Source organism: Pseudoduganella rivuli, assembly GCF_009674485.1.
In the GTDB taxonomy this organism is placed as follows: Bacteria; Pseudomonadota; Gammaproteobacteria; order Burkholderiales; family Burkholderiaceae_D; genus Rugamonas; species Rugamonas rivuli_B.
The window spans coordinates 288,358-345,596 of sequence record NZ_WKJJ01000005.1 but is presented as its reverse complement, the minus strand read 5'-3'; the positions used below and the strand labels follow the sequence as shown (position 1 = coordinate 345,596).

At 65.4% G+C, this 57,239-nt stretch carries 49 protein-coding genes and 1 pseudogene (2 of these 50 only partly in view); 18 read left to right on the top strand and 32 right to left on the bottom strand.

Annotated elements, in window-relative coordinates:
- Positions 1 to 388, bottom strand: partial view of an SDR family oxidoreductase gene (locus GJ700_RS10260; RefSeq protein WP_154373287.1) — the 5' end (the start) only. The gene continues 392 nt to the left of window position 1, outside the view; only the first 388 of its 780 coding nucleotides appear in the window; its start codon is at positions 386 to 388; its stop codon lies off the left edge, out of view.
- A gap of 125 nt (positions 389 to 513) precedes the next feature.
- Between GJ700_RS10260 and GJ700_RS10255 the strand changes: the two genes are divergently transcribed.
- Together GJ700_RS10255 and GJ700_RS10250 are read left to right on the top strand one after the other, a co-directional pair.
- Positions 514 to 1,341 (top strand): alpha/beta fold hydrolase, encoded by an 828-nt coding sequence (locus GJ700_RS10255; RefSeq protein ID WP_154373285.1) that lies wholly within the window; start codon positions 514 to 516, stop codon positions 1,339 to 1,341.
- A gap of 2 nt (positions 1,342 to 1,343) precedes the next feature.
- Positions 1,344 to 1,763, top strand: coding sequence for a nuclear transport factor 2 family protein (locus GJ700_RS10250; protein ID WP_154373283.1), 420 nt, complete (start codon positions 1,344 to 1,346; stop codon positions 1,761 to 1,763).
- A gap of 92 nt (positions 1,764 to 1,855) precedes the next feature.
- On the opposite strand, the gene GJ700_RS10245 is transcribed toward GJ700_RS10250, so the two are convergent.
- Together GJ700_RS10245 and GJ700_RS10240 are read right to left on the bottom strand one after the other, a co-directional pair.
- Positions 1,856 to 3,004, bottom strand: a complete 1,149-nt coding sequence (locus GJ700_RS10245; protein WP_154373281.1) for a helix-turn-helix transcriptional regulator — start codon at positions 3,002 to 3,004, stop codon at positions 1,856 to 1,858.
- Positions 3,005 to 3,030: 26 nt separating this feature from the next.
- Positions 3,031 to 4,065, bottom strand: coding sequence for a 3-ketosteroid-9-alpha-monooxygenase, oxygenase component (locus GJ700_RS10240; RefSeq protein WP_154373279.1), 1,035 nt, complete (start codon positions 4,063 to 4,065; stop codon positions 3,031 to 3,033).
- Positions 4,066 to 4,213: 148 nt separating this feature from the next.
- Here GJ700_RS10240 and GJ700_RS10235 point away from each other — a divergent pair, with 148 nt between their 5' ends.
- On the top strand, positions 4,214 to 5,149 hold the full coding sequence (locus tag GJ700_RS10235; protein WP_154373277.1) for an alpha/beta hydrolase: 936 nt from the start codon (positions 4,214 to 4,216) through the stop codon (positions 5,147 to 5,149).
- 131 nt (positions 5,150 to 5,280) lie between these two features.
- Here the strand turns inward: GJ700_RS10235 and GJ700_RS36080 are convergent, their stop codons facing one another.
- The 17 genes and pseudogenes from GJ700_RS36080 to GJ700_RS10155 all read right to left on the bottom strand — a co-directional run bounded on the left by GJ700_RS36080 (position 5,281) and on the right by GJ700_RS10155 (position 25,041).
- The gene (locus GJ700_RS36080) at positions 5,281 to 9,417 is read right to left on the bottom strand and encodes an efflux RND transporter permease subunit (protein WP_195763847.1); all 4,137 of its coding nucleotides are present in this window, start codon (positions 9,415 to 9,417) and stop codon (positions 5,281 to 5,283) included.
- Positions 9,418 to 9,456: 39 nt separating this feature from the next.
- Entirely contained in the window at positions 9,457 to 10,431 is a 975-nt protein-coding gene (locus tag GJ700_RS10225) for a WD40/YVTN/BNR-like repeat-containing protein (RefSeq protein ID WP_154373275.1), read from the bottom strand.
- A 145-nt stretch (positions 10,432 to 10,576) separates the two neighbouring features.
- On the bottom strand, positions 10,577 to 11,782 hold the full coding sequence (locus tag GJ700_RS10220) for an acetyl-CoA C-acyltransferase (protein ID WP_154373273.1): 1,206 nt from the start codon (positions 11,780 to 11,782) through the stop codon (positions 10,577 to 10,579).
- A gap of 19 nt (positions 11,783 to 11,801) precedes the next feature.
- Positions 11,802 to 12,260 carry a MaoC family dehydratase gene (locus GJ700_RS10215; protein WP_154373271.1) on the bottom strand — a complete coding sequence of 153 codons (459 nt, stop codon included), beginning with the start codon at positions 12,258 to 12,260 and terminating at the stop codon, positions 11,802 to 11,804.
- A gap of 9 nt (positions 12,261 to 12,269) precedes the next feature.
- A complete protein-coding gene (locus tag GJ700_RS10210; protein ID WP_154373270.1) occupies positions 12,270 to 13,058 on the bottom strand; it encodes an SDR family oxidoreductase in 789 nt (262 codons plus the stop codon).
- Positions 13,055 to 14,266, bottom strand: coding sequence for an acyl-CoA dehydrogenase family protein (locus GJ700_RS35370; RefSeq protein ID WP_229506920.1), 1,212 nt, complete (start codon positions 14,264 to 14,266; stop codon positions 13,055 to 13,057). Before GJ700_RS35370 ends, GJ700_RS10210 begins: the two co-directional genes overlap by 4 nt.
- A 9-nt stretch (positions 14,267 to 14,275) precedes the next feature.
- Positions 14,276 to 15,391: pseudogene (locus GJ700_RS35365) on the bottom strand (acyl-CoA dehydrogenase family protein); the annotation flags it as partial.
- A 7-nt stretch (positions 15,392 to 15,398) separates the two neighbouring features.
- Positions 15,399 to 16,277, bottom strand: coding sequence for an SDR family oxidoreductase (locus tag GJ700_RS10200; RefSeq protein WP_154373266.1), 879 nt, complete (start codon positions 16,275 to 16,277; stop codon positions 15,399 to 15,401).
- A 10-nt stretch (positions 16,278 to 16,287) separates the two neighbouring features.
- Positions 16,288 to 17,442 (bottom strand): acetyl-CoA C-acetyltransferase, encoded by a 1,155-nt coding sequence (locus tag GJ700_RS10195; protein ID WP_154373264.1) that lies wholly within the window; start codon positions 17,440 to 17,442, stop codon positions 16,288 to 16,290.
- Positions 17,439 to 18,509 (bottom strand): acyl-CoA dehydrogenase family protein, encoded by a 1,071-nt coding sequence (locus GJ700_RS10190; RefSeq protein WP_154373262.1) that lies wholly within the window; start codon positions 18,507 to 18,509, stop codon positions 17,439 to 17,441. Before GJ700_RS10190 ends, GJ700_RS10195 begins: the two co-directional genes overlap by 4 nt.
- Positions 18,510 to 18,531: 22 nt before the next feature.
- A complete protein-coding gene (locus GJ700_RS10185; protein WP_154373260.1) occupies positions 18,532 to 19,698 on the bottom strand; it encodes an acyl-CoA dehydrogenase family protein in 1,167 nt (388 codons plus the stop codon).
- A 2-nt stretch (positions 19,699 to 19,700) separates the two neighbouring features.
- Positions 19,701 to 20,465: an enoyl-CoA hydratase family protein gene (locus GJ700_RS10180; protein ID WP_154373258.1), complete on the bottom strand. Its 765-nt coding sequence runs from the start codon at positions 20,463 to 20,465 to the stop codon at positions 19,701 to 19,703.
- On the bottom strand, positions 20,462 to 21,568 hold the full coding sequence (locus GJ700_RS10175; protein WP_154373256.1) for an NAD(P)H-dependent flavin oxidoreductase: 1,107 nt from the start codon (positions 21,566 to 21,568) through the stop codon (positions 20,462 to 20,464). Before GJ700_RS10175 ends, GJ700_RS10180 begins: the two co-directional genes overlap by 4 nt.
- Positions 21,565 to 22,479: an enoyl-CoA hydratase gene (locus tag GJ700_RS10170; protein WP_154373254.1), complete on the bottom strand. Its 915-nt coding sequence runs from the start codon at positions 22,477 to 22,479 to the stop codon at positions 21,565 to 21,567. The genes GJ700_RS10175 and GJ700_RS10170 overlap by 4 nt, the downstream gene beginning before the upstream one ends.
- Entirely contained in the window at positions 22,476 to 23,237 is a 762-nt protein-coding gene (locus GJ700_RS10165; protein WP_154373252.1) for a CoA-transferase subunit beta, read from the bottom strand. The genes GJ700_RS10170 and GJ700_RS10165 overlap by 4 nt, the downstream gene beginning before the upstream one ends.
- 10 nt (positions 23,238 to 23,247) lie before the next feature.
- Positions 23,248 to 24,123 carry a CoA transferase subunit A gene (locus tag GJ700_RS10160; RefSeq protein WP_154373250.1) on the bottom strand — a complete coding sequence of 292 codons (876 nt, stop codon included), beginning with the start codon at positions 24,121 to 24,123 and terminating at the stop codon, positions 23,248 to 23,250.
- 9 nt (positions 24,124 to 24,132) lie between these two features.
- Positions 24,133 to 25,041 carry a VOC family protein gene (locus GJ700_RS10155; protein ID WP_154373248.1) on the bottom strand — a complete coding sequence of 303 codons (909 nt, stop codon included), beginning with the start codon at positions 25,039 to 25,041 and terminating at the stop codon, positions 24,133 to 24,135.
- Positions 25,042 to 25,228: 187 nt separating this feature from the next.
- Between GJ700_RS10155 and GJ700_RS10150 the strand changes: the two genes are divergently transcribed.
- Entirely contained in the window at positions 25,229 to 26,203 is a 975-nt protein-coding gene (locus GJ700_RS10150) for a flavin reductase (protein WP_154373246.1), read from the top strand.
- Between the two features lie 221 nt (positions 26,204 to 26,424).
- Positions 26,425 to 26,787, top strand: coding sequence for a hypothetical protein (locus tag GJ700_RS10145; RefSeq protein ID WP_154373244.1), 363 nt, complete (start codon positions 26,425 to 26,427; stop codon positions 26,785 to 26,787).
- Between the two features lie 48 nt (positions 26,788 to 26,835).
- On the opposite strand, the gene GJ700_RS10140 is transcribed toward GJ700_RS10145, so the two are convergent.
- From GJ700_RS10140 to GJ700_RS10115, 6 genes are read right to left on the bottom strand one after another with little or no spacing between them, the layout of a single operon-like run.
- A complete protein-coding gene (locus tag GJ700_RS10140; RefSeq protein WP_154373243.1) occupies positions 26,836 to 27,012 on the bottom strand; it encodes a hypothetical protein in 177 nt (58 codons plus the stop codon).
- A gap of 59 nt (positions 27,013 to 27,071) precedes the next feature.
- Positions 27,072 to 28,670, bottom strand: coding sequence for a FadD3 family acyl-CoA ligase (locus GJ700_RS10135; RefSeq protein WP_195763846.1), 1,599 nt, complete (start codon positions 28,668 to 28,670; stop codon positions 27,072 to 27,074).
- Between the two features lie 24 nt (positions 28,671 to 28,694).
- Complete coding sequence (locus GJ700_RS10130) at positions 28,695 to 29,726, bottom strand: ferredoxin--NADP reductase (RefSeq protein WP_154373241.1); 1,032 nt, start codon at positions 29,724 to 29,726, stop codon at positions 28,695 to 28,697.
- Positions 29,727 to 29,736: 10 nt separating this feature from the next.
- Entirely contained in the window at positions 29,737 to 30,510 is a 774-nt protein-coding gene (locus GJ700_RS10125) for a glucose 1-dehydrogenase (protein ID WP_154373240.1), read from the bottom strand.
- The gene (locus GJ700_RS10120) at positions 30,497 to 32,158 is read right to left on the bottom strand and encodes an FAD-binding protein (RefSeq protein ID WP_154373239.1); all 1,662 of its coding nucleotides are present in this window, start codon (positions 32,156 to 32,158) and stop codon (positions 30,497 to 30,499) included. Before GJ700_RS10120 ends, GJ700_RS10125 begins: the two co-directional genes overlap by 14 nt.
- A gap of 7 nt (positions 32,159 to 32,165) precedes the next feature.
- Positions 32,166 to 33,299, bottom strand: coding sequence for an acyl-CoA dehydrogenase family protein (locus tag GJ700_RS10115; protein WP_229506919.1), 1,134 nt, complete (start codon positions 33,297 to 33,299; stop codon positions 32,166 to 32,168).
- 237 nt (positions 33,300 to 33,536) lie between these two features.
- Between GJ700_RS10115 and GJ700_RS10110 the strand changes: the two genes are divergently transcribed.
- The 7 genes from GJ700_RS10110 to GJ700_RS10080 all read left to right on the top strand — a co-directional run bounded on the left by GJ700_RS10110 (position 33,537) and on the right by GJ700_RS10080 (position 45,203).
- Positions 33,537 to 34,574, top strand: a complete 1,038-nt coding sequence (locus GJ700_RS10110) for a 5'/3'-nucleotidase SurE (RefSeq protein ID WP_154373237.1) — start codon at positions 33,537 to 33,539, stop codon at positions 34,572 to 34,574.
- Between the two features lie 7 nt (positions 34,575 to 34,581).
- Entirely contained in the window at positions 34,582 to 35,226 is a 645-nt protein-coding gene (locus GJ700_RS10105) for a hypothetical protein (RefSeq protein ID WP_154373235.1), read from the top strand.
- Between the two features lie 268 nt (positions 35,227 to 35,494).
- Complete coding sequence (locus tag GJ700_RS10100; protein ID WP_154373233.1) at positions 35,495 to 37,723, top strand: NADP-dependent isocitrate dehydrogenase; 2,229 nt, start codon at positions 35,495 to 35,497, stop codon at positions 37,721 to 37,723.
- A gap of 115 nt (positions 37,724 to 37,838) precedes the next feature.
- Entirely contained in the window at positions 37,839 to 40,577 is a 2,739-nt protein-coding gene (locus tag GJ700_RS36075) for a DUF4214 domain-containing protein (protein ID WP_154373231.1), read from the top strand.
- A gap of 95 nt (positions 40,578 to 40,672) precedes the next feature.
- A complete protein-coding gene (locus GJ700_RS10090; protein ID WP_154373229.1) occupies positions 40,673 to 42,448 on the top strand; it encodes a sensor domain-containing phosphodiesterase in 1,776 nt (591 codons plus the stop codon).
- A gap of 62 nt (positions 42,449 to 42,510) precedes the next feature.
- Complete coding sequence (locus GJ700_RS10085; protein WP_154373227.1) at positions 42,511 to 44,322, top strand: AI-2E family transporter; 1,812 nt, start codon at positions 42,511 to 42,513, stop codon at positions 44,320 to 44,322.
- Positions 44,319 to 45,203: a cupin-like domain-containing protein gene (locus GJ700_RS10080; protein ID WP_154373225.1), complete on the top strand. Its 885-nt coding sequence runs from the start codon at positions 44,319 to 44,321 to the stop codon at positions 45,201 to 45,203. Before GJ700_RS10085 ends, GJ700_RS10080 begins: the two co-directional genes overlap by 4 nt.
- Before the next feature lie 2 nt (positions 45,204 to 45,205).
- Here the strand turns inward: GJ700_RS10080 and GJ700_RS10075 are convergent, their stop codons facing one another.
- The 3 genes from GJ700_RS10075 to GJ700_RS10065 all read right to left on the bottom strand — a co-directional run bounded on the left by GJ700_RS10075 (position 45,206) and on the right by GJ700_RS10065 (position 47,578).
- Positions 45,206 to 45,559 carry a hypothetical protein gene (locus GJ700_RS10075; protein WP_154373223.1) on the bottom strand — a complete coding sequence of 118 codons (354 nt, stop codon included), beginning with the start codon at positions 45,557 to 45,559 and terminating at the stop codon, positions 45,206 to 45,208.
- 100 nt (positions 45,560 to 45,659) lie between these two features.
- Positions 45,660 to 46,316 (bottom strand): response regulator transcription factor, encoded by a 657-nt coding sequence (locus GJ700_RS10070; protein ID WP_154373220.1) that lies wholly within the window; start codon positions 46,314 to 46,316, stop codon positions 45,660 to 45,662.
- Positions 46,313 to 47,578 (bottom strand): HAMP domain-containing sensor histidine kinase, encoded by a 1,266-nt coding sequence (locus GJ700_RS10065; protein WP_154373218.1) that lies wholly within the window; start codon positions 47,576 to 47,578, stop codon positions 46,313 to 46,315. The genes GJ700_RS10070 and GJ700_RS10065 overlap by 4 nt, the downstream gene beginning before the upstream one ends.
- 173 nt (positions 47,579 to 47,751) lie before the next feature.
- Here GJ700_RS10065 and GJ700_RS10060 point away from each other — a divergent pair, with 173 nt between their 5' ends.
- On the top strand, positions 47,752 to 50,289 hold the full coding sequence (locus tag GJ700_RS10060; protein WP_229506905.1) for a TonB-dependent receptor: 2,538 nt from the start codon (positions 47,752 to 47,754) through the stop codon (positions 50,287 to 50,289).
- Here the strand turns inward: GJ700_RS10060 and GJ700_RS10055 are convergent.
- Positions 50,271 to 51,164 carry a LysR family transcriptional regulator gene (locus GJ700_RS10055; protein WP_371867904.1) on the bottom strand — a complete coding sequence of 298 codons (894 nt, stop codon included), beginning with the start codon at positions 51,162 to 51,164 and terminating at the stop codon, positions 50,271 to 50,273. The genes GJ700_RS10060 and GJ700_RS10055 overlap by 19 nt on opposite strands.
- Positions 51,165 to 51,271: 107 nt before the next feature.
- On the opposite strand from GJ700_RS10055, the gene GJ700_RS10050 reads away from it, so the two are divergent.
- The 5 genes from GJ700_RS10050 to GJ700_RS10030 all read left to right on the top strand — a co-directional run bounded on the left by GJ700_RS10050 (position 51,272) and on the right by GJ700_RS10030 (position 56,907).
- Positions 51,272 to 51,967 carry an RraA family protein gene (locus GJ700_RS10050; RefSeq protein ID WP_154373215.1) on the top strand — a complete coding sequence of 232 codons (696 nt, stop codon included), beginning with the start codon at positions 51,272 to 51,274 and terminating at the stop codon, positions 51,965 to 51,967.
- A gap of 5 nt (positions 51,968 to 51,972) precedes the next feature.
- On the top strand, positions 51,973 to 52,917 hold the full coding sequence (locus GJ700_RS10045) for a hydroxyacid dehydrogenase (protein WP_154373213.1): 945 nt from the start codon (positions 51,973 to 51,975) through the stop codon (positions 52,915 to 52,917).
- Between the two features lie 68 nt (positions 52,918 to 52,985).
- Positions 52,986 to 54,323, top strand: coding sequence for an MFS transporter (locus GJ700_RS10040; RefSeq protein WP_154373211.1), 1,338 nt, complete (start codon positions 52,986 to 52,988; stop codon positions 54,321 to 54,323).
- An 83-nt stretch (positions 54,324 to 54,406) separates the two neighbouring features.
- Positions 54,407 to 55,453: a porin gene (locus GJ700_RS10035; protein ID WP_154373209.1), complete on the top strand. Its 1,047-nt coding sequence runs from the start codon at positions 54,407 to 54,409 to the stop codon at positions 55,451 to 55,453.
- Between the two features lie 44 nt (positions 55,454 to 55,497).
- On the top strand, positions 55,498 to 56,907 hold the full coding sequence (locus tag GJ700_RS10030) for an aspartate kinase (RefSeq protein ID WP_154373207.1): 1,410 nt from the start codon (positions 55,498 to 55,500) through the stop codon (positions 56,905 to 56,907).
- A gap of 141 nt (positions 56,908 to 57,048) precedes the next feature.
- Here GJ700_RS10030 and GJ700_RS10025 read toward each other — a convergent pair whose 3' ends face one another.
- Together GJ700_RS10025 and mmsB are read right to left on the bottom strand one after the other, a co-directional pair.
- Complete coding sequence (locus GJ700_RS10025) at positions 57,049 to 57,225, bottom strand: hypothetical protein (protein WP_154373205.1); 177 nt, start codon at positions 57,223 to 57,225, stop codon at positions 57,049 to 57,051.
- Positions 57,226 to 57,228: 3 nt separating this feature from the next.
- Positions 57,229 to 57,239 carry the final stretch of a 3-hydroxyisobutyrate dehydrogenase gene (mmsB, locus tag GJ700_RS10020; RefSeq protein WP_154373456.1) on the bottom strand. The gene runs 886 nt beyond the window's last position, so only the last 11 of its 897 coding nucleotides appear in the window; its start codon lies off the right edge, out of view; the stop codon is at positions 57,229 to 57,231.

The window sequence follows — 57,239 nt, the reverse complement described above, 5'->3', positions numbered from 1 at the left end:
GCTCCCCCATGTGTGCATAAGCGCGCTGCGCCAGCAACAGCGGCGCCGTCAGGTTCAGCGCGATGATGGAGGCCGACAGGCGCGGCGACGCATCCGCCGCCAGCACGTGGGGGCTGCCGCCCGCGTTGTTGACGAGGATGTCGAGCCGGCCATGGCGCTGCGCGATGCCGTCCACCATGGCGGCCGCCTGTTCCGCGTCGCGCACGTCGGCGGCGATGAATTGCGCTTCCCTGCCCTCGTGCGCGATACCCTGCTCCGGCGCCTTGCGGCCACAGACATAGACGATGGCGCCCTGTTGTAAAAAGGCGAAAGCAATCGCGCGGCCGATGCCGCGCGTGCCGCCGGTGACCAGCACGACTTGGCCGGAATAGTCGAATAACGTTGTCATGTGCAGCTCCCTGAAAGCTGCGATGGTAGGAAAATTGCGGGCCGCCGTCTTAGTCTGAAGGGACGATGCCGCTGCATGGGGCTTGGGCCACGATGGATGTCACCTATGGCAACCGGAGCATCCCCATGACATCAGCATCCCCCATTCCCGTCGGCCGCCACGTGCAATTGCCCGGTGGGCTGACGCTGCACTACCACGAGGCCGGAGAGGGAAACATCCCCGTGGTTTTCCTGCACGGCAGCGGCCCCGGCGCCAGCGGCTACAGCAACTTCAAGCACAACTACCCGGTGTTCGCGGAGCATGGCTACCGCGTCATCGTGCCGGACTTGCCCGGCTACGGCCTGTCGTCGAAACCCGCCGACGCGGAATACGTGCTCGATTATTTCGTCGCCGCGCTGCGCGAACTGTTGCAGGCGCTCGACATCCGCCGTTGCATCCTGGTCGGCAATTCGCTGGGCGGCGCCATCGCCATCCAATACGCGCTGGACTACCCGTCCGACGTGGCGAAGCTGGTGCTGATGGCGCCGGGAGGCGTCGAAGAACGGGAAACGTATTTTGAAATGGAAGGCATCCAGCAAATGGTGAAACTGTTCGCGGGGCGCCAGCTGGACCACGCCAACATGCGTGGCCTGATGTCGCTGCTGGTGGCCGATCCCGCCCACATCACGGATGCGCTGATCGCCGAGCGCTTGCCGGTGGCGGACAGTCAGCCCACCACGGTGCTGTCCACCATGCGCGTGCCGAACATGACGCAGCGCCTGCACGAACTGGCGTGCCCCGTGCTGGCTTTCTGGGGCACGGGCGACCGTTTCAATCCCGTCTCCGGCGCGCACAAGCTGCTCGGCCATTGCCGCGATGCGCGCTGCCTGTTGCTGAACCGCTGCGGCCACTGGGTGATGGTGGAACACCGCGAATTATTCAACCGTGAATGCCTGGCCTTTTTTGAGGAGTGAACATGATCAAGGAAATGATGCGGCAAATGCTGCTGGGGATAACATCGAAGGTAGCTGCGGCGCAGGTGGAAGCCGGCGTGCGCGCTTATCTGCACAGCTGGCGCAGCGGCGACGCGGTGGCGCGCGCCAACCTGTTTTCGGACGACGTGGTGCTGGAAGATCCGGTGGGCGCCGCGCCCGTCGAAGGCAAGGCGGCGCTGCTGGCGTTCTGGGCCCGCGCGGAAGGGCCGCATGCGACGTTCGAGCCGGAACTGGTGCGGCTGACCGTGTGCGGCGACGAGGCGGTGGCGGTGTTTAATTTGAAGGTGTCGTTCGACGGCGCCGGCAGCGCGGTACTGCGCATCATCGATCATTTCCAGTTCGATGCGCAGGGGAAGATACGGCGGTTGCGGGCGTTTTGGGATGCGCAGTCGGTCGAATAAGTTGGCGTGGAATCCGTAGGGCGGTTTGGCGCACGCATGGCGGCTTCCGCTGCGCGGAAACCGCCCTACGGGTTTGACGCCGCGTTTGTTTTTTACCGGATCCCCATGTTGGCGACGCTGTTCAACAGCAGGCGCACCAGCTCCGTCTGGCGCGTCACGTCGGTCTTCGAGAAGATCGCCCGCAAATGCGCGCGGGCCGTGTTGCGGCGGATGCCCAGTTCCATCGCGGCGTCCTCCAGCGACAGGCCGTTGGCCAGCTGCACGGCCAGCGCCGCTTCGGCCGGCGTAAAGCTGAACAGCTGGCGCACGATATCGACCGGCGCTTCCGCCTTGCCTTCCGGGTCGCGGATATAGATGGCGGCGGCGGGACTGCTGGCCCCTTCCGACCACTCGCTGGGCGGCACGCTGTGCACCACCACGCCGAGATTGCGCTTGCCCGAATGGCGTTCGATGGAAATGGCTTCCACCACGGCCGTGCGGCGCGCCATGCCGTAATTGTCCAGCGCATGCCTGATCAGGCGCTGCAATTCCCGGTTGCCGCTGGCGTGCGTCGCGTGCGGCATGTTGCCCACCAGGCGCATGCCGTCGGCCGACGCCAGCAATTCGTCGGCCTGGCGGTTGGTCTTCAGGACGCGGCCTTGCTTGTCGAGGATGATGGTGGCCACCATCAGGCGGTCCATCGCGCCCGCATACAGGCGGCGTTCGGATTCAGCCAGGTCGAGCCTGCCGTGGAAATGGACGGCGCGTTTGAAATGCGGCAGCAGCAGGCCGCACAGTTCCTTGTCCGCGCTGGTGAAGTTCGGCGCACCATGACCACGGCAAACGCGCAGCCGGCATTCGCCGCCATCGGCCGTGCGGATGTCGGCGCCCATCAGGCGGTGCACATCGTACGGCTTCAAAAACTCCTGGTAAAACGGCGATGCCATCCACGCTTTTTCATCGAGGATGTCATTGATCGTCACCATGCGGTCGCCCGGCAGGCCGACGAACGGGTCCATCGCGAAGAAGTGGCTGTTATACGAAATCAAGCCTTCGGTGGTGACGTCTCCCACGTTCACCATCAGGCCATGGTCCCCCACTTTCGGCTGGCGCAGGATCAAGGTCACGTAATTCGCTTCGAGCAAATTGCGCAACCCCATCAGGCACTTTTCCCAGGGGACGGGTTCCAGCAAGCCATCGTAGATGGATGCGGTCAATTCGCTGAATTTCTCCAGCGGGAAGGTGGCGACGGCGTTCTTCATAGTGCCCCTCAGCTGGCAGCCCGCGCTCAGGCCAGCTTCGATTCAAAAATGCGGCGCTCGCCCAGATGCGGCGGCACCTGCGCGGCATCGGTATAGAACTGCGCATACCATTCGCGCAACTGGTACACCGGACCATCCGCTTCACACAGCAGCGGGTTGTCGATGCGTGTTTTATTATGCCAGATTGCAACATCTTCATAGAACGCTTCCTGGGCCAATTTCACGTATTGCATGGCTGCCGCGTGGTTTTGTTGCTCATCGAGGCCGGGGAATTTGCGCACCATGACGCCGAAGCGCAATTCAAAGCTGTCCAGGTCGATCGGCACGTGGCAATTCAACAGGATGGAATCGACCGGGTAGCCATTCATCTCGCCCTGCATGACGGTGATCTGGTACGACGGGCCGTAGTAGGTGGCGATGCTGGTGAGCACCCCATCTTCCGACAGGCGCGGGCTGCGGCTGACCATCACCTGCTCCGCTTCATGGCCTTCGAAGCGGTTATGGAAACTGGTGACCTGCGCGCCGTGCACGTGGCCGAAGTGCGCCATATCGGCCACGTTGTCGATCAGTTCGCGGCAATTGGTGTTGATGACCATGCGGTCGATGACCCAGTCGGTCCACTCGTCCGAGAACGCGGCATCGATGCGGGGAATCGCCACGTGCTCCGGCGGCGCGTTGCCTTCGGGGTCGTTCCACACGAACAGCAGCTTGTTCTGCTCCATGGTCGGCCACGCGCCGACGCGGGCCTTGGGCGGCACCCGTTTGCAATACGGGATTTCGCTGCACGAACCATCGCCGCTCCAGCGCCAGTCGTGGAACGGGCATGCCAGGGTGTCGCCCTTGACCTGGCCCTGGCTCAGGTCCGCGCCCATGTGCGGGCAATAGCCGTCGAGGATGTGCAGCGCGCCGGATTCGCCCTGGTACGCCACCAGACGGCGGCCGAAGATGTTCAGCGTATGCGGCTTGCCGTCCTTGTAATCATCCGCCAGTCCCAGGCAATGCCATCCGCGCGCGTAGCGGTTGGCGACGGGGGCTGCTTCGATCTTGTAAACCTTTGCCATGCTATGTCTCCTTGTTTTTATGGGGTGGACTTATGCACCCATACCGACAAAGTACGAATTTGGCGGTGTTCCGGCATCGTCTTAACGGACGATGCCCGGGACCGGCGCCGGGCCGATAGTGCAATCACCTACACTTTCCGGAGTTCCCATGTCCACCGATCCCCAGGTACAGGCCATCCTCGCCATGTACGCCGGCTTGCCGGCGCCCGATTACGCCACCTTGCGCGCCGTCGATTACCGCGCCGGTGTTGCACAAATGCAACCAGTCCCGCTGAACGAGGACGTCGCACGCGTGACCGAATGCGTGCTGCCGGGGCCTGCCGGTCCCCTTTCCGCGCGGCTGTATCACCCGCAACCGGGCGCCCTCATGCCCGGCATCGTGTTTTTCCATGGCGGCGGCTGGGTCGCGTGCAGCGTGGATTCGCACGACAATATCTGCCGCCGGCTGGCCCGCCTGGCCGGTTGCGCCGTGCTGTCGGTCGATTACCGGCTGGCGCCGGAAGCCGTGTTCCCGGCGGCGCTGGACGATGGCTGCGCCGCGCTGCGCTGGGTCGCCGCGCACGGCGCCGCATTCGGCATCGATGCGTCGCGGCTGGCGGTGGCGGGCGACAGCGCGGGCGGCAACCTGGCTGCCGCCTGCGCCCAGCTGGCGCGCGATCCCGCGCTGGAATTGCCGCCACTGCGGCACCAGTTGCTGTTTTACCCGGTCCTCGACAGCGGTTGCGGCACGCCTTCTTACGCCGCCTATGCGCAAGGGTATTTGCTGACGGCCGACATGATGCGGTGGTTCTGGCGCCAATATGCGCCATCGGCTGCCGCACGTTCGGATGTGCGCGCGGCGCCGGGCCTGGCGTCCTCCGTTGCCGGCCTGCCCGCGGCCACGGTGCTGCTGGCGCAGTGCGACCCGCTGCATGACGAAGGCTGGAAATATGCGGAGCGGCTGCGCGCGGCCGGCGTGCCGGTGACGTTGCGCAGCTGGGAAGGCTTGTTCCATGGGTTTGCCAGCATGGTGGGTATGTTGCCGGCGGCGGATGAGGCGGTGGCGGTGGGCGCCGCGGAAGTCAGGAAAGCATTGCTGGGTTAAATTCCGCTCAATATGGCGGCTTTACCGGACTGCATGCATGGCACATTTCACGGGCCGCCACCTTCCTTTGATTCAACAGACGTGACTCCGTAGGGCGGTTTCCGCGCAGCGGAAGCCGCCATGCCCGCGCCCTATGACGCTTCCGCCAGATCCACAGGCCGTCCCGCCATTTCCGTCATGCCGGCCAGATGATCGGCCGCCAGCATCCCGAACACCATGGCGGGACCAATCGTGGAACCAGCCCCCGGATACGTGGTCCCCATGACCGCCGCACTGCAATTGCCAATCGCGTACAGCCCCGGTATCGCTTCCCCGTCCTGCCCCAGTACGCGCGCATGCACGTCCGTCGCCATGCCGCCCTTGGTGCCGATATCGCCGGGCACCAGCCTGATCGCGTAAAACGGTCCCTGCGCCAGCGGCGCCAGGCAGGGGTTCGGTTTGATATTGATGTCACCGTAATACGTGTCGAACGCGTTGTCGCCCTTGCCGAATTCCTCGTCGACGCCATTGGCCGCGTAGCGGTTCATGTTTTCCACGGTGGCCTTCAGGCCCGCCGCATCGACGCCGATCCTCTCCGCCAGCGCATCGAGCGTGTCGGCCTTGTGCAGCACGTCCTTCAGCGCAGGCGGCAAGCGGTTATCCGGCATCACGGAACCCGGCAGGATCGGCCCGCACGGATACTGCTTGCGGAAACGGCCGTCGAAAACGATCCACGCGGGAACTGCGGATGCGTGGCCCTGCGCTGCCCGCGCATACATGGTTTGCACCAGTTCCGAATACGCGAGGTTCTCATTGGCGAAGCGCTGGCCGGCCGCATCGACAATCACGCAGCCCGGCAATGAACGCTCCACGAAGATCGGGTGCGTATGCGGCATGCCCGGCACTTGCACGGCCGGCACGCCCCACATGTATCCCATCAAATCCAGCTTGGCGCCGACCGCCTGGCCGGCGCGGATCGCGTCGCCCGTATTGGCATGAGGCGGCGTCACGCTCCACTCGGCGCGGGTCGGTTGCGGCAGGTATTGCTCGCGCATGCGCTGGTTCCATTCGAAACCGCCGGCGGCCAGGATCACGCCCCGGCGCGCCCGCAATGGCAGCGGCTTGCCGCCGCGCTGCACCACCACGCCCGTCACCTTGCCATCCTCGTAAATCAGGCTGGTCAGCGGCGTATCCAGCCACAGCGGCACGCCACGGTCGCGCAGCGACGCGCGCAAGCCGGCCACCAGCGCCGCACCCAGTGTCAGGCGGCGGTCCGCGCCGTGCCGCATGCGCCACGGCACATCGAATACATACCGCAAGACGATTTTCAGCAGTTTCAAGATCCAGCCTGCATGCTTGCCGAGGATCAGCCGCGCTTCCGTCTGCGTCATCGACAGGCGGCCGCCGATCAGGGTCGCCCCCAGCGGCGGGCGTTGCAGCGCGAAATCATCGCCCAACTGCGCCGCATCGAATGGCGCCGGGTCCAGCGAGCGGAAACCCGGCTTGGCGCACGGCTTGTGCTGGAAATAATCGGCGTAATGCGGCAGCGCCGTGAAACGCACCCGCGTGCGTTCGTGCAGGTAGCGCACCAGGCGGGGGCCCGCCTGCAAGTAAGCGCGGACCCGCGATTCGTCGAAGTGCGGCGCCACGCAGGCATGCACATAGGCCAGCGCTTCATCGAAACTGTCTTTGGCGCCCGCCTGTTCGCCCAGGTGGTTATTGGGGATCCAGATCCCGCCACCGGAAATCGCCGTGGTGCCGCCGAACTGCGAACACTTTTCCACCACCAGCACGGACAGGCCGTTATCCGCCGCGCGGATGGCGGCCAGCATGGCGCCGCCGCCCGAACCGACGACGATCACATCCGGCTCAGGATCGGCGCCGGCACCTGACTCGGCATCGATCCGGGCGCCCGGCGGCACGGGCGGCGCAGGCGCCGCAGCGCCACGCCCCGACAGCAAGCCCGCCGCCAGCGCCGGCAACAGGAAGATCGAGCCCAGCACATTCACGAGGAACATGAATGCCAGCAGCACGCCCATGTCGGCCTGGAACTTCAGCGCGGAGAAGGTCCACGTCGCCACACCCAGCGACATGGTCACCGCCGTGAACAGCGCGGCAGTCCCGCGCTGCCGCATGGCTTCATAAAACGCCATGCGGAAGTCCTGCCCTTCAGCCCGCATCTGGTGCGCAATGCGCTCGTACAGGTAAATGCCGTAATCGACGCCGACACCGACGCCCAGCGCCACCACCGGCAAGGTCGACACTTTCAGGCCGATTCCCAGCAGCGGCATCAACGCATTGCACAACACGGAGACCAGCGCCAGCGGCACGATGATGCACAACACGGCTTGCCACGAACGGAACGTCAGCAGGCACAGGACCGTGATCGCGCCGAAGATCGCCAGCAACATGCCCACTTCCGCCTGTTCCACGGCTTCATTGGTGGCGGCCATGACGCCCACGTCGCCACTGGCCAGGCGCAATTGCACGGGTTGCGCGTTGCCGGATGCGATGAACGCCTTCACTTCCGACACCACGTGGGCAATGGTCGCCCCCTCATGGTTATCCGTGTAAATCAGCACCTGGATCGCCTTGCAGTTTTCCGTATTCATGCCGTCATCGGGGTTGAAGCTGCGGGCGCCCTGCTGCAGGCCGGCGCCGGTACGCGGCAATGCTTGCCAGCGCGGGCTGCCTTCGTTGTAGGCGCCGATGGTGACTTTCGCCAGCGATGGCACGCTGACCACGGAACGCACGCCGGCCACCCCGCGCATGTGAATTTCGAAACGCTCGATGGCGCTCATGACCGGATAGCGCAGGCAGGCGTCCCCGCTTTCCGCATCGCCGCCTGCCACCGCAATGATGGACAGCACGTCGGAACCCACGTTGTACTGGCTGCCGATGGCCGCGTGGTCGCGGTTATAGCGGGAATCCGCGCGCAACTCCGGCGCGCCGGAACCGATATCGCCGATGTGCAGCAGGCGCGCGCCATATGCACCCGCCACCAGCAGCATGGCGCTCACCAGCATCACCCACGGCGCGACGCGGGGCGACGCGGCGGACGACATGGTCCACCAGAACGCGCTGCGCGCCGCGCCTTTGGCAGGCGCCGGTCCCGCCGCGCGTTCGCCGCAGTACGACAGGAGCACGGGCAGGAACACTTTATTCGTCAAAATCATCAGCAGCACGCCGATGCACGCCGTCACGCCCAGTTCCCGCACGATGGCGATATCGATCGTCATGATCACCAGGAAGCCCAACGCATTGGTCAGCAGCGCCAGGGTGCCCGGTACGAACAGCGCCCGGAACGCATCGGCCGCCGCCCCGCGCCCATCCGTCCCCGCGTGCACGGCCTGGCGCCACGCATTGGTCATTTGCACGGCATGCGACACGCCGATGGAAAAAATCAGGAATGGCACCAGGATCGACATCGGGTCGATGCCATAGCCGATCAGCGGCAATATCCCCAGCAGCCAGACAACCGGCATCAGCGCCACGGCCAGCGCCAGGACACTCATGCGCAACGATCGCGTGTACAGCAACAGCAGCAGGGCCGTGACGGCAAACGCCACGCCAAAGAAGCCGAGCACGCCATCGATGCCGTCCATCACGTCGCCGATCACCTTGGAAAAGCCCGTGATGTGCACGTCGATATTGCGCGCCGCATACTTGGCGCGCAATTGTTCCAGCCGGCGCGCCACGTCCACGTAATCGAGCTTCCTGCCGGTGGCGGGATCGGTTTCCAGCAGCTCGGCCTGCACCATGGCCGATTTCAAGTCATTCGATACCAGTTGGCCGATCTGGCCCGAACGTGCCACGTTGGTCCGCACCAGCGCCAGTTCGTCAGGCTGGCCGGAAAAGCGCGCCGGCACGACGACGTCGCCGTAAAAACCCGCTTCCGTCACTTCCGTGTAACGCACGTTCGGTGTAAACAGCGACGCCACGCGGCTGCGCACCACGCCGGGAACAAAGAACACGTCATCGGTCGCTTCGCGCAGCGCGGCAAGGAAGGGCGCGTTATAGATATCGCCGTCGCCGCGCCAGCGCAGGCTGACCTGGATGCGGTTCGCGCCCGCGAACTGGCGGGCAAATTCCGTATACGTCTGCATGTACGGGTGCCGCAGCGGCACGGTCTTGGCAAAGCCGGGATCGAGCCGCACGCGGGTGGCGGAAAATCCCAGGGCAACGGTGGCCAGCAGGAACAGCCATAACAACGTGCGCCGGTGGCGCAGCAACGTGGCGGCGCAAGCATGGATCAATGCGCTCAGGCGGGGGGACGAGGGCTGGCTCATAAGGTCACTCGCAAAATTCTGTTGATTCAAGGTGGCGCATTACAGCGCTTCGCGGGAAATGCCGGCTTCACCGGCCAGCAGCACGTGGCCGGCGTCGGCTTCGGCCACGGCGGCCAGGCTGGCGCGACCGCCGACCCGGTGGATGCGGAACGTCCTGCCGCCGTCGCCGGACAGCACGACCGCACCGCCCTGCCCCACCAGCACCACGCGGCCATCCTTCAACTGGGCGCCACCGAAATACGACGTGGGCAGGCCGGTATCGACCGCGTCCCACGTGACGCCGAAGTCGGTGCTGCGGAAAACGTGGCCGCGCATGCCGAACACCAGCCAGGCGCCGTCGGCCAGCGCCAGTCCGCCGAACAGCGAACCTTTATACGGCAGCGCCAGCGTTTGCCACGTGGCGCCGCCGTCGTTCGACCGGTGCAGCAAGCCCGCTTCGCCCACCAGCAGCATGGCGTTGCCCTTGCCCTTGCCCTTGCCCCATACCAGCGCATTCGCGTGGGCGTCGGCGATGGCGGGTGGGGTTACTGCCGGCAGCCACCGGCTGCCGCCATCTTTCGACACCAGGAAGCGGCCGAAACTGCCGACCGCCAGCGCGCCGCCGTCGCCGCGCAGCGCCACGTCGAGCAGCGGGTCCGTGTGTTCGGTATCGAAGCGCAACTGTTGCCAGTGCCGGCCGCCGTCTTCGGTCCCCAGCACGACGCCGTCATGCCCGACCGCCAGGCCATGGCGGTCGTCGCTGAAGCTCACTTGCGTCAAGGTGGAACCGGGCTGGCGGGCCACGTCGGCGTCACGCCAGCCGACGCCGCCATCGTCGGAATACAGGATATGGCCCGCCTCGCCCACCGCCACGATGCGCTGGCCTGCCCGCGCCAGCGCATTGACGTGTAAACGGTCGGCCCGCACGGCGGTGGCGGCAAACACGGGATGGGGGCGCAAGGCGAAGGCATAGACCGCCCCCGCCGCCACCGCGATCGACAGCGCCAGGCTGGCGCCGCGCAGAGTATGTTTCATTGTTGTCTCCTTGACAGCTCTGCGGCTGCGTTTTTCATAGGCCTAGTACACTGCGAATCCGGGGCTCCAACATCGTCAACTTGGACTATGTTGCATCTCCACGCACGGCGGCTTCCGCTGCGCGGAAACCGCCCTACCGGTTCAGTTACAACACTTCGAACAGCGCTGCGGCGCCCATGCCGCCGCCGATGCACATCGTGACCACCACGTGGCGTACGCCCCGGCGTTGCCCTTCCAGCAACGCATGGCCCACCAGGCGCGAACCCGACATGCCGAATGGATGGCCCATGGCGATGGCGCCGCCATTGACGTTCAGGCGCGCATCGGGAATGCCCAGCTGGTCGCGGCAATACAACACCTGGCTGGCAAACGCCTCGTTCAATTCCCACAAACCAATATCGGCCACCGTCATGCCGTGGCGTTTCAACAGCCTGGGGATCGCATACACGGGGCCGATACCCATTTCATCGGACGCGCATCCCGCCACCGCCATGCCCCGGTAGGCGCCCAGCGGCGCCAGGCCACGGGCGCGGGCCAGCGCGGCGCTGGTCAATACGCAGGCGGACGCGCCATCGGCCAGTTGCGACGCATTGCCGGCCGTGATGAATTCGCCTTGCTGTACCCACTGGCCGCCCTGCCACACGGGTTTCAATGCCGCCAGCGACGCCGCATCGGTCGCGCCGCGCGCGCATTCGTCGCGCACCAAGGTCATGACTTCGCTGCCGTTCGGATTGCCGTCGCGATCAAACAACTGGTGCACGCTGGCCATCGGCACGATTTCCGCATCGAACAAACCCGCCCGCTGGGCCGCCGCCACCCGCTGCTGGCTGTGCAGCGCGTAGTCATCCTGCGCGGCGCGGCTGATGCCATAGCGGCGGGCGACGATTTCCGCCGTCTCGATCATCGGGATGTAGGCGGCGGGGTCGTGGGCCAGCACGGCCTGCGCCTGGTTGCGGTACGTGTTTTTATGCTTGTTTTGCGTCAGCGAGATCGATTCCACGCCGCCCGCGACGGCGATTTCCAGTTCGCCGCACATGATGGACTTCGCGGCGCCGGCAATCGCCATCAGTCCCGATGAACACATGCGGTCCAGCGCCATGCCCGGCACGCTGGCCGGCAAGCCGGCCGCAATGGCGGACAGGCGGCCGATGTTGTAGCCCTGCGTACCCTGCTGAGCGGCCGCGCCCATTTGCACGTCTTCCACTTCATGGCCTTCGATGTTCGGCACTTTCGCCAGCGCCGCGCGGATCACGTGGCCACCCAGCGCGGGGGCTTCCGTATCGTTGAACGCGCCCCGGAATGCTTTACCGATCGGCGTGCGGGCGGTCGAAACTATCACTGCTTCCTGCATGGTGTACTCCTTGTTTTTTTTAAAAGTAGTAGCGGCTGATGGCGTCGGCCACGCACGCGGGCTTGGGCTGGCCGTCGATTTCCACGGTGACGCGGATGGTGGCCTGCACGCCATTGCCGGCAAGCGCTTCCGCGTGCACCAGCTGGCACATGCCCCGCACGCGGCTGCCAACGCGCAGCGGCGCGGGGAAACGCACCCGCTCGCAGCCATAGTTGACACCCATCGTCATGCCTTCCACCGTCAGCACCTGCGGCAGAAACAGGTTCACCAGCGACAAGGTCAGGTAGCCGTGCGCCACGCAGGCGCCAAACGGTCCATCCGCCGCCCGTACCGGGTCGACGTGGATCCACTGGTGATCGCCCGTTGCTTCGGCAAACAAGTCGATGCGGCGCTGGTCCACCAGCAGCCACGGGCTGGCGCCCAATACCCGGCCCACGCCGGACAGGAAATCCGCGCTGCCGCGCAAAGTCGTGCCCATGGCGTCCTCCTACGCGTGCTGGCTGCTGACAGGCACCACTTCGCCCACCATGTAGGACGCGTAGTCGCTGGCCAGGAACATCATCACGTTGGCCACTTCCCACACTTCGGCCGCGCGCCCGAAGGCTTCGCGCGACGCCAGGTGGTCCAGCAATTCCTGTGGCGCCGACTTGCGCAGGAAGTCGTGCAGCGCAATGCTGGGCGCCACCGCGTTGATGCGCACGCCGAATTCCGCCGCTTCCAGCGCGCTGCAGCGCGTCAGCGCCATCACGCCCGCCTTGGCCGCCGCATAGTGCGCCTGCTCCTTTTGCGCGCGCCAGCCCAGCACCGACGCGTTGTTGACGATCACGCCCCGGCCCCGCTGCTGCATGGCAGGCAGCATGGCGCGCGTCATCCTGAATGTGCCCGTCAGCGTGATGTCGAGCACGCGGTGCCATTCCGCGTCCGGCATGTCGACCACGCGGCGGCTGCCGCCCAGGCCCGCGTTGTTGATCAATACGTCGACACCCTGCAAGCGCTCTTCCGCTTTTGCGATCAATGCCTGCACCTGCTCTTCCTGCGTCACGTCACACAGCTGGCCGTGGATGTCCTGGCAATCCATTTCTTCGCGCAACTGCGCGACGGCAGCTTCCAGCCGCTGCGGATGGATATCGGAAATCATCAGCGCGCGGCAACCTTCCTCCACGGCGCGGCGGGCGGCGGCAAAGCCGATGCCGCCGCCCGCCGCCGCCGTGATCAGCACGGATTTACCGGCCAGCAGGCCGTGGCCTTTGACATATTCCGGGATAGCTTGTTTCATAGGGTGCCCCTTGGTTCTTTCGGCATGCCGAGACCACGCTCGGCAATGATGTTGAGTTGGATTTCATTGGAACCAGCGTAAATCGTGTCCGCGCGGCTGAACAGGAACAGGCTTTGCAGGCGCTGGCGGCGGCCATCATCGGTACCGTGGTCATCGCCCATCACATTGCCGTCCGCCCCCAGCACGTCCATCGCCAGTTCGCCCAGGTCGCGGTGCCAGTTGGACCAGTGGTATTTGTAGATCAGCGATTCCGGCGCCAGCTTGCCGCTGTCCGCGCCGGACAACATGCGCAGCGCATTGCAGCGCATCGTGCGCAAGCCGATCCATGCACGGGCGATGCGCTCGCGCATGGCCTGGTCGCCCCATGCCCCGTTGTCGCGAGCCGCCGCGATCACCAGTTCCAGCTCATGCAGGAAGTGCATTTGCTGGCCCAGCGTCGACAAGCCCCGCTCAAAACCCAGCAGCGCCATCGCCACCTGCCACCCTTCGCCCGGCTTGCCGACGACATCGCATGCCCTGGCGCGGGCGCCATCAAAGAACACTTCGTTGAATTCCGCGCTGCCGCTGATCTGGCGGATCGGGCGGATGTCGATGCCCGGCTGGTCCAGCGGCATCAGCAGGAAAATCAAGCCCTTGCCGCCCTGAGAACCGGGTTCGCAGCGCGCCACGACGAAGATCCATTGCGATTCGTGCGCCAGCGACGTCCACACCTTCTGGCCTGTGACGATCCAGTCGCCCGTCGCGTCGTCGCGCACGGCGCGGGTTTGCACGTTGGCCAGGTCGGACCCTGCGTTCGGTTCCGAATACCCCTGGCACCACAGTGTGGTGCCCGCGCAAATGCCGGGCAAATGCCGCTGTTGCTGGTCCGGCGTGCCCAGTGCAATCAGGGTCGGACCGATCAAGCCTTCGCCTATATGGCCGACCCGGCCCGGCCCGCCTGCCCGCGCATACTGTTCGTGGTGCGCCACCTGCTGCGCCAGCGACAGGCCCCGGCCGCCGTGTTCCCGCGGCCAGCCGGCGCACGTCCAGCCGGCATCGGCCAGTGCGCGCTCCCATTGCTTGCGCTCTTCCGGATACGCATCCTCATCACCCGGGCCGCCCCGGTGGCGCAGCGCCGCGAATTCGCCGGACAGCCGGGCTTCCAGCCATTGTTCGAATTCGCCGCGCGCCGCGACGGGTGCCCGCGCAGCCGTCGCGCCGTCGGCCAGCACCTGCGCCACGTGCCGCAGGCAGGCGCTGTCGCTGCCGAACCAGTGGCGCGCGGCCTGTGCGCGCTTGAAGTACAGGTGCGGGTCATATTCCCACGTGAACCCCACGCCGCCATGCAGCTGGATGGCTTCCTGCGCGCAGAAGAACAGCGCCTGGTTGGCGGCGTACTTGGCGCTGGCCACCTCCGCTTCGAGTCCCTCCCCGCCGCAGTCGGCCAGCAGCGCCGCCCCATGCACCATCGACGCGGCCGACTCCAGCGCCACCATCATGAGCGCGCAGCGGTGTTTGACCGCCTGGAACGACGCGATGGCGCGGCCAAACTGCACGCGCTCGCCGACGTAGGCCAATGTCAGCTCCAGGCACTGGCGCGCACTCCCGACCTGCTCCGCCGCCAGCGCCAATGACGCCAGCGTCGTCGAGCGGGCCAGGCCGGCCTGCAATGCTTCTCCCGTTGCCTGCCATGCTTCCGCCCCTATCTGCACGTTCGTTAATTGCAAACTTGAGATCGCGCGGGTCAGGTCCATGGTGCGCAATGACGTCAGCGCGACACCCGGCGTGTCCGCGCGCACGGCAAACAGCGCGATTTCGCCATCGTCCGTGCGGGCCGGCACCAGCAGCACGTCCGCCTGCGCGCCGCCCATCACTTGCGCGGCTTCGCCGTCCAGCTGATGGCCGTGCGGCGTGCGCCGCGCGGTCACCGCGCATTGCGCCGCATCCCAGTGCGCCAGTTGCGGCAAGGCCAGCGCCGCCGTCGCCAATCCCGCCGCCATCCGTTCCAGCCACGCCTTGCCGGCCTGCGGCGCGCCGTATTGCAGCGCATCGGCCGCCAGGCAAGCGCTGGCAAAGTACGGCACGGCCGGCAGGCGGCGGCCCATCTGTTCCATCAACAAGGTACGTTCCACCTGGCCCAGGCCCATGCCGCCGCTGTGTTCCGGCACCGTCAGCGCGCACCAGCCCAGGGTCGTCGCCATCTCGTTCCACAACGGGCCATCGTGCGCGGCGGCGCCGGCGGCATGCGCCGGATCCAGCACCGCGCGCAGGCTGGTGGAACAGCACCGTTCGCCCAGGAAAGCGGCGGCCGCGTCCCGTATCATTTGCTGCTCTTCGTTGAGCGTGAAGTCCATGATTACCTCACGCACCATAGACCGGCTGCGGGGCGCGGGCCAGCGCCACCAGTTGCGCCACGGCGTCGCCCACTTCATGCGGCAGCCAGCGCGCGCCCTTGTCGCGCGCCGGGCCCACCTGCCAGCCTTCGGCCAGCGACAGCTTGCCACCCGCGATTTCAAACGTGCGGCCCGTCACGCTTGCCGACTCGGCGCTGGCCAGCCATACCACCAGCGGCGCCACGTTGGCCGGATCGTAGTAATCGAAGCCGCCGTCTTCCGGCGGTTTCATCATGGAGGCAAACACGTCTTCCGTCATGCCCGTGCGGGCTGCCGGCGCCAGGCAGTTGGCGGTCACGCCATAGCGCGCCAGTTCCGCAGCCTGCACCAGCGTCAGCGCGGCAATGCCGGCCTTGGCGGCCGCGTAATTCGACTGCCCGACCGAGCCCGCGAGGCCCGCGCCGGAACCGGTGTTGACGATGCGGCCCGCCACCGGCGTTCCCGCCTTGGCCGCATCGCGCCAGCGCCGCGCCAGCACGTTGGCCAGGCAAAAGTGGCCCTTCAAATGCACGCGCATCACGTCGTCCCAGTCCGCCTCGCCCATGCTGGCAAACATGCGGTCGCGGCAAATGCCCGCGTTATTGACCAGCGCGTGCACTTCGCCATAGGCGGCAACGGCTGCCGCCACGATGCTTTCCGCGCCCGCCATGGCGGTGATGTCACCGCCATTGGCTAGCGCGTTGCCGCCGCCGGCGACAATCCCGTCGACGACAGCTTGCGCGGCTTCCACGCGGATATCGTTGACCACCACGTTGGCGCCCGATTGCGCCAGCGCCAATGCATACGCGCGCCCCAGGCCACCGCCCGCCCCCGTCACGATCACGGTCCTGCCGATACAGATTTTCATGATGCCGTCCTCAAATTCTCTCGATAATCGTCACATTGGCCAGCCCGCCGCCTTCGCACATGGTTTGCAGGCCGAAGCGGCCATTGCCGCGTTCCAGTTCATGCAGCAGGGTCGTCATCAGGCGCGCGCCGGTCGCACCCAGCGGATGGCCCAGCGCGATGGCGCCGCCATTGACGTTGGTGCGTTCGTGCGGATAGCCGGTCTCTTTCAGCCATGCCTGCGCCACGCTGGCAAAGGCTTCGTTGACTTCCACCAGATCGATATCGCCCCAGCGCATGCCGCAACGCTGCAGCGCCTTCTTGCTGGCGGCGATCGGCGCGGTCAGCATCCAGACCGGGTCGTCGCCCATGACGGACAAATGGTGGATGCGGGCGCGCGGCGTCAGGTTGTAGCGCTTCAGCGCTTCCTCCGACACCACCAGCAGCGCGGCCGCCGCGTCGCACGTCTGGCTGGCCATGCCGGCCGTCAACCAGCTCCCTTCGCCAAGCGGCTCCAGTTCAGCCATTTTTTCCAGCGACGTGTTGCGCGGCGTTTCATCGTGCGCAAGACCCGCGCACGGCACGATTTCACGCTTGAAGCGCCCTTCGGCGGCGGCCTGCAAGGCGCGCCGGTGGCTTTCCAGCGCATACGCTTCCATCTCCGCACGCGAACACTGCCACCTTTCCGCGATCATTTGCGCCGCGTGGAATTGCGACACCGGCTGGCCGCCAAAGCGGGCTTGCCACCCCGTGCTGCCGGAAAACGGATCGGCAAACCCCAGCGGTTGGCCCGCCAGCATGGCCGACGAAATCGGGATGCTGGTCATGGTTTGCACGCCGCCCGCCACCACCACGTGCTGCGTCCCGCTCATTACCGCTTGCGCGGCGAAGTGCAGCGCCTGCTGCGACGAACCGCACTGGCGGTCCACCGTCACACCGGGCACGTTCAACGGCAAGCCGGCCGCCAGCCAGCTGGAACGGGCGATATTGCCGGCCAGCGGGCCGATGGTGTCGACGCAGCCGAACACCACGTCGTCATATTCATCGGCGGGAATCGCATTGCGCTCGACCAGCGCGCGCAAGACAAACCCGCCCAGGTCCGCCGCGTGCATGTGCGCGAGGCTGCCGCGCCGCTTGCCGACGGGCGTGCGCAGCGCGTCGACGATATAGGCTTCCGTTCGTTTCATGGTTGTTCCTCCCCGAAGGTGCTGCCCGGTCCCAGCGCGGCATCCCGCGCCAGCACGTGGGCGCGGACGCGCGCCAGGTGCAGGGTGCGCTCGCCCCACGCCGCGTCCAGCGCCCACGCCATTTTCATGAATATCTGTAAGTCCATTTCCCACGTATAGCCCATGGCTCCATGCACCTGCATGGCGTTGCGCGCCGCCAGCAGCGCCGCTTCGCTGGCCGCCACCTTGGCGTGGGACACATGCACCGCGCATTGCGCCGCGCTGTCCGGCGTGCTGTGCGCAAGTGCATGGGCGGCGCGGAACACCACGGGACGGGCGAATTCCAGCTTGACCGCCACGTCGGCCAGGTGGTGCTTGATGGCCTGGTTGACGCCGATCGGCTTGCCGAACTGCTTGCGCTGGTCCGCGTAATCGATGGCCAGGTCCAGCATGCGCTGCGCAAGGCCCAGCAATTGCGCGGCGGCGGCCAGCGCGCCGCGCTGGAATGCCTGTTCCATCAGCCCATGCGCCTGCTCGACGATGCAATATTGCGGTTCGCTGTCCCACTGCACGGTGAACAGGCGGCGCGACGGGTCGATGCTCGGTTGCGCCGTCATGGCGATCCGGCTGGACGGCACGGCAAACAGGCGGCCATCGCGCTCCAGCAGCACCAGGTTGGCCTGGTCGGCGTCGGCCACCAGCGGACTGTGGGCGTGGCCCATCGCCACGCGCAGGCTGCCATCGGCAATGCCCGCCAGTGCGTGGTCGCGCACATCGCCCTGAGGCAATTGCGCCAGCAGGCCGGCCGCCACCCACGACGATTCCAGCAGCGGCGCGGGCAAACCGTGGTAGCCGCATTCGCGGGCCAGCAACACCCAGTCGACATCGGACATGCCCATGCCGCCATGCTCGGCCGGCACCGACAGTCCCGTCAGTCCCTGCTGCGCCAGTTGCATCCACAAATCCTGCGAGCGGCCGCCGGGGCGGTTCCACAGTTCGCGGATCAGTTCCGGCGAGACTTCATTGACCAGGAAGCGGCGCACCGTGTCGGCCAACAGCACCTGGTCTTCTGCAAACGTAAAATCCATGATCTTCTCCTGTCAATGCGCCTCAGGAGCGCGGCATGCCCAGCATGCGTTCGGCCACGATGTTGCGCTGGATTTCATTGGTGCCCGCGTAGATCGGGCCCGATTGCGCAAACATGTAGCCTTCCAGCCAGCGGCCATGGTCCAGCGCCAGCGGTGCGTCCGCCGTGAGTTCGGCCAGCGGACCGGCCAGCCGCTGCGCGGTGTCGTGCAGGCGGATATCGAGTTCCGACCAGAACACCTTGTTGGTGGACGATTCCGGGCCGATATGGCCGCCCTTTTGCAGACGGCTGGCGGTGGCATAGGTCGACAGCGCATACGCTTCCGCATCCATCCAGCCGCGCGCCACGTCTTCCGCCAGCGCCGCATCGGCGCCACCGTGCTGTTGCCGCTCGCGGTACAGCGCGGCCAATGCGCGCGCCGTCTCCTGGAAGCGTGCCGGCGAGCGCAGCATCAGGCCCCGCTCGAATCCGGCGGTCGCCATTGCCACCTGCCAGCCCGCGCCTTCCTGGCCCAGACGGTTTGCGACGGGAATGCGCACATCGTCGAAGAAAATTTCCGCGAAGCCCGTCTGGCCATTCAACTGGCGGATCGGGCGCACCGTGATGCCGGGCGCATCGAGGGGCGTCAGCAGGAACGACAGGCCATGGTGGCGGCTCGATTCCGGGTCCGAGCGGAACAGCCCGAATGCGCAATCGGCCCAGACCGCGCGGGTCGACCAGATTTTCTGCCCATTGACGACGTAATGGTCGCCGTCGAGCCGCGCACTGCAGCGGATCGCCGCCATGTCGGAACCTGCGTTCGGTTCCGACCATGCCTGAGCCCAGATATCGTCGCCGGACGCGATGCGGGGCAGGAAACGGGCCTGCTGCTCCGGCGTGCCGACGTCCATCAGCGTGGGTCCCAGCAGGAACACGCCATTCTGGTTGACGCGCAGCGGCGCCCCGGCGCGCCAATACTCTTCTTCGAAGATCAGCCATTCGATCAAGGTGCAGCCACGCCCGCCCAGCTCGCGCGGCCACGTGACCATGCTCCAGCGGCCGGAATACAGCGTGCGCTCCCACGCGCGGTGTTCGGCGAAGCCCTCTTCCGTGTCGAAGCTTTTCAGCGGTTTGGCCGGCACATGCCCGGCCAGCCAGGCGCGGATCTCGGCGCGGAATGCGCGCTCGGCATCGGTATAGCGCAAGTCCATGGTCAGCCTCCGTTGGCGAATTGCGCGTCGCGTTTTTCCACGAAGGCGGCGCGCGCCTCGCCGGAATCCGTGGTCATGTACGCCTGCAACGTGAAACCCTGCTCCCAGCGGTATTTGTCCTCCAGGTTGCCGTCTTCCACGCCGTTCAGCGATTCCTTGGCCAGGCGCAGCATGGCGGGGCTTTTCGCGGCGATACTGCGCGCGATCTCCAGCGCGGTTTCGCGCAAGTCCGCCAGCGGCACCACGCGCTCGATGGAACCGAGGCGGTACGCTTCGTGGGCCGTGATCATGTCGCCAGTGAAGTACATGTGGCGCACCTTTTGCACGGGGAACAGGCGCTGCAAATGCGCGCCGCCGCCCATCGCGCCACGGTCGATTTCCGGCACGCCGAAGCGTGCGCAGTCGGACGCCACGACGATATCGGCCGCGCCGGACAGGCCGATGCCGCCGCCCAGCACGAAGCCATGCACGGCCACGATGACGGGCTTGGGATTGCGGTGCACGGCGCGGAACGATGCGTAATTGCCGGCGTTGACGTCGACGATGCGCTCCGGGTGCGCGGCCAGTTCCTTGATGTCGACGCCGGCGCAAAAGCCCCGGCCCGCGCCGCGCAGCACGATCACGCGCACGTCGTCGTTGTGGCCCAGCGCATCGAGCGTATCGGCCAGCAATTGCCAGCCCGCGCAATCGAGCGCATTGACCGGCGGCCTGTCGATCACCAGTTCGGCAATGCCTTCGGCGATCGTGGTGTGGAATGGAGTAGTCATGCGGTGTGCCTCCGGTTGGGATGTAAATGGGAAGTGAAGCAGCTCGACAGGCGCAATTCAGCGTCCGCCGCGATGCGGGCAATCAGCGTGGCGCACGACTCCAGGCTGCCGATGGCCGCTGCCGCCTGGCCGCTGGGCAGCACGCCCTCATCGGGCATGCCATCGACCATGGCGCGCTGGATCAGCACGGGCGCGTTGGCGGCCATCAGGGTTTGCGCGGCCGTCATGCCGTCGCCCCGCAGCGCCTGCGCCGCCGTGCGCAGCATGGCGCCCCAGCCCATGCCGGTATGCTTGCGCCAGCGCTGCGCCGTGCCCAGCGCCAGCAGCACGCGGCGCAATCCACCCGCCTGTTCCAGGTGGGCCAGGTAAGGGTTATCGATCATCCGCTGCGGCAAGCCATCGATGGCCAGCGATACGCGGATCGCGGCCGGGTCGCGCACCGCCACGTAGTGCGCCAGCGTCGCGGCGGGCACGGGAGAATCCGTCGTCATCAGGAAGCGCGTCCCCATCGCGATGCCGGCCGCGCCATAGGCCAGGGCTGCCGCCAGGCCACGCCCGTCATAAAAGCCGCCGGCCGCCACCACGGGGGCCTGGACCGCGTCCAGCACTTGCGGCAGCAATAACGTGGTGGGGACGGAACCCGTGTGGCCGCCACCCTCGCCGCCCTGCACCGTCACGATGTCGGCGCCCAGTTCGATGGCTTTTTGCGCATGCTTGACGGCGCCCACGGTGGGCATGCACAGCACACCCGCATCCTTGAGCCGCGCAATGGCGCGCTGGTCCGGACCGCGGCCGTAGCTGACGGCGCGCAGCTTGTGCTTGATGGCGAGCGCGATGGCTTCCTGCGCGTTCGGCTGGAACATATGGAAGTTCAGGCCGAACGGCGCATCGGTCAGTGCTTTCACGCGCAGGATTTCCGCTTCCAGCTGGTCCGGCTCGATGGTGGCGCCGGCCAGGAAGCCGAAGCCGCCGGCATTGCCGGTGGCCGCCACCAGCTTCGCATCGGCCACCCAGCCCATCGCCGTTTGCACGATGGGATAGCGGCAGCCCAGCATCCGGCACAGCACCGTGTCCAGCGGCCCGTTTTGCGTTATCGCGTTCATTTGCGGCCTCCCCGCTGTGAATCCGCCATGCTGCGCGCGTCATAGCCGCCCAGCTTGTCGCCGGATACCAGTTCGTTGTGCACGTGGGCGAAGTGATGCCAGCCGAATGCCGCTTCCATCGCTGCCCGCTTGCCCTGCAATTCTTCCGCATGGTTGACGGCTTGCTTGGCCAGCGCCAGGCCCATGCGGGGCATCGCGGCTATCCGGCGCGCGACGTCATAGGTCGCCTGTTCCAGCCCTGACGACGCCACCACGCGGTTCACCATTCCCAGTTCGCGGGCGCGCGTGGCCCCCATGCGTTCGCCGAGGAACAGGAATTCCTTGGCGATGCGGGGATGCATTTCAAACGGGTGGGCGAAATATTCGACGCCGGGTATACCCATGCGCACCACCGGGTCGCTGAAGAACGCGTCGTCCGAAGCGATGATCAGGTCACACACCCATGCCAGCATCAGGCCACCCGCCACGCAGGCGCCCTGCACCATCGCGATGGTGGGCTTCGGCAAATCGCGCCAGCGGCGGCACATGCCCAGGTAGACTTCCTGTTCGCGGGCGTACAGGAATTCGCCGCCAGGCTTGTTGACGTGGTCATACCAGCCGGACACGCGGTCGAACGACTTGTTGATGTCGCGGCCCGGCGTGCCGATGTCGTGGCCGGCGGAAAAATGCCTGCCCGCGCCGCGCAGCACGATGACCTTGACGGCATCGTCGGCGACGGCGCGCTGGAACGCCGCGTCCAGCGCATACGTCATTTGCGAATTCTGCGCATTGTGGAATTGCGGGCGGTTCAACGTCACGGTGGCGACACCGTCCGACACCGCGTACAGCACGGGTTCGCCCGTTTCATACACGGACGTGTCTTCGCGCTCGACAAACTCCGTATCGGTAAAAGCGTGGTTTATCGTACTCATGCCAGCACCGTTGCACGCAGGTTGTGGGGATCAAGCTGCGCGATCAGCGCCAGCTCGGCGGCCGTCGGCGCGGCGGTTTCCGGGATGTCGTCCGGCACGTGCAGCGGGAAGCCCGTCGCATCCTGCACCTGCTGCGCGGTGACGCCGGGATGCAGCGACACGATACGCATCTGGCGCTGCGGGCCGCCGAAATCCATCACACACAGGTTCGTCACGATGCAGCGCAGCGCGATATCGTCCAGTTGCCAGCCACGCGGCAGGCGCGCCGGGTTATAGCCGATGGACGCCACCATATCGACTTCGCCTTCGACGAACACCTTGCGGCCATGGTTTGGCACGAAAAAGGAATTCGCATGGCTGATGGAATTGCCGGGAAAGCCCCGCACGCCCAGCATTTGCACGGCCGGCTTGTGGTAATCCTTGCCGATCATGGAAATATTGGCCTGGCCGAAGCGGTCGATCTGCGTCGGCGCCACCATGGCGTGGCGGCGGCCGCTCCACACGTTGTCGAAGATGCGGGCAAACCCCATCCACGTTTCCCTTTGCAGCCGGTAGTCGCCGCGCGGCCCCAGCGGCGCCGGCTCGGACAGCAGCCACGCTTCGGAATCCGTCATCATCAAGTCCGGATTGACGGACTTCATGGCCAGCGATGCGGCCAGGCGCGGCAACACGCCGATGCCGGTGGCCAGTACTTCGCCATCACCCTGCCAGGCCCGAGCCGCGGCGCTGGCAATGGTATCGATCAAGGTCGTAGTCATCTTGTCTTCCTTAGAACACGGGCAAGGCCAGCTTGCGGATGGCGTCGAGCCCGCCCACGCGGCGCAGGTATTCCTGCTCGCCGCAGGCGATGTAGCGCTCCGCATACTGTTGCCAGCCATCCGGCTCGCGCGCGCCGGCCGCGTATTGTTTGAAATGGGCCTGGTCGAAGCCGTACAGGGGCGCGCACGATGTCGGGTGGGCGCCGCCCGGCGCATGTACGACGGCGGTGGTGACGGCGCGTTCCCAGTGCACGTAACGCGCTTCGTCGCCCTGGGCGAAATGGCTGCTGTCGACCAGCTCATCGCACGACACGTAGGTGTGGCGCGCCGCGCGGGCAAACAAGTCATCCATGTACAGGTCCGGCCCTTTCACCTGGCACACGCCACGCGCATCGGCGCGGTCCACGTGCAGCAGCGCCGCATCGAGCGTCAAGGCCGGCATGGCAACCCACTGTTTTTCGTCATACGGGGAATCGATGACGGCAATCCCGGGGTTGTGGCGCAGTACGTCCGTGCCCAGGCCGACCGCCGTGGGGATGAAGGGAATGCGCATGGCGGCAGCCTTCAAACCCAGCAGCAGCATGCCTTCATCGATTTCCATCACGTCGATGGCGCCCTGCTGGCGCGCCGCGCGGAAATACGGTTCCAGCGGAATGAAGTCCAGCGACACGAAAGCGAACACCAGTTTTTTGACCTTGCCCGCCGCGCACAACATGCCGACATCGGCGCCGCCATACGCCACCACGGTCAAATCCTTGACGGGAGAGCGCAGCAATTCGCGCACCAGCGCCATCGGCTTGCGGCGCGGCCCCCAGCCGCCGATGCCGATGGTCATGCCATCCTTCAGTTGCGCCACCACGTCGGCGGCGGATTTTTGCTTGTCCATGGTCCCTCCTTATTGGAAACCGATGGAAAAGTCGTGGCCCCACAGGCTGACCGCCGTGGCTTCATAGACACTGTGGTGGTCCCAGTCGACCACCAGGCCGCCGTGGCCATATTCCATGTCGAAGCCGCCCGGTGTTTTCATGTAGAACGACGTCATGCGGTCATTGCAGTGGCGCCCCAGCGTGGCGGACATTTTCACGCCATGCTGGCGCACGCGGTCCAGCGCACGTCCCACTTCATCCATCGATTCGACTTCCACCATGGCGTGGATGCAGCCGGACGGGGCCGACATCTCGAAGATGCCCAGGCTGTGGTGGCGGCCGTTGGCGCAATGGAGGAAATAGATGCGCTTTTCCGGTTCGGCCGGATCGGGTGTGAATTCGGGCGGAATTCGCATGCGGAAGATATCGGACAGCTGGAAGCCCAGCACGTCCTTCAGGAAACCGTAAGTGCGGTCGAAATCCGGCGCCGGCAACACCACGTGGCCCAGCCCCAGCTCGCCCGTGACGAAGCCGGATACGCCGATCGGCGACGCGAAGCGGCGGAAATCGGTTTTCACGCCCCAGTACAATTCATGGCGGTTGCCGGACGGGTCGGCCACCCACAGCATTTGCTGTACATGGCGCGCTGCGCAGGTGGCGCTGTCGGCCAGCTGGAAGGCGATGTCGCGCTGGCGCAGGCTGTCTTGCGCGGCCTGGAACGCCTGTTCGCCGGCCAGCTCCCAGCCCGACGCCAGGTAACCGTCACGCTCCCCCTTGACGACATGGATGCGGGCTGCCCGCTCGTCCATTTTCAGCGCCAGGCCGCCATCAGGAGCGTCAAGACTCATCATGCCCAGCACCTGCTCGCCGTAATGGCGCCACGCCGCGGTATCGGTGGATTCCGCCACGATATAGCCCAGTCCACGTAGTTCGATCATGTTTGCTCCCCTTGCTCGGTTTATTTAGTAGCTGGAACCGATTCTGGGCAAAAGCAAAAGGGGCAACATCGTCTGATAAGACTAGCCATCCGGGTGTGGCGGGGTAGTCCGCGCAGACGATGCCCGCCCGGACGCCCGGCGCGACACTGGCTTGCATCATCGGATAACCACCTCAGGAGACAATGCCATGGCAACCGACACCCCGTTCGATCAACAGGAATTCCGCAAGGCGCTGGGCGCGTTTACCACCGGCGTGACCGTCATTACCGGCATGGGCGCCGACGGCGCTCCCGTGGGCGTGACCGCCAACAGCTTCAATTCCGTGTCGCTGGACCCACCCATGGTGCTGTGGAGTCTTGCCAAAAGCTCGCGCAGCCTGGCGGCCTTCACGCAAAGCCCCCATTTCGCGGTCCATATCCTGGCGCTGGACCAGGACGCGCTGTCGAACCGCTTCGCCCGCAGTGGCGCCGACAAGTTTGCCGGCCTGGCGCTGGAATACGGCGCCGGCGGCGTGCCGCTGCTGACGGGCTGCGTGGCGCGCCTGCAATGCCGCACCGCGTTCCAGTACGAAGGGGGCGACCACATCATCTTTGTCGGCGAAGTCATCGCCATGGACCGCCGCGACGCGCCGCCGCTGGTATTCCAGGCCGGCCGCTACGCGGTTGCCACCGCCAAGACCGCGGCGCAGGCGCTGACGGACGACTTGCAGGACGAAGACGCCAGCTTCAGTGAAAACTTCACGGGCTACCTGCTGGCCCGCGCCCACTTCCAGTTTTACAGCCAGTTGCGCAGCCACTTGCAGCAGCATGGGCTCAGCGATTGCGAATACTTCGTCCTCAGCGTGCTGGTGGTGCGCGACGGGCGCAGCATCGCGAATTTCAACGAGCGGTTTTCCTATACGGGACACCAGGTGACGCCGCAGCTGATTGCGCGGCTGGAAGTGAAGGGTTACGTGCGCACCGTGGGGCCGGCGGGACAGCAGCTGTGCTATCTGAGCGACGCGGGACGGGCGCTGACCTTGCGTATCATCGCGGCGGCCAAGGCGCTGGAGGCGGATATGCTGGGCAAGCTGGGCGAGGCGGATGCTGCGGCGTTTAAGAATTTGTTGAAGCAGTTTATTTTGCACACGGATCCAGGATTGGCGCATCCCTGGAACGCTTAAACCCGGTGCTGGGATGAACTCGCACGTCTTCCCCAGGTCTTAACATTGAACATTGGCCAATCCGAAGGCCTGAAATTACGAGATCACGGCACCCCAAAAATACCACTCTCGCACCCACTGCACGGCGTTATCGCAGTATCGTATACGGTGAGCGCCGACCGGCGTGGCACTTTTGGAATCCATCTGTCGAGGACAAGGCAATTGGAGGGCCGATTTCATTCATGACTATGCATCTCTCACGTACTTTGCAAAAAATACTCGGTTTTTCGATTTCCTTTGTTACATTTCTTGCGAACACGTGGCTGTGCTTTGCGGGCAGCGACTTCTCCCTTTTAGTGAAATTTGTTTTTTTGCTCGTGTCGGGTGCTCTTTTGGGGGCACTCGCAGGCAACATTAAATTCTTTGAAGGGCAAAGGAAGCAGCTGGCTTGGGCGGCCACTGTGAGCGCTTTCATCCTATGGATACCCGTAGTCGTCGCAACTTACGGGTTTGCATTGCTTGGAATTCCCCTCATCTTGTTATACGGCTTGGCGGTGCACGCTGGCTGGCAGCTAAGTCAGCGGAAAACCGGCGCCTCTGATTGAGGCGCTACGCACCGCTCTCGCGGTCGTGGCCACTCCCCACTTTCTATCTCACCTCATCTGCCACCGCAATAAACCCGCCAGCGACGCGGCCACCAACACTATCCCCGCCGCCGCCAGTAACGATGGCCAGTTGTCCAGCAGCCAAGCTCCCGGTGATACGACGACATTCAATACGGTGCGCATGACGGATTCCAGTTGTACCGCAGCGCTGGGCAGACTAGTCATGTTGGATCTCCTTGATGTGTACCGGGCCTGTGTGCCGCCCCGGTCCGCGGCGTAAATCGTTACCCCGGCGCGTCACACTGCCTCCTGAGTTGGTACTTCAGCACTTTGCCGGATGCGTTTTGCGGCAATGCATCCATGAAGCTCGCTACACGCGGCACCTTGTAATTGGCCATCTGCCCGCGCGCCCACGCGATCAACTCCCCTTCCACCAGGCTGACACCCGGCCGCAGCACGATGCACGCCTTGCCCACCTCCCCCATGCGCTCGTCCGGTATGCCGATCACGGCCACCTGGGCAATCGCGGGGTGCGCGGCCAGCAAACGTTCGATTTCCGCGGGATAGCAATTGAAGCCCCCGCAGATGTACATGTCGCCCAGCCGGTCGGTGATGCGCAGATACCCCTGTTCATCGATGACGCCCACGTCGCCCGTGCGCAGCCAGCCGTCGGCGCCGATGGCGCGTTCCGTGGCGCCGGCATCGTTGAAATAGCCCTGCATGACGTTGTAGCCACGCAGCTGCACTTCGCCTGCGGCACCCGGCGCAACGACGCCGCCGTCCCCGTCCACGCAGCGCAATTCGACGCCGGGCATGGGGCGGCCGCAAGTCGTCGCCACCCGCTCCGCCGTGTCGCGGCCATCGCACAGGGTGGCGAAACCGCACGATTCGGTTAAGCCATACCCCGTCAGTACCGTGCGGAAGCCCAGTTCGCAGCGCATGCGTTCAATCAGCGACGGCGCGATCGTGGCGGCGCCCGTGACGGCTGCCCGCAAGCTGGACAAGTCGTATTCCCGCAACTGCGGGTGCGCCAGCATCGACAAGTACAGGGTCGGCGGCCCGGGCAACACGTGGATGCGCTCGGCCGCGACCCGTTCCAGGATGGCTTGTGCATCGAACACCTGGTGCGGTGCGATGGTGCAGCCATGCATCAGCGCGGCCAGCCAGCCCGCCTTGTAGCCGAAAGCGTGGAAGAATGGCGAGACAATCAGGTAGCGCTCCGCCGGCTGCAGGCCGACGGCGGCGCCCCACGACGCGATGGCGCGCAGGTTCTGGCCATGGGCCGCCATCACGCCCTTGGGCCGGCCCGTGGTGCCGGACGTAAACATCAGGTCAGACAAGTCGTCCGGCTTGACGGCGGCCGCCCGCGCGGCCGCCGCTTCCCAGCGCACGCTGCCGGCGCGGGACAGGAAGGCATGCCAGTCTTCCACACCGGGCCCGGGCCTGGCGACGCCCAGTACGATGATGCGTTCCACTGTCGCGGGGCGATGGCCGCCCAGCAGCGCCGGGTAATAGTCGCCGAGGAAATCGCCGGCGCAAAACAGCATGCGCGCACCGCTGTCAGCCAGGATGCCGCCCGCCTCGACGCCGCGCAGCCGCGTATTGACGGGCACCAGCACGGCGCCCGCGCTATGGATCGCCAGTGCGGCGGCAATCCACTGGTGGCCGTTGGGCGCCCAGATGGCAACGCGGTCACCCGGTTCGATGCCGGCCGCCAGCAGCGCGCGCGTGGCTTGCCAGCGCAGCGCGTCGAGGTCGGCATAGGTCAGCGCATGGCCCGGCTCATAGATCGCGCGCGCCAGCGGCCAGCGCGCGGCGGCGGCGGACAGCATGTGCGGCGTGGTCTGGGCCGCCGCCGGCTCGCCGGCCAGGATAGGATTCATTGGCTTCATAGGAAAGTCGAAAAACTAGTCGGGAAAACGGATGCGCAGCGAATCGCTGGCGGGCACGCCCTGGCATGCCAGGGTCCAGCCTTCGGCCAGGTCGTCATCGTCGAGCACCGCGTTGAGCTTCAGCGTCACGCGGCCCTCTTCCACCTTGCACATGCACGCGCCGCAGGAACCGCTGCGGCACGAGTTCGGCGGATTCAGGCCGGCGGCCAGCATGGCGTCCAGCAGGGTTGCGCCGGCGGAAACCGTCAGCTCATGGTTCGTGCCATCCAGCGCCACCGCCAGCGCGGTGGCCGCGCCGGACGTTTCTTCCGGCTGCGGCGCGATGACGCCGGCATCCAGCGACACGAACCGTTCGACCCGCACCTTGCCCCGCTCGACACCCAACGCCTTCAGCGCGGCCTGCGCGCCATCCATGAACGGTTTCGGGCCGCAAATAAAATACTGGTCGGCGCCGTGGGATGCCAGCAGTGCCTGCATCTGCTCCTGTTCCGGCACGCCCTGCACCTGGTCCAGCCAGTGCTGCACGACGAGGCGCTGCGGATGCTGGCGCGCCAATGCTTGCAGTTCGCCGCGGAAGATGATCGATTCCGCATCGCGGTTGGCATACAGTAGCCAGATCCTGCCCGCGCCCTGCGCCAGCACCACCTTGATGATCGACAGCATGGGCGTGATGCCGCTGCCGCCCGCCAGCAGCGTGAAATCGCCGTCCAGCCGCGCCGGGACAAAGACGCCGGCCGGCGCCATCACGTCCACCTGCGCCCCGGCCTGCAAGCGGTCGCACAGCCAGTTCGATGCGCGTCCGCCCGCCACCCGCTTGATGGTGACGCGGGGTTTCGCATCGATGCCCGGGCTGCTGGACAGTGAATAGCAGCGCGCCAGCTCGCCGTCCGGATGCGCGACGCGCAACGTCAGGAACTGGCCGGGCCGGTAGGCGAACAGCGGCGCCAGCGCGGTCGGCACGTCCAGCTCCACCGACGTGGCGTCGGCGGTCTCCGCCACGACGCGCGCAACGCGCAACGCATGGTAAGTTGGCACGGCGGCGTTCATGCCGGCCTCCTCAGGAATCGATCGACAACTGGCCGTTGTCGATGCGCAGTTCCGAACCGTTGATGAAGCGCGATTCGTCCGAGGCCAGGAACAGCACCAGGTTGGCGATATCCTTCGGCATGCACATGCGCGCCATCGGATCGCCCTCCACCTTCACTTCCGCTTGCTCCCCCTTCGCGGCGGCGCCCATCAGGCTCATGACCATCGCCGTCAGGATGCCGTCCGGGTGGATGGAATTGCAGCGGATGTTGTAGCGCTGCTGCTTGCAATGCGCTGCCACACTGCGGGTCAGCGCGGTCACCGCACCTTTCGACGCGCTGTACGCGCAGAAGTGCGCCATGCCCGCCAGCGCAGCCAGCGACGCCATGTTGATGATGGCGCCGCCGTGCTGCTTCATGGCTTGCACGCCGTATTTGCAGCCGAGGAAATACCCTTCCGCATTGATGCGCTGGATTTTTTGCCAGTCTTCCAGGGTGGTCGATTCGATCGTTCCCATGGCCAGGATGGCGGCGTTGTTGACCAGTACATCGAGGCGGCCAAAGCGCTCCAGCGTCGCCACCACCACGCGCTGCCAGTCGCCTTCGCTGGCGATGTTGTGGGCCATGGCATAGGCGTTGTCGCCGATCTCTTGCGCAACCGCCTGCACGCCTTCCTCATTGACGTCGGTCAGCACGACTTTCGCGCCTTCAGCCGCCAGCAGCAATGCGTTTTCCTTGCCGACACCACTCGCCGCGCCCGTGACCAGTACCACCTTGCCCTTGACCCGTCCGTTATCCTTGCCCATAGCTGTCTCCTCGTTGTAGTAGATGTGTTTGGCATGCGGCGGCGCCGGCACGGCGGCCGGACCACACGCAGTCCGCCAGCGACAAGCCGCTGACGTATTGATTCGATGCGATGCCCAGCGCCGTGCGTCCCGCCGCATACAGGCCGCCAATGGCGCGGCCATCGGCGCGCAGCACGGCGCCGGTGTCTTCGTCCACGCGCAGGCCGCCCAATGTGATGGCGGGGCACGGGAACAGCCGGCTGTCCATCGAGATGTCGATGGCATACAGCGGCCCTTCCAGCGGCGCCAGCATCGATGGCGATTTACCCAGCGCGTCGGGAGCGCCGCCCCGCGCCGCCAGGTTGTAGCCGTCGATGGTTTGCCGCAGTTGCGCCGGCGGCATGCCCAGCCGCGCCGCCAGCGTTCCCGCGTCGGGCGCCTTCACGGCGCCGAACAACATCAGCAGCATGGCCGGGCCGCTCTGGAACAGCCACAGCTTGCCGCCGCGGCATTCGCGCAGCGCCGCGTTGCGCAGGCGCGTGTCGAGGATCAGCCACGCGCGGCCATCGGCCTGTTCGCACATGGCGTGCCCCAGCCGCGCGCCATAGACTTCCTCGTTGCAGATGCGCCGCCCCGACCGGTCGACGACGATGCCGCGCGCCCAGTCGAATGGCGGATTGATGAAGCGCCACGCCGACACCTTGTGCATGTGCGACGTGGCGCCGCCGGCGGATTCACCCAGCGCGATGCCGCTGCCCGCGCAGCCCGTCGCGCCAAGGCGCCACGCGCGCAGGTAACGGGGAGCGTGCCTGCCCAACATGGCGCGGTTGAAAATAAAGCCGCCCGTGGCCAATACCACGCCGCCCCGGGCACGCACGTGGCGCACCTTGGCGTACCGCTGTTCCAGCGCGGACAGCGCGGCGCGCGCGCCATCGGCCAGGCCGGGCGCCATGTTGTGGACGGTATCGGCAAAGCGTTCCAGTTGGCGATGCAGCCATCCGGGCGCGCCGCGCAACTGCGCCACTTCCGCGCCGATCACGTTGCCGGCGCGGTCCGTGATCAGGCGGCGGGCGATGGCCTGCCCCTGCACGGCGATGCCGGCGCGGGCCACGGCGGCGCGCAGCACGCCGAACAGCGCGGCGCCCGACATGCCACGTCCCTTGACGCGGTGGCCCCGGGGTGCGGGTTGCGCCTGCTGCGCAAAGGCGGGCACCGCTTCGCTGCCCGAGTAATACAGGTAATAGCCATCCTGCGGATACGACGTTTTCACAGGCGGCATGCGGGAATCGAATTGCACGCCAAGTCCCGTCAGCCATGCCACCATGCCCCTGCTGCCTTCGCAGAACGCGCGCAACGTGGCGTGGCTGACGGTGTCGCCGGTTTCCTGGCGCAGGTAATCGAACATGGCTTGCGGCGTATCGTGCACGCCCGCTTCCAGCTGCTGCGGCGTGCCGCCGCCCGCGTAGACCACGCCGCCGCTCTTGGCGCTGGCGCCGCCCCGGTTGAAGCGGTCCATCACCAGCACGCACGCGCCGCTTTCGCTTGCCGCCAGCGCGGCGCATGCCCCGGCCGCACCGAAGCCCAGCACCAGCACATCGCAATCGTCATCCCACGGATGGCAGGCGGAAGCGCTTATCTGCAGTGGCGGCTGTGTTGGCGATAGTTCCATGGCCCGCTCACACGAAGAAGTCGCGGTTGTTCTGGCCCATCAGCAAGCCGCCGTAATTGCGGCCGTACGGGTCCAGGTTGTTGGCCACGTGGGCGCGCGCCGTGTGGGTATCGAGGAAAATGCGGGTCAGCGGGTTGGTGAGATAAATGCCACGGCCGCCGCAATAGCGCAGCAGGCGGTTGACCTGGGCGGCGCACCGTTCCGGCACGGCCGCCGACTGGTAGCGGTACTCGACGCGGGTTTCCACCGGCAGCGGCTGGCCGGCGCGGGCCAATGCCATCAGGTGGGCAAAGTTCCGTTGCAACACGACGCGCATTTCATCGGCGGCCGCCTGCGCTTCGGCGCACGCCATCTGTGCGCCCACGTCTTCCGTGGTCTTCTGGCCCGTATTGATACTGACCAGTTTCAAAGCATACGCGCGGAACTGGTTGATCGCCCCTTGCAGCGCACCCAGCGACGCCGTGGACACGGCGCGTACGAAGATTTGCGCGAACGGCAAGCGGTACAGCGGCGACGTATTGACGGCATTGCCCGGACTGTCGCACAGGAAGCCGTCGGACGACTTATGCGTGCGGTAATCGGGCACGAAGACGCCATCGACGACGATGTCGTGGCTGCCGGTGCCGCGCAAACCCAGCACGTCCCAATTCTGTTCGATGCGGTAATCGCTGCGGGGCAGCAGGAAAGTGCGGTATTCCGGCGGGCCGCCCGCTTCCGTCGGCGGCACCAGGCCGCCCAGCAATACCCATTGGCAATGTTCGCTACCGCTGGAAAAGCCCCAGCGGCCGGAAAACTGGAAGCCACCTTCCACCGGCACTACTTTCGCCACCGGCATGTAGGTCGATGACGTCAGGATACTGTCGTCATTGCCCCACACATCCTGCTGCGCGCGGTCGTCGAACAGCGCCAGTTGCCAGTTGTGCACGGCCAGCACGCCGTACACCCACGCGCTGGACATGCACGCCTCGGCAATCGCCAGCTGGATGTCGAAGAACACTTGCGGGTCCATTTCATAGCCGCCATAGCGCTTCGGCTGCAGCACACGGAACAGGCCCGCCTGCTGGAAGTCCTCGATGGTCTGGTCCGACACCTTTTGTTCCCGCTCCGCCTGCGCGGCGCGTTCCGCCAGCGCGGGCAGCATGGCGCGGGCACGGGCCACCAGTTCGTCCGGCGTGGGATGGTCCAGCCGGTCCGCCGGCAGGGGTAACGAGGCCACGTTCTGTTGCATGTCTGCTCCTTGTTGGTGAGTGTCTGAGGGCATGTTCACGCAACGGGCAAACCGCAACATCGTCCGAACAGACGATGAGGGGATGGGGGCGATGGGGGACGCTGTGACCGACGCGACAACTAATCGCGCACCACAACTACAGGAGACTCCATGAAACGACTAACCATGATCGCGTCGCTGATGCTTGCAGCTTTTGCAAGCCCGTCGCACGCACTGAATATCCTCGTGACCAATGACGACGGCGCCGAATCGTCCACCGTGCACGCGCTGCAACAGCGGCTTTCGGCCGCGGGCCACAACGTGATCATCTCGTCCGAGGTATGCGACAACAGCGGCCAGGGCGGCGCCCTGGGCTTCCTGCGGCCGATCGGGCCACTGTCCGCCACCAATTGCGGCGCCACGCCCAGCCGGGGCGGCGCCCTGCCGGCCGGCGCGCCCGGCACCGGCACACTGCCCGGTATGCCATTCGCGTTTTACGTGAACAGCACGCCGGTGGCGGCCACGTTGTACGGCATCGACATCGCGGCAAAGAAAACCTGGGGCAAGGCGCCCGACCTGGTGGTGTCCGGCCCGAACTACGGCAACAACACGGGCTTCATCAACAATGGTTCCGGTACCGTGAACGCCGCGCTGGTGGCCATCAACCGGGGCATCCCGGCGATTGCCGTCAGCGCCGAGCAGCCGACCGATTACCGTCCCTACACCAGGCTGGCCGAAGGCGACGCGGAATATGAAACCGCCGACGTGGTGGTGCGGCTGGTGGCGGAACTGGAAAAACGCAAATCCGTGGGCGACGGCCTGTTGCCGCAGGGCGTGGGGCTGAACGTGAACCTGCCGAAATTCGCCAGGGGCGGCGCGGCGGCATTGCCGTTCAAGTACGCGAAACTCGGGCTGGCCACGATTGCGCTGCCCTACTTTATCGAAGATTTGTCGAAAGATGCGCTGGCGCAGAGCTACCTGGCGCGCGCCTTCCCCAACGGCGTGCCGGCCTTCCCCGGCGTCACGCTGCTGGTCAACCCGGCGCCCGCCCCGGCCGGGCTGACGTACGTGCCGGATACGGACCCGGAATCGGAACAGAACGTGGTCAACAGCGGTGCGATTGCCGTGGCGGTCATGCAGGGCACGCACCAGGGCACGCGGACGCAGGAAGCCGTGATCCGCGCCAAGCTGGCCAACTTCATCAAGTGAGGCGGCCATGCGAATCCCATACGTATTGCCAGCCTGCCTGGTTCTGGCCGCCTGCAACGGTGGTGGCGGCGCCCAGTCCAACGTCGTGCTGGGCGGCGCCCCCGCCCCCGGCCAGTCGACCGCCTTCCTGCTGGAGGGCGACCCGGCCGGCAATTACGGCGAAGCCTTCATGGATGCCGAGGGCAAGGGTTTTATTGTCGTGGCCCCCAGCGACGGCCAGGCCGCGCAGGCGCTGTACCGCCTCGACGGCGATACCGTCCAGCGCGCGCCGGCGGCGTTGTCCGGCGCCGTGAACCTGAACCAGTCCAGCGTCATGAAATTGCGCACGTCGGCCGTGGCGCCCGCGCAACTGGCGGGCCGCTATACGGTGCTGCTGGGCGGGCTCAGTGCGGACTTCACGCTGGATGCGGACGGCAAGGTGACGGCGACGGGCGGCGCTTGCCAACTGTCCGGGACCGTGCAGGCCAGCGGCGGCGTGCCCGGGACGCTGCCGGTCGCGCTGACCGTCGGCGGCTGCACGGCGGAAGGCAAGTACCAGGGGTACTTGATCCGGTCGGCCGATTATGCGCCGGGGGCGTTCCGGCTTGTGGCTGATGATGGCAAGCGCGTACTGGACGGGTATGCGATTGCCGTCGGAGCGGGCAAAGGTTGAAATAAGTCTCCTGGCCGGGGCAGTTCCCAGCCAGTTCCCGCGTGCCGGTGTTGTGCATTTGCCCATGGGTAACGTTCGTAATATTTCCTTGAGATTAATATTTTCAAAGAAACAACACATGTAACTTATATAAGACATACAAGTTGCATAGTGTAGAACGTTATTCCATCTGCTAAAATCTCGCTGCTCTAGCAAAAAGCTGTGTCCAAACTGAAGAGAGCTGAGAAAGTTAACCACCCGGGCTTCGACCGCACACGAGGGAAAACCTATGACCCAGAATTCCAAAATCATTTACACGCTGACCGACGAGGCGCCACTGCTGGCGACCTACTCGCTGCTGCCTATCGTTCAGAAATTCACGGCGCCGGCCGGCGTGGATGTCGTTACCAGCGACATCTCGGTGGCGGCACGTGTGCTGGCCGAGTTCCCGGAGTTCCTCACCGACGAACAGAAAGTGCCGAACAACCTGGCCGAACTGGGCCAGTTGACCCTGAAGCCGGAAACCAACATCATCAAGCTGCCGAACATTTCCGCTTCGGTGGCGCAGCTGATGGCTTGCGTCCGCGAACTGCAAAGCCTGGGCTACAAGCTGCCGGACTATCCGGAAGATGCCAAGACCGAAGAAGAGAAAGCACTGAAAGCCCGCTACGGCAAGTGCATCGGCAGCTCCGTGAACCCGGTCCTGCGCGAAGGCAACTCCGACCGCCGCGCGCCAAAAGCCGTCAAGGAATACGCAAAGAAAAACCCGCACTCGATGGGCGAATGGAGCCAGGCTTCCCGCACCCACGTGTCGCACATGCACCACGGTGACTTCTACCACGGCGAAAAATCCATGACCCTGGATAAAGCCCGCGACGTCAAAATGGAATTGCTGACGGCGTCCGGCAAAACCATCGTGCTGAAACCGAAAGTCTCGCTGCAAGCCGGCGAAATTATCGACAGCATGTTCATGAGCAAAAAGGCACTGCTGGAGTTCTATGAAACCCAGCTGGAAGATGCGCGCAAGACCGGCGTGATGTTCTCGCTGCACGTGAAAGCCACCATGATGAAGGTGTCGCACCCGATCGTGTTCGGCCACTGCGTCCGCATCTTCTACAAGGAAGCCTTCGCCAAGCACGCCAAGACGTTCGAAGAACTGGGCGTGAACGTCAACAACGGCATGGTCAACCTGTACGAAAAGATTGAAAAGCTGCCGGCGTCGCACAAGGAAGAAATCCTGAAGGACCTGCACGCCTGCCACGCCAACCGTCCGGAACTGGCCATGGTCGATTCGGCCAAGGGCATCACCAACTTCCACTCGCCGAACGACATCATCGTTGACGCGTCGATGCCTGCCATGATCCGCCTGGGCGGCAAAATGTGGGGCGCCGACGGCCGTCCGAAGGACGTCAAGGCCGTGATGCCGGAATCGACCTTCGCCCGTATCTACCAGGAGATGATCAACTTCTGCAAATGGCACGGCAACTTCGACCCGACCACCATGGGCACCGTGCCGAACGTGGGCCTGATGGCGCAGCAAGCGGAAGAATACGGTTCGCACGACAAGACCTTCGAAGTACCCGAAGGCGGCGTGGCCAACATCGTTGACCTGGCCACCGGTGAAGTGCTGCTGACGCAAAACGTGGAAGAAGGCGACATCTGGCGCATGTGCCAGGTGAAAGACGCGCCGATCCGCGACTGGGTCAAGCTGGCCGTCACCCGTGCCCGCAACTCCGGCATGCCTGCCGTGTTCTGGCTGGATTCCTACCGTCCGCACGAAAACGAAGTGATCAAGAAGGTACAGGTTTACCTGAAAGACCACGACACGTCCGGCCTGGACATCCAGATCATGTCGCAGACCCGCGCCATGCGCTACACGCTGGAACGCGCGTTCCGCGGCCTGGACACGATCTCCGTGACCGGCAACATCCTGCGCGACTACCTGACCGACCTGTTCCCGATCCTGGAACTGGGCACGTCCGCCAAGATGCTGTCGATCGTGCCACTGATGGCTGGCGGCGGCATGTACGAAACCGGCGCGGGCGGTTCCGCTCCGAAGCACGTGAAGCAGCTGGTGGAAGAAAACCACCTGCGCTGGGATTCGCTGGGCGAGTTCCTGGCACTGGGTGCATCGCTGGAAGACATGGGCATCAAGACCGGCAACGCCAAAGCCAAAGTCCTGGCGAAAACCCTGGACGACGCCACCGGCAAGCTGCTGGACAACCGCAAATCGCCATCGTCCCGTACCGGTGAACTGGACAACCGCGGCAGCCACTTCTACCTGTCGATGTACTGGGCACAGGCGCTGGCGGCACAGACCGACGACGCTGAACTGGCAGCCAAGTTCGCGCCGCTGGCCAAGTCGCTGACGGAAAACGAAGCGAAGATCGTCGAAGAGCTGAATGCCGTGCAAGGCAAGGAAGTCGACATCGGCGGCTACTACTACCCTAACCCGGAAAAGACCTCGGCGGTAATGCGTCCTAGCGCAACCTTTAACGCTGTGCTGAACGCAATCTGATCACCGGCTGACGTCACTGAAGGCGGTTCGGCGCTCTGCGCCGGCCGCCTTTTTCATTTTGCGGCGCGAACAAATGATGTTATTATTTAAATAATATTCTTATTTTGCCATCACCATGCCGCTGACTCTGCTTTCTGTTTCCCCCGCCCCTGGCACCCACGACGTCCCGGTCGACAGCAATATCGTCCTGACCTTCAATGCACCGGTACAAGCGGGCAGCGGCGGCATTTATCTCAGCAACATCTTTCATTCTCCGTCAGGGTACGTGGACATCCGCAGCGAGCGGGTGACGATTTCCGGTAATACAGTGACCATCCATGCCGAGCTGGGGTCGGGCCGCGACTATACGCTGATGGTGCCGTCCGGCCTGGTCAATGACGCGAACGGCGCACCGCTGGCCACAGAGAAAACCGTCGAATTCTCCACCGGTTACCTGACTTCGCCCGTCCACAAGACCGGCACACCGGACATCGACTTGCTGCAGGGCTCGACCGCTGCTGACGTGATTGACGGCGGCGCGGGCAACGACATCATCGATGGCTGGGGCGGCAACGACGAATTGAGCGGCGGCGCCGGCGACGATTACCTGTACGGCGGTGGCGGCAATAGCTGGCTCGATGGCGGCGATGGCAACGACTATCTGTTCAGCGGCGACACGTCCAACGTGCAACCGGTCAGCGGCGGCAACCATACGCTGATTGGCGGCGCCGGCAACGATGACTTGTTTGCACGCGATCCCGACACGGCGCTTTTGCAGGGTGGCGACGGTAACGACTTGATCAGCGCCTATTTCCTCCGGATGGGCGTGGGGACGGCCACCATGGAAGGCGGCAATGGCGACGACACCCTGGCCGTAGGACAGGAGGGCCATGCCGGTATCCGCGCCACCATGACCGGCGGCGCGGGCCGCGATACATTCTCGCTGCACGACAGCTATTCCCAATCGCCCCATGTGGTCACGGATTTCCAGCCCGGCCAGGACACCATCGACCTCACCATTATTCCTGCGCTGCGGGCTTACACGCACGGCAACCCGCTCGGGGCCGCTGGCTACCTGCGCTTGCAACAGCAAGGCGCCGACACGGTCATCTTTATTGATGACGATGGCGCTGCGGGCCTGGCGGAAACCTGGCATCCCTTGCTGATCCTGCAAAACGTTGCACTGTCGAGTTTGAGAGACAGCGATTTCACCGGCCAGATGCGGCTCGACGGCAGCGACACCGGCCTCCAATGGCAAGGCACTGCCGGCGACAACGAGCTTACCGCCACCATACAAAACGATACGCTGCTCGGCGGCGCCGGCAACGACACCCTGTCCGCGCTGTCGGGCGACGACGTGGTCGATGGCGGCGATGGCGACGACCACCTGTTGGGCGGCGCGGGCGACGACAAGCTGTCCGGTGGCAATGGCAATGACTGGATCGGCAGCGAATTTTCTTCGTCCAGTGGCAACGACGATGGCGACGATACCCTCGACGGCGGCGCGGGCGACGACCACATTTACGAATCACATGGCAACAACACCATCGCGGGCGGCGACGGCAATGACACGCTCTACGTTTGGGGCGGGACCAACCGCGTCTCCGGCGGCGCCGGCAAAGATGTGATCATTGCCGACGGCGGCACGGATATCGTCGATGGTGGCGACGGCAACGACATAATCCGCGTCCACAAGACTTACTATGAGTTCGATGCCGACGTGACGGCCACCGGCGGCGCGGGGCGCGACCGCTACGAATTCGCGCCGGCGCTGAAGCATCCGGTCACCATCACGGATTTCGCCACCGGCGCCGGCGGCGACATCCTCGATCCGTTCACGCTGTTCGACTCTCCCCGGCAATCGAATCTGTTCCTGGACGGGCAGTTACGGTTACAGCAAAGCGGCAACGACACACTGCTGCAATTCCTGCCAGCAGGATCAAGCGGCAACAACAGCTTCCGCACCGCGGCCGTGCTGCTCAACACCAAAGTCGAGGCGCTGACCCACGATAACTTCGCGCAGGGCATCCACCCGTCCGGCGGCAGCCTGGGCGAAACGTTCACCGGGGAGGCCGGCCCCGACCAGATCACGGGCGGGTTCCTGGACGACGTCATCGACGGCCTGGGCGGCAACGACGTGCTCAATGGCGAAAACGGCAATGACACGATTTCCGGCGGCGATGGCAACGACCAGCTCAGCGGCGGCGGAGGCAACGACATCCTGCACGGCGGCGCGGGCAACGATTTGCTGACAGGCGGCGATGGCGCCAATACTATCGATGGCGGCGCGGGACTCGACACCGCCAAACTGTACGCCACGTACCTGCTGGATCCCAGCCAGCACATGACGTTCGACCATGGCACCGTGAGGATCGAGCATGCCAACTACGGCGATAGCGGCAGCGTCGACACCTACACCAACGTCGAGCGCTTCCAGATCCAGTCGGCATCGCTGATGTATCCCACCGTGACCGGCGTGGCTTACGACATCGATGGCAATGCCGGTAAAGTCTACCGGCTGTACAAGGCCGCGTTCGACCGCACGCCGGATGACAAAGGATTTTCCTTCTGGCTGCAGCATGCCGATAAAGGCCTCAGCATGGCCGAGATCGGAAAGACATTCACGCAATCGCAGGAATTCCGCGACTTGTACGGCGCCGCCCCCTCCAATGCGGACTTCGTCAACCACCTGTACCACAACGTGCTGCACCGCGACCCGGAACCCGAAGGCTATAACTTCTGGCTCACCGCGCTCAATGAAAAGCGCGCCACCCCGGCGGACTTATTGAACATTTTCGCGGAGAGCAAGGAAAATACCGAAGCGGTCGCCGAATTGATCGGCAACGGGATCAAGTATCAGCAGTATTACTTCTAAGCCAGGATCGGCCGGTCCGTCCCCCACCCGGGGGATGCCCCACCCTGTAGCCTATGGTAAAGTTTGCTGATTCCCAAAGCAAAAGGCCGCACACCATGGAACCGCAACTGATGCCCCGTAACAGCGAAGAAGAACGGGTCGCTGCGCTGGAAAAACTGGGCATCCTCGACAGCCAGACCAGCGACTACTTTGACGGCGTCACCCGTCTGGCCATGGATGTGTTCAACATGCCGGGCGCGTATATTTCGCTGATTGACCGCGACCGGCAGTGGCTCAAAGCCAGTTCCGGCTTTTGCACGCCGGGCGATTCGCGCGAAGAATCGTTTTGCAACCACACCATCAAAGGCGCCGAAGTCCTCGTCATTGAAGACACACGCAACGATGAGCGCTTCCGCAGCAATCCCGCCGTCACGGGCCCGGACCGGATCTACTTTTATGCCGGCGCACCGTTGCTGACCAGCGAAGGCTACGCGATCGGCGCCCTGTGCGTCATCGCCCAGGAGCCGCACACGTTCAGCGCAGCGCAACGCAGCCAGTTGCAAGGCCTGGCCGCGCTGGTGGTCGCGCATATTGAATTGCGCCGCGCTGTCGGCCACGTGGACGCCATCACCGGCATGCCGAACAAATTCCAGCTCGATGAAGACCTGGATGAACAAGGCGCCGTGGCGGAAGGCGAACCGCGCGTGCTGCTTTACATCGACATGCCCGATGCCTCCAAGGCGTTTGAAATCGCCAGCGTGCTTGGCATCACCGTCTACGATGACTTGATCCGCGGTGTGGCGCGCAAGCTGGCGCACCTGTTCCGCGGCAAAGGCACGGTGTACCACATCACCGATGCGCGCTTCGCCGTGCTGTCGCAGGATGCCGACACCGACGGGTTCATTGAATTTACGCACAGCCTGGAAGCAACGCTGCAGGAACCGCTGATGGACGTCAACGTGCCGATGAACCTGGCCAGCTTTGGCGGCATCGTGCCCTTTCAACTGTGCCCCCATTCATCGAAAGACGCGCCGCGCAAAGCGTCATCGGCCGTCAACCAGGCATTGTTGGGACAGCAGCGCTGGCGTTCGTACGACACGCAATCGGATGAAGGCCAGCAGCGCGCCTTCCGTTTGCTCAACAGCATGCACCATAGCCTGGACAACCATGCCTTCCACATGCTGTACCAGCCCAAGCACGATGCGCTCACCGGCGCGTGCCACGCGGCGGAAGCGCTGCTGCGCTGGCAGCACCCGGAACTGGGCTTTGTGTCGCCCGCAGAATTCATCCCGCTGATTGAAAAGACCGCGCTGATCGGGCCACTGACGGCATGGGTCATCCGCACGGCAATCCGGCAGGCGGCGGAGTGGCATCGACAAGGCCATCGCATCAAAGTCGCCATCAACCTGTCGGCCTATAACTTTGAAGAACCGGATATCTGCGACCGCCTGCGCGGCACGTGCACGGAATTCGGCCTCGATCCCCGCTACGTCGAAGTCGAGTGCACGGAAGGCATGTGGATGGAAAGCCCCGGCATCCTGACGACACTGAACACCATCCGTGCCATGGGCATGAGCCTCGCGCTCGATGATTTCGGCACGGGCTACAGCAATTTCGCTTACCTGCAAAAGATCCCGGCCACGGTCATCAAGGTTGACCAGTCTTTGATCCGCAATGTCCACACGAATGAACGGGACCAGCGCATCGTGCGCTCGCTGATCGCGCTGGCGCGGGAACTGGGGTATGACGTCGTGGCGGAAGGAGTGGAAACCGAACAGTCGCTGGAACTGATCCGCAGCTGGGGGTGCCAGATCGCGCAGGGTTATCACTTTGCCAAGCCACTCGCGCCGGATGCGTTCCTGGCCCATGTGCAAGCCTGCGCGGTGAACTGACTCCCCTGTGCCGGGGCGTGTGGCGCAGTTACAATGACGGGCTCACACCATTCGTCACACCGATGTCCACCCTGCCCACCCGCCCCCTCTACATCATCAGCGCCACCTGCCTGCTGGCCATCCTGTACTTCGGCCGCGACGTGCTGCAATCACTGGCGCTGGCCGCCATTCTCAGTGCCGCCGTCGCACCGCTGACGCGCCGCTTTGCGCGCCTGGGCCTGAGCCGCGCACCGGCCACCCTGGTCACCGTCATCCTGGCGGCGCTGGTGCTGGCCGGGCTGGGGGCGGTGATGGTCGGCCAGTTTGCCAGCCTGACGGACGATTTGCCCGCCTACCGCAAGGAATTGCGGGCCAAGACCAAACAGTTGCAGCGGCTGGCGGAACGTCCATTGGCCACACTGGAAGCGCGGCTGCAGGTGGTCGATGTGCCGGGCGCACTGTATGCCGCGCCGGCCACCGCGCCGGCGCCGGCCGGCGTGGCAGCCGCCCCGCCGCGCCCCAGTGTGCAGGACTCCGCGGGCAGGCTGCTGTCGCAGATTTCCGGCCCGCTCGGCAAGGCCGGTATCGTGCTGGTGCTGTTCATCTTCATCTCGCTCGAGCATGAATCGCTGCAGGACCGCCTGATACGCCTCGCGGGCGACACCGCCATCAGCCGCACCATGCAAACCCTGGCCGATGCGGCGCAGGGTATATCCCGCTTCTTCTTTGCGCAAATTATCGTCAATGCCGCGTTCGGGCTGGCGGTCGCCGCCACGCTCTGGCTGCTGGGGCTGCCGCACGCCTTCCTGTGGGGGATGCTGTCCGGCGTGCTGCGTTTCGTACCCTATCTGGGCATGCTGATTGCCGGTTCGCTGATCGCGCTGTTCGCGGCCGCCGTCGATCCCGGCTGGACCCTCGCGCTGACGTGCATGGCGCTGTTCCTGGTGATGGAAGTCGGCGTCGCCTACCTGGTCGAGCCGCGCGTGTATGGACATTCGTCCGGGCTGTCGCCGCTGGCCGTGATCGTTGCGGCACTGGTGTGGGGCACGCTGTGGGGTCCCGTCGGCCTGATCCTGTCGACGCCGTTGACCCTGTGCCTGGTGGTGGCGGGCCGGCACGTGGAAGCGCTGGCGCCCCTCACCACGCTGCTGGGCGCGGCGCCCAGCGTCGGCGCCGCACAGCGCTTTTACCAGCGGGCGCTGGCGGGCGATATCGCCGCCATCGTCCGTGATGGCCAGGCGCGGCTGAAACGGGGCAGCCTGGCGGCGTATTGCGACAAGGTGCTGATACCCGGCATGGCGATGGCCGTACCGGAAATCGAAAGCGGCAAAGTGGGCGACGGCCAGCTCGACCAGCTGCGCAAGACCATTGTCGAAGTCACGGAAGAAATCTCCGCCCCGAGTGCCGACGGCCCTTGCAAGCGCAAGCGCGTGCCGCTGATGGACAAGAATATCGGTTCGCACCTGCGCAAGCTGCGCCAGGCCCGCACGGGGCAGTGGCAGGGATCGCTGGATGTGCCGGCCCGCTCGGTCGTGCTGTGCGCGGGCCTGGGCAGCGACCGCGAAGACTTTTTGTCCGAACTGCTGGTGCGTGCGCTGGTCGAAGGCGGCACGGATGCGCGCAGCGGCGTGCTGAACCGGCCGGAAGACAATCCCGGCGACGACAAGGCGCAACTGGTATCGACGGTGATCCTGCCGTATCCGGAAGAAGCGAATGTGGATGCGTGGCTGAATGCGGTAGCGGACCTGCGCACCGGCATGCCCCATGCGTGCATCGTCGTGCTCAAGCTGCAACTGGACGGCAGGATTGCGCGCCAGCCGGAAGTCGAGAAAGCCGCGGACCTGGTGGTGCAGTCGTTCGAGCAGGCGCGCGCATTCGTGGAGAGCGGCGCATGACCGATACGCCCCGCCCGACGTTGCCGCCATTGCCGGAACATTCCGCCGCCGTGCGCCAGGCCCGCGAACAGAAAGCCGCGCAAATCCGCGGCGTCGCCTCGATCCAGCACATGCGCGACGCCATCAAGCAGGCCAGCCGCGTCGCGCCCGCCATCACGTCGATCGCGCGCCTGAACAAGCCCGGCGCCGCCATGTTCCGCGCGCGGGCCGGCGAAGGCTTGCCATTCCTGATCGAAGGGGTCGTCAACAAATGGCCGCTGTGCGGCCTGACGCCGCAACAGTTGCGCGAGCAATATGGCCACTTGCACGTGCGGGCGCGGGTCGGCGATTACGTCAACACGGCGTTCGCACCGGACCGCGCCATGCACGACATGTCGATGCTGGAATACCTGGATTTATCGTCGTCCGGTGAAACCGGTTTGCCGCCCTATGTCGGCAACCTGGAATTACGGGAACTGAACCACCTGTGCCACTGGCCCACGTACTTCAACAAGATGGGGCCGGCCCGTTTCTGGATCGGTCCCGCGAAGACCGTGACGCCGCTGCACTGCGATTACGACGACAATATCTTCGCGCAAATCTGGGGCACCAAGCGCATCTTCCTGGCGCCGCCCCATCACGACGCCTTCCTGTATCCGCGCGAAGCCAATGCACTGCTGTTCGGCTCACCGTTCGATCCGGAAGCGCCGGATTACGACCAGTTCCCGCTGGCACGCCACGCCACGCTGATCGAATGCATCGTGCAGCCGGGCGACATGCTGTACGTGCCGGCCGGCTGGTTCCACCAGGTGCGCGCGCAGACATTTTCCCTGTCCGCCAACCGCTGGGCGCGCGGCGTGCCGTTTGCGCTGCAGGGCAATTCCGCGCTGCCGCAGCCCTGAGGTTACTGCCGCCCCGCCCTGGCGGCGGCGTCCGCGGCATGCGCCTGTTTGCCGCAAGCCTGCACACAGCGCAGGTACTGCGTGTCGCACGTGCGCTGCATCGTCACGCGGCGGCTTTCGTAAGCCTGTTTCGATTGCGCCTCCGACGGCTTGTCCGCCAATCCCCTCGCCACCCGCGCATTCGGGTTCCTGTCCGCCATCGCCACCAGCGACAACGCGTCGTCATCGCTTTGCGATGCGGCGTTGCTGCGGCATTCGCGCTTGTCGGTGTCGCACAGCGGCTTGCACAGGCCATTGCCGTCGGCGTGGGCGGCGCCGGCCAGCAGCGCAGCGCATAACAGCATCAATCGTTTCATGGGGTACTCGTTGCATTCGGGAATGTCGATTGTACCCACGGTGTATTTTTTCACAACATCCCGGCGGTAAAAAAGATGCAAGCAAATGTGACATGCGCCTTCACGCCATGGTGGCGCCGCCAAACTCGACCATGCCCGTTTGCGCGGCCAGGTGCATCAGCTTGAAGTCATTGTCGACGGCCAGCTTTTGCCGGATCAAGGTCAGGTAATTCAACACGGTTTTCGGGCTCAGGTGCATGGCGGTGGCGATGTCGTGCGCGGATTCGCCATGCACCAGTTGGCGCAGCACTTCGAATTCCCTCGGCGTCAGGTGCTGCAGCGCGCCGGCACCGGAACGTTCCGCCTGTGCCGCGTCACGCACGTCGGCGGAGAACGCCCGGCTGCCCCGCATCACCTGGCGGATGCCGTCGATCACGTCTTCCGGTTCGCTGTGCTTGGTCATGTAGCCGTGCGCTCCCGCCTTCAGCGCCTGGCTGACGTGTCCATGGCTGCTGTACATCGACAGCACCAGGATGCGCAGGCCGGGCTGGCGCGCCAGCATGCCGGCGATGGCTTCCAGCCCGCTGCTGCCCTTCAGGCTCAGGTCGACCAGCGCCACGTCGGGCTGCACCTGCTGTACGACGGCATTGGCTTCGCCGGCGCTGGCCGCTTCGCCCACCACGTGGAAATCCGGTTCCGCCGACAGCAGGCGCCGGTAACCGTTGCGGACCACCGCATGGTCGTCGACCAGGATGATCCTGATTGTGCCCATGTTCATGCCAATACTCCCCCGGCCGGCAACACGGCCACCAGCCGCAAGCCGCCGCCGCAATTGGGCAGCAGCGACAAGGCGCCGCCCGCCATTTCCACCCGTTCCCGCATGCCCAGCAAGCCGCCGCGCCACGCGCCGGGGGCCGCCGGCAACCCCGCCCCGTCATCCGTCACGGCAACCCGCACCTGTTCGTCCGTGCAGCTCAATTCCACCGTGCAGTGGCTCGCGCGGCTGTGGCGGACGACATTCGTCACCGCTTCCTGCACCACGCGGTACAAGGTCAGCGCCGTCATTTCCGCCACTTCCACCACCGTGGGCTGCAATGAGGTGGTGAATGCAATGCCGGTGCCGCGCCCCTGCCAGCTGTCGACCAGTTCCGCCACCGCCCGTTCCAGCCCGCTCGCATGCAAGCCATGGGGCCGCAGCGATTTCAGCATGGCGCGCAACTGTTCGCCGCTGGCGCGGATATCGCGCCGCATGTCGTTGGCGCATTCCGCCACTTCGCCCGGCGCCAGCTTGCCAGCGTTGCGGGCCAGGTGGGCGGCCGTCGCATTCAACGCCGTCAATGTCTGGCCCATGTCGTCGTGCAGTTCGCGCGCCAGCGCCTTGCGTTCGTTTTCCTGCACGCTGATCAGATCCCGCGCCAGCGCATGCTGCGCGGCGCGCGATTCGGCCAGCGCCGTGGCCAGCCGTTCGATCGCGCCCGCCACCTGGCGGAATTCGCGCAACGCGAATGGTGGCAACGCGGGATCGGTCTCGCCGCGCGCCAGCCGGTGCAAGCCCTCTTCCAGCGCCCGCACCGGCCGCAGCGCGCGGTCCGCCGCCCACCAGACCACGAGCAAAGTTGTGCCAGAAAAGAACAGCAGGGTGTACCAAATTCGCACAGTGTCACGCCAGCGCTCGCTGATTTCCGAGCCGGGATGGGGCGCGATGTACAAGGTCTGGCCGCCGATGCGGATTTCGCGCTCGTCCTGCGGCGGCGGGGCCAGCCCCAGCCACGCCAGCAGCGGATGGGGTTCCGGCTGAACGGCCGGCTGGCCCGCCGTGCGGATGCGCAAGTGGCGGATGCCGGTGTCGGGCAGCAGCGCGGCCATGGCGCCGCTGCCGGTGCTGTCCGCCGCCAGCAGCACGTTGACCATGCGGGCCGACGCGCTGATTTCCGCATCGATGTCGGCGCGCAGCGAATAAAACTGGATCACCGTGGCCACTGCCATCAGGCAACCCAGCAGCAGGCCAAGCGACCCTGTCAGGCGGCGGCGCAAGTCCATGATCTCCTCCGGTTGTTTTCTGTTTTGCCGATGACAGGTGCAACTTCCATACCAACCCGGTCGCCAACGCAACGGCGGGAATTTTTCCCTATCGGCGGCTGTGCCAGTCCCGGAATAATCGGCCCCATGAACTTAAGCCGCGACGACGGCGAACCACATCGGGGAGACCAGACATGAGCCAGTCCGTAGCACATCCCGCACAGGCCAGGCGCTTACGGTTAACCTTGATCGCGGCAATGGTCGCCGCTTGCTGGCACGGCGCCGCCGCAGCGGATACCGCCGATACCACAGGCGCGGCGGCGATGTCGGCAACCACGCCGGCCGCCGCCGTCGTGATCATCAGCGCAACCCCACTGCCCGGCGCCACCGTGCCGCGCCAGCACGTCCCGTCCAACCTCCAGACAATGGGCAGCGCCCTGCTGGACGATACGGCCTACACCAATGTGCCGGACTTGCTGAACCGCCGCCTGGGCAGCGTCGTCATCCACGATATCCAGGGCAACCCCTTCCAGTCCGACGTCAGTTACCGGGGCTTCACGGCGTCGCCGCTGCTGGGCACACCGCAAGGCTTGTCCGTCTACGTCGACGGCGTGCGCCTGAACCAGCCGTTCGGCGACGTGGTCAGCTGGGACTTGATCCCCCGCGCCGCCATTGCCTCCGCCACCCTGATACCCGGATCGAATCCCCTGTTCGGCCTGAACACGCTGGGCGGCGCGCTGGCGCTGCAAACCAAGGATGGCCGCGACCATGCGGGGACGGCGATACAGGCGCAGGTGGGCCGCTATGGCCGGCGTACCGTGGAATTGGAACATGGCGGCCACGATGCGCAAGGGTGGCACTGGTTCGTCACCGGCACCGGCTTCCGGGAACGCGGCTGGCGCGACGATTCCCCCACGCGCGTGGGCCAGCTGTTCGGCAAGCTCGGATGGGCCGATGCCGCCACGGAGGCCGCGCTGACGGTGGCGCTGGCCGATGCGCGCCTGAACGGCAATGGATTGCAGGAACAGCGCATGCTGCAGCGCGACTACCGCAGCGTATACACCCGGCCCGACCAGACCAGCAACCGCTCCATCCTGCTGAACCTCTCCGCCAGCCACCGGTTGACGGACACGCTGCAACTGTCCGGCAACGCGTATTACCGCCGCATCCGCACGTCGACCTATAACGGCGACCTCAACGACGATGCGCTCGACCAGTCGGTCTACCAGCCCAGCGCGGCGGAACGCGCCGCGCTGGCGGCCGCCGGCTACACCGGGTTTCCCGCCAGCGGCGCCACGGCGGCCAATACGCCCTTCCCTTACTGGCGCTGCATCGCCAACGTGCTGCGCCAGGATGAACCGGCGGAAAAGTGTAATGGCCTGATCAACCGCACGGCGTCCACGCAGCGCCAATACGGCTTCAGCGGCCAGCTCGCCGCGCAGGCCAGGACCGGAACGTGGCGGCACCGCCTGGTCGCCGGCGGCGCCTACGACGCCAGCCGCGCGGATTTCCAGCAAACCACGCAATTTGGCTACGTCACCCCGGACCGCACCATCCACCCGGTGGATTTTTACGCGGATGGCACGGAAACCGGCGACGATGGCGTGCCGGTCGACAACCGCGTGGACCTGGCGGGACGCACCCGCACGTGGAGCCTGTATGCGGCCGACACCATCGGCGTGACGGAGCGGCTGCACGTGACCTTGTCCGGCCGCTACAACCGCACCGCCGTGCATAACCGCGACCGCATCACGCCGGGCGGCGGCAGCGGTTCGCTCGATGGCGATCACCGCTACAGCCGTTTCAATCCCGCCGTGGGCGCCACCTGGCAACTGTCGCCGTACGCCACCTGGTATGGCGGCTACAGCGAAGGCAGCCGCACGCCCACCGCCGTGGAACTGGGCTGCGCCGACCCGGCCAACCCGTGCAAGCTGCCCAATGCCATGGCGGGCGACCCGCCGTTGCGGCAAGTGGTGACGCGCACGTGGGAAACGGGCCTGCGCGGCAAGGCGGGCCAGGCGGACTGGCACGCGGGCCTGTTCCGCGCCGCGAACACCGACGACATCCTGTTCGTGGCCGACGACGCCGCCGGCTTCGGCTATTTCCGCAACTTCGGCAAGACGCGCCGCCAGGGACTGGAACTGGGCGTCGGTGGCGTCATCGGCGACAGCGGCACGCTCAGCTATTCGGCCAGCTACACGTGGCTGGACGCGCGCTTCCGAAGCGGGGAACTGGTCAACGGGGCAGCCAACAGCAGCAAGGACGCCAACGGCAATATCGCAATCCGCCCGGGCGACCGCATGCCGCTGGTGCCGTCCCATATTTTCAAGGCCGGCGTGGACTGGCAGGCAACGCCGGCATGGAAACTGGGCCTCGCCATGCAGGCGGTGTCCCGCTCGACGGCGCGCGGCAATGAAAACGGCCAGCACCAGCCGGATGGCAAATATTTCATGGGCGCGGGCCACGCCGCCGGCCATGCCGTGTTCGACCTCGACACCCGCTACCAGGTCACGCCGCGCCTGGGCGTCTTTGCCCACGTCGGCAACCTGTTCGGCAAACGCTATGCGACGGCAGCGCAACTGGGCGCCACGGGTTTCACCGCCAACGGCAACTTCATCGCCCGGCCGTATGCGGCGCAGGGAGACAATGCGACGTTGACGTCTTCCACGTTCTACGGGCCGGGGGCGCCGAGGATGATACGGGTGGGGTTGCGTTACGAATTCGGCAAGTAACTTGCGCTCGCCCGCAGGATCTCCGCCACCCGCACCGCCACCGGCGACAGGTAGGCATGCTTGCGGTACGCCAGCCCGAACCGGCGCATCAATTGCGTGGCGGGCACCGCCACTTCCCGCACGCGCGCCCGGCCCGCCGTCAGGTTGAAACGGGAGACAAAACCCAGCAAGGGCGTGCGCTCCAGCACCGGCAGGATGGTGTTCAGCACGTTCGACTCGATTTGCACGCGGGGCCGTGGCAAGCCGTGGCGCTCGAAGGTCTGGTCCAGCCACTGGCGCGACGCGACGGTGCTGGCCCCGAGGATCCACTGGTATTGCAATAAATCCGCCAACGCGCACGGCGACGCGAATACCGGGTGGTTTTCGCTGGCCACCACCACCATCGTGTCTTCCCCGATTTGCTCGCATTGCAACTCATCGTCGGCTTCCGGCATCGGCCCCACCACCATTTCCAGTTCGCCATTACGCAAGCTGTCGACCAGGTTGTCGTTCATGGCCACCGTCAGATTGACGGAAATCCCGGGCGCATCGGCCAGCAATTGCCCGAACACGGCCGGCATCAAGTGTTCGGCCAGGGTCGCCAGGCAACCGATGCGGACGTTGCCCTGCAAGCCGTCCGCGTGATCGCGCATTTCACGGGTGGTTTCCTCCACCATGATGGCCATTTGCCGCGTGCGCCGCACCAGCACGTGGCCGGCGGCCGTCAGGCGCATGCCCCGGCCATCCTTTTCAAACAATTTCGCGCCCATGGATTCTTCCAGCCGGTCGATGCACTTGGTCAATGCCGGCTGCGTGCGGTGCAGCCGCTCGGCGGCACGCGCCAGGCTGCCCTCGGTGGCAATCACTTCGAAATACTTCAAGTCGCGGAAATCCACAATACATTCCCAGAAGTTTAGAAAACTCAAAAATAAGTGAATATACATTATAGATCGTGCTTCCTATACTCGGTTTCACTCAACCACAGAACCAACCGAGGAAAATCATGAGCCAACCGACTCCCCCCGATGTCATCCGCGACATCCAGCGTATCGCCCCGGAACTCACCGCCCGCGCCGCCATGTATCCATCGTCCATCCTGGCCGACGTGGCGGGCCGCCGTGGCGCCCTGTCCAGTCGCATTGCCCCGCTGGCGCCATCGATGCGCATTGCCGGCCCGGCGCTGACCGTGGAAGTGCGTCCCGGCGACAACCTGATGATCCACGCGGCCATGGCCATCGCAAAACCCGGCGACGTGCTGGTGATCGACGGCAAGGGCGACGAAAGCTGCGCGCTGATGGGGGAAATCATGGTGTCGCAGTGCATGGCGATCGGCATTGCCGGCGTCATCGTGTATGGCGCCGTGCGCGACACGGAAGCCATCCGCGAACTGGGCTTCCCCATGTACGCCATCGGCGCCAACCCGAACGGTCCCACCAAGCTGGTGCCGGGCCGCATCAACTGGCCGGTTTCCGTGGGCGGCGTCACCGTGCAGCCGGGCGACCTGATCGTGGCCGACGCGGACGGCGTGGTGGCCGTGGAACCGGCCAAGGCGCCCGCCATCCTGGAAATGGCAAAGAAGAAACTCGCCGATGAGACGGCCCGCCTGGAAGGCATCCGCAGCGGCGACCAGTTGCGCCCGACGTGGCTCGATGGCGCGCTGCGCAAGGCCGGCGTGCTGGCCGAAGGGGAAACGCTGTGAGCGCCATGCTGCAACCCAAACGCGCCGCCATCCTCGTGACGGGCGCCGACCTGGCCGAACCCGCGCTGGCGCTGCTGTCGCCATTCGATATCGTGTATGCCGGCGCGCGGCCCGATGAAGCGCAGCTGGTGGCGCTGTGCCGCCAGCACCAGCCCGTCGCCATCATCGTGCGCTATGGCCGCGTCACGGACACCGTCATGGCGGCCAGCGCCGGCCTGCGCGTGATCGCCAAGCATGGCGCGGGGCTGGACACGATCGATTGCGACGCGGCCGCCCGGCGCGGCATCGCCGTCAAGGCCGCCGTGGGCGCCAATGCCGCCGCCGTGGCCGAGCATACGTGGGCGCTGATCCTGGCCTGCGCCAAGAACGTGCCGCAACTGGACCAGCGCATGCGCGCCGGCCACTGGGACAAGTCCACCCATAAAAGCCTGGAATTGCAAGGCCGAACGCTGGGCCTGGTGGGCCTGGGCGCGATCGGTGCGCGCGTGGCGGCCATCGGCGCCGCGATGGGCATGCACGTCATCGCCCACGACCCGTATGCGAAAGCCGCGCCGGACGGCGTGCCGTTGCTGCCGCTGGCCGACGTGATCGCGGGCTCGGACGTGCTGTCGCTGCATTGCCCGCTGACGCGCGACAACGCCAACATGCTCGATGCGGCCACGCTGGCCACCATGCGCCCGGGCGCCATCGTCGTCAACACGGCACGGGGCGGCCTGATCGATGAAGCCGCGCTGGCCGGCGCGCTGCAAAGCGGTGCGCTGCGGGCGGCCGGGCTGGACAGTTTCCACGAAGAACCGATGCGCCCCGGCCACCCGTTCACCGGCATCGCCAACGCCATCCTGTCGCCGCACATCGGCGGCGTGTCCACCGATGCCTACATCGGCATGGGCGTGGCGGCGGCGAACAATATCCTGGCCGTACTGGCCGGAGTGGCCGAACCAGCCCGATAAAACCACCGATCGACACGCAAAGCGCGCATCAAGACGCGCTTTCAGGTTTAATGTAACGGAGGACGACAATGAATATTCAAGACCATACACAGGAACACAACGCCCGCCTGGAAGCGGAAACCATCCGCAAAGTCACGTGGCGCCTGATTCCATTTCTCATGGTGTGCTACCTGCTGGCTTTTATCGACCGGGGCAACATCGGCATGGCCGCGCTGCAAATGAATCATGACCTCGGCATCACGCCGAAAATCTTCGGTTTTGCCGGCAGCCTGTTTTTCATCTCTTATTTCCTGTTTGAAGTTCCCAGCAACCTGGCGCTGCAAAAATTCGGCGCCCGCAAATGGATTGCCCGCATCATGATCACCTGGGGCATCGTCACCGCCAGCACCGCATTGGTACAGGGCCAGACGTCGCTGTTCATCATGCGCTTCCTGCTGGGCGCGGCCGAAGCCGGGTTCTTCCCTGGCGTGTTGCTGTACCTGACGTACTGGATTCCCGCCGCCTACCGTGGCCGCCTGATCGCCATCTTCATGGTGGCCGTGCCGATGGCCAGTTTTATCGGCTCGCCGCTATCGGCCATGCTGCTGGAAACGGATGGCATGCTGGGCTTGCGCGGCTGGCACTGGCTGTTCATCCTGGAAGGCATCCCCACCGTGCTGATCGGCCTGGTCTGCCTGTTTTACCTGACGGACAGGCCGGAGCAGGCCCGCTGGCTGACCGAAGAGCAGCGCAACTGGCTGTCGGCCCGCATGGCGCAGGAACGCGCCGCGAAGAAAACCTCGTCCGCCCACCTGACGATCTGGCAATTGTTCCGCAGCAAGGAAGTGCTGGGCATGGCGCTGATTTGCGCGACGGCATCGTCGGCCGGGTCCGTGCTGGGCATCTGGCAACCGCAATTGATCAAATCGTTTGGCCTGACGGTCATGCAAACGGGCCTGGTCAATGCCATCCCTTACGTCATCGCCTCCGTGGTCATGGTGTGGTGGGGCCGCCATTCCGACAAGAATAATGAACGCCGCTGGCATACCGCCATCCCGCTGGCCCTGATCGCACTGGGCATGCTGGGCACCTTGCTGAGCGCGTCGCTGGTGACCACCATGATGCTGCTGTCCTGCGTGCTGACCGGCGCGTATTCGTTCAAGGGCCCGTTCTGGGCGCTCAGTTCCACGTGGCTGTCGTCCGCCACGGCCGCGGCGGGCCTGGCTGCCATCAATGCCGTCTCCAACCTGATCGGTGGCGGCCTGATGATCAACGTCTATGGCTGGATCAAGGAAGAAACCGGCAGCCATGCGCTGGCGCTGACGCCGATCGCGGCGCTGGCCGTGTGCAGCATCATCACCCTGCTCGCCCTGAGCAACGGCGCCCGCCAGGCGGCGCGCAACGCCGCCGCCAACGCGGCGGCCTGACCTCACCACCTGCAGAAGCTCGACACCGGCAGTATGCCGGGGACCTCGCTCGCCCCGGCTGCCAATCATAATCGGAGACAAACATGAAGAAGTCCTTACTGGCGCTGGCCCTGGCCGCCGCCATGCCGTCCGCCTTTGCCCAGTCGAACGTGCAATTCTACGGCGCCATCGACGCCGGCTTGCGCTACCAGACCAATGTGGACGCCGCCGGCAACCATTTATTGTCGGTGGGTTCCGGCCAGTACTATTCGAACCGCCTGGGCCTGCGCGCCACAGAAGACCTGGGGGGCGGCCTGAATGCCCACTTCCAGCTGGAGAGTGGCTTCAACAGCAAGACCGGCGCGCTGGACAACACCAACAACGTGCTGTTCAACCGTACCGCCGCCGTCGGCCTGGGCGGCGCCTGGGGCGCCGTGGACCTGGGCCGGCAGTACTCGATCGGCTTCCGTACCGAACTGTTCCTCGATCCGTTCAACCACCATTACACGGGCCTGGTGCCCCTGTCGTCCGGGTCCGGCACGTCGCTGCCGGCGGCCGCCACGGCGGCGGGACTGGGCGCGTCGTCATCGTCCGGCACCCGCTTCAACAACGACGTGCAATATACGGGAACGTTCCATGGCCTGACCGTGCGCGCGGAATACGCGCCGGGCGAAGTGGCGGGCGACAGCGGCAAAGGCTCGGCCCGCGCCGCGGGCTTCAGCTATGCGGGCCACGGCGTGCTGGCGGCGGGCGCCTATACGCACAAGCAGACCACGGCAGGATTCGACAACCATGCCGTGCTGCTGGGCGGCGGCGTGAAGCTGGACGCGTTCACGGTCAAGGCCGGCTGGGCGCGCGAGCGCCAGCAGGCGGCCGCCACCACCTATCAAAACCAGACCACGTTTGGCGGCGTCAGCTACCAGTTGAACCCCGCCGTGGAACTGGCGGGCGCCGTGTACCGCTCGGACTATGAAGACGGCAAGGCCGACGGCAAGCGCACCTTGTACCTGTTGGGCGGCAGCTACCATTTTTCCAAGCGCACCAACCTGTATGGCGAATTCGACGTCAACCGCTACCGGGGCGCGCTGATCCCCGCATCGAAACAGACGGGCCAGCGCGGCATCGCCGTGGGCGTCATGCACATGTTCTAGCGGCGAGTTGCTATACTGGGCTTTTGCTCAGCGGGAACATAAAAATGAAGAAAATCGTCGTGAAATTCGGGGGCTCCAACTTGCGGCGGCCGGAAGACATCGACCGCGTGGCCGATGTGGTGCAAACCTATAACCGGCCGCTGGTGCTGGTGGTCTCGGCCTTTTACGGCATCACGAATGCGCTGATCGATTGCGTGCAGGCGGCCCGCAAGGGTGCCGGCACCATTTCCGCGCTGGAGGAAAGCCAGGACTACACGCTGGCGCTGCGCGCCCTGAAAAAGGAAATCCTCGAAGCCAACATCAAGGACCCGGCGCAGCGCGCCCGCACGGAAGCCGCGCTCAATGCGCGGCTGGACCAATTGACGCGCTACCTGACCGGCATCCATTACATCGGCGACGTGCCGGATTTCGTCAATGACGCCATCCTCAGTTACGGCGAGCGGCTGTCCAGCCTGCTGCTGGCGGACGTGCTGCAAAGCCGGGGCATCAATGCGCGCGAAGCGCTGCCGGAAGATATCGGGCTGGTGTCGGACGGCGTGTTTGGCAATGCCGCCTGCGATTTCGACGCCAGCACGGGTCCCGTGTCGACAGCCCTGTCGGGCGACGGCGTGGTGGTCGTGCCCGGCTTTTACGGCGTCAGCCGCGACGGCAAGCCAACGTTGTTCGGCCGCGGCGGTTCCGATTATTCGGCCGCGTCGATTGCCCGCTGCATCGGCGCCGAATCGCTGGACGTGTGGAAGGACGTCGACGGCTTCCTCAGCGCCGACCCGGGCGCCGTCAGCGCCCCACATTCCATCGCACGCCTGCATTACCTGGAAGCGGCGGAACTGTCGTACTTCGGCGCAAAAATCCTGCACCCGCGCACGGTGGAACCGCTGTTCGACCAGGGCATTCCGATCCGCATCCTGAACATCACGCGGCCCGACCTGGGGCTGCACCCGTTCACCGTCATTGATGGCGAACGCACCGTCACGCATGACGTGGTGAAAAGCGTGTCGTCCAGCGACGATGTGGCGATTTTGAAGCTGCATGGTCCCGGCGTCGGCTTCAAGCCGGGCATCCTGGCCGAAGTCACGTCCACGCTGGACCACAACGGCATCAACATCAAGAGCGTATTGACGGCGCAGACGGCCATCAACGTGCTGCTGGCGCGCGACCACCTGGAGGCGGCGTATGAAGCGCTGGCCGGGCACCATATTCCCGGCGTGGTGGAAGTGTCGCGCAACGATGCGGTGGCGATTGTCGCCGTGGTCGGTGACGGCGTGCTCGACGCATCGAATGTCGGCAGTGCGATTGCCAGCCGCGCGTTGTCTGCCGCGCTGGCGGGCGGCGTGCGCGTCACCCTGGCGGCGGCCGGCGCCAGCGAAGTGGCGGCTTACATGCTGGTCGACCGCAGCGACCGCAAACTGGCGCTGCAGGCGATCCATGACCACTTCTTCGGGGCGGGGGCATAACCGACCCGTCATCGCTTCCTGCAGTCGCAGGGCGTCATGCGTAGGGCGGATTTGCCGCAGGCAAAGCCGCCATGCCCGCGTCACCACATAAGCCCGCTGCATCGCAACGCTGGCATGGCGGCTTGGTGAATCCAATCCGCCCTACGTGGCCACTCCGTCTCCGAACAGCGCCGCCACCAGCGGGTCGCGGCGCACCGGTTCGTCGCGGATCCGCAGCACGACGCCGACATCGTCCAGCATGATGTGAAAATAACGGTTGCCAACACGTATCCCCTGCTGGCGCGCACGCTTGCCAATATGGATCAACCGTACCGTCATGATTTAGTCCTTCT

What these genes read in the sequence shown, in the direction of transcription:
- GJ700_RS10240 (WP_154373279.1), bottom strand. Translation starts at nt 4,065, where the DNA reads ATGGCAAAGGTTTACAAGATCGAAGCAGCCCCCGTCGCCAACCGCTAC.
- GJ700_RS10215 (WP_154373271.1), bottom strand. Translation starts at nt 12,260, where the DNA reads ATGGGCACGACTTTGCGCGGCAGCGCGGATTTCCTGTCCGGCGTGGGC.
- GJ700_RS10130 (WP_154373241.1), bottom strand. Translation starts at nt 29,726, where the DNA reads ATGAACGCCGCCGTGCCAACTTACCATGCGTTGCGCGTTGCGCGCGTC.
- GJ700_RS10220 (WP_154373273.1), bottom strand. Translation starts at nt 11,782, where the DNA reads ATGCAGGAAGCAGTGATAGTTTCGACCGCCCGCACGCCGATCGGTAAA.
- GJ700_RS10150 (WP_154373246.1), top strand. Translation starts at nt 25,229, where the DNA reads ATGGCAACCGACACCCCGTTCGATCAACAGGAATTCCGCAAGGCGCTG.
- GJ700_RS10120 (WP_154373239.1), bottom strand. Translation starts at nt 32,158, where the DNA reads ATGGAACTATCGCCAACACAGCCGCCACTGCAGATAAGCGCTTCCGCC.
- GJ700_RS10060 (WP_229506905.1), top strand. Translation starts at nt 47,752, where the DNA reads ATGAGCCAGTCCGTAGCACATCCCGCACAGGCCAGGCGCTTACGGTTA.
- GJ700_RS10125 (WP_154373240.1), bottom strand. Translation starts at nt 30,510, where the DNA reads ATGGGCAAGGATAACGGACGGGTCAAGGGCAAGGTGGTACTGGTCACG.
- GJ700_RS10180 (WP_154373258.1), bottom strand. Translation starts at nt 20,465, where the DNA reads ATGACTACTCCATTCCACACCACGATCGCCGAAGGCATTGCCGAACTG.
- GJ700_RS10025 (WP_154373205.1), bottom strand. Translation starts at nt 57,225, where the DNA reads ATGACGGTACGGTTGATCCATATTGGCAAGCGTGCGCGCCAGCAGGGG.
- GJ700_RS10160 (WP_154373250.1), bottom strand. Translation starts at nt 24,123, where the DNA reads ATGGACAAGCAAAAATCCGCCGCCGACGTGGTGGCGCAACTGAAGGAT.
- GJ700_RS10170 (WP_154373254.1), bottom strand. Translation starts at nt 22,479, where the DNA reads ATGAGTACGATAAACCACGCTTTTACCGATACGGAGTTTGTCGAGCGC.
- GJ700_RS10050 (WP_154373215.1), top strand. Translation starts at nt 51,272, where the DNA reads ATGAGCCAACCGACTCCCCCCGATGTCATCCGCGACATCCAGCGTATC.
- GJ700_RS10140 (WP_154373243.1), bottom strand. Translation starts at nt 27,012, where the DNA reads ATGACTAGTCTGCCCAGCGCTGCGGTACAACTGGAATCCGTCATGCGC.
- GJ700_RS10105 (WP_154373235.1), top strand. Translation starts at nt 34,582, where the DNA reads ATGCGAATCCCATACGTATTGCCAGCCTGCCTGGTTCTGGCCGCCTGC.
- GJ700_RS10085 (WP_154373227.1), top strand. Translation starts at nt 42,511, where the DNA reads ATGTCCACCCTGCCCACCCGCCCCCTCTACATCATCAGCGCCACCTGC.
- GJ700_RS10185 (WP_154373260.1), bottom strand. Translation starts at nt 19,698, where the DNA reads ATGGACTTGCGCTATACCGATGCCGAGCGCGCATTCCGCGCCGAGATC.
- GJ700_RS36080 (WP_195763847.1), bottom strand. Translation starts at nt 9,417, where the DNA reads ATGAGCCAGCCCTCGTCCCCCCGCCTGAGCGCATTGATCCATGCTTGC.
- GJ700_RS10165 (WP_154373252.1), bottom strand. Translation starts at nt 23,237, where the DNA reads ATGACTACGACCTTGATCGATACCATTGCCAGCGCCGCGGCTCGGGCC.
- GJ700_RS10075 (WP_154373223.1), bottom strand. Translation starts at nt 45,559, where the DNA reads ATGAAACGATTGATGCTGTTATGCGCTGCGCTGCTGGCCGGCGCCGCC.
- GJ700_RS10190 (WP_154373262.1), bottom strand. Translation starts at nt 18,509, where the DNA reads ATGGATTTTACGTTTGCAGAAGACCAGGTGCTGTTGGCCGACACGGTG.
- GJ700_RS10070 (WP_154373220.1), bottom strand. Translation starts at nt 46,316, where the DNA reads ATGAACATGGGCACAATCAGGATCATCCTGGTCGACGACCATGCGGTG.
- GJ700_RS10200 (WP_154373266.1), bottom strand. Translation starts at nt 16,277, where the DNA reads ATGAAAATCTGTATCGGCAGGACCGTGATCGTGACGGGGGCGGGCGGT.
- GJ700_RS10110 (WP_154373237.1), top strand. Translation starts at nt 33,537, where the DNA reads ATGAAACGACTAACCATGATCGCGTCGCTGATGCTTGCAGCTTTTGCA.
- GJ700_RS10080 (WP_154373225.1), top strand. Translation starts at nt 44,319, where the DNA reads ATGACCGATACGCCCCGCCCGACGTTGCCGCCATTGCCGGAACATTCC.
- GJ700_RS10245 (WP_154373281.1), bottom strand. Translation starts at nt 3,004, where the DNA reads ATGAAGAACGCCGTCGCCACCTTCCCGCTGGAGAAATTCAGCGAATTG.
- GJ700_RS10040 (WP_154373211.1), top strand. Translation starts at nt 52,986, where the DNA reads ATGAATATTCAAGACCATACACAGGAACACAACGCCCGCCTGGAAGCG.
- GJ700_RS10175 (WP_154373256.1), bottom strand. Translation starts at nt 21,568, where the DNA reads ATGAACGCGATAACGCAAAACGGGCCGCTGGACACGGTGCTGTGCCGG.
- GJ700_RS10145 (WP_154373244.1), top strand. Translation starts at nt 26,425, where the DNA reads ATGACTATGCATCTCTCACGTACTTTGCAAAAAATACTCGGTTTTTCG.
- GJ700_RS10195 (WP_154373264.1), bottom strand. Translation starts at nt 17,442, where the DNA reads ATGAAACGAACGGAAGCCTATATCGTCGACGCGCTGCGCACGCCCGTC.
- GJ700_RS10100 (WP_154373233.1), top strand. Translation starts at nt 35,495, where the DNA reads ATGACCCAGAATTCCAAAATCATTTACACGCTGACCGACGAGGCGCCA.
- GJ700_RS10135 (WP_195763846.1), bottom strand. Translation starts at nt 28,670, where the DNA reads ATGAATCCTATCCTGGCCGGCGAGCCGGCGGCGGCCCAGACCACGCCG.
- GJ700_RS10115 (WP_229506919.1), bottom strand. Translation starts at nt 33,299, where the DNA reads ATGCTGCCCGCGCTGGCGGAACGCGCCGCGCAGGCGGAGCGGGAACAA.
- GJ700_RS10030 (WP_154373207.1), top strand. Translation starts at nt 55,498, where the DNA reads ATGAAGAAAATCGTCGTGAAATTCGGGGGCTCCAACTTGCGGCGGCCG.
- GJ700_RS10235 (WP_154373277.1), top strand. Translation starts at nt 4,214, where the DNA reads ATGTCCACCGATCCCCAGGTACAGGCCATCCTCGCCATGTACGCCGGC.
- GJ700_RS10255 (WP_154373285.1), top strand. Translation starts at nt 514, where the DNA reads ATGACATCAGCATCCCCCATTCCCGTCGGCCGCCACGTGCAATTGCCC.
- GJ700_RS10045 (WP_154373213.1), top strand. Translation starts at nt 51,973, where the DNA reads ATGCTGCAACCCAAACGCGCCGCCATCCTCGTGACGGGCGCCGACCTG.
- GJ700_RS10090 (WP_154373229.1), top strand. Translation starts at nt 40,673, where the DNA reads ATGGAACCGCAACTGATGCCCCGTAACAGCGAAGAAGAACGGGTCGCT.
- GJ700_RS10250 (WP_154373283.1), top strand. Translation starts at nt 1,344, where the DNA reads ATGATCAAGGAAATGATGCGGCAAATGCTGCTGGGGATAACATCGAAG.
- GJ700_RS10065 (WP_154373218.1), bottom strand. Translation starts at nt 47,578, where the DNA reads ATGGACTTGCGCCGCCGCCTGACAGGGTCGCTTGGCCTGCTGCTGGGT.
- GJ700_RS10155 (WP_154373248.1), bottom strand. Translation starts at nt 25,041, where the DNA reads ATGATCGAACTACGTGGACTGGGCTATATCGTGGCGGAATCCACCGAT.
- GJ700_RS10210 (WP_154373270.1), bottom strand. Translation starts at nt 13,058, where the DNA reads ATGAAACAAGCTATCCCGGAATATGTCAAAGGCCACGGCCTGCTGGCC.
- GJ700_RS10035 (WP_154373209.1), top strand. Translation starts at nt 54,407, where the DNA reads ATGAAGAAGTCCTTACTGGCGCTGGCCCTGGCCGCCGCCATGCCGTCC.
- GJ700_RS10225 (WP_154373275.1), bottom strand. Translation starts at nt 10,431, where the DNA reads ATGAAACATACTCTGCGCGGCGCCAGCCTGGCGCTGTCGATCGCGGTG.
- GJ700_RS36075 (WP_154373231.1), top strand. Translation starts at nt 37,839, where the DNA reads ATGCCGCTGACTCTGCTTTCTGTTTCCCCCGCCCCTGGCACCCACGAC.